Genomic DNA, 42,329 nt, shown 5'->3' on the forward strand with positions numbered 1-42,329 from the left:
CGTCACCTACACGGGCGGCGGCCCGACCCCGGCGGCCGACGAGCTGGCGAGGAAGGCGGAGTGATGCGGGAAAGACGTTTGTGGGCGGCCCTGCTGGCGGCCCTGCTGATGGTCCTCGGGCTCACGTCGACGCCCGCCTCCGGCCGTACGGACGGGGCGCGGGAGAAGGCCGCCGCCCAGGTGCTGACCTGGACCGCCGGTGACGACATCACCAAGTACCTGACCGCGCCGCAGACCGCGGTGGCGGGTCCGGCCACCCTGGTGTTCGAGAACAGCAAGGCGACCGGCAACACCATGGGGATGCCGCACACGTTGACGTTCGACGTCTCCGACCCGGAGTACAACAACGACGTGCCGCTCAACATCCTGGCCAACCCCGGCGACGACCAGGGCGGCCGGCACACCGCCGAGGTCACGCTCACCCCCGGCCGCTACCGCTACTACTGCACGATCCCCGGGCACGGCCAGATGCAGGGCATCCTCGTGGTGACCGAGGGCACGGGCGAGGACACCACCGCGCCGGAGACCTCGGCGAAGGTCACAGGGACCCAGAACAGCGAGGGCGCGTACGTCGGTTCGGCGTCCGTGGCGGTGAGCGCGAGCGACCCGGGCGGCTCGGGTGTCGAGCGGATCGAGTACGCCGTCGGTGACGCCGGCGCCTGGCTTCCGTACACCACCCCCGTGGTGGTCGACCAGGTCGGCACGCACAAGGTCCGCTACCGCGCGGTCGACAGGGCGGGCAACACGGCGGCCGAGAAGAGCGTCGGGTTCACCGTCGTCGCCCCGCCGACCGACGACACGACCGCGCCGGAGACCTCGGCGACGGTGGCCGGCGAGAAGAACCCCCAGGGCGACTACGTGGCCATGGCGACGGTCACCGTCACCGCGTCGGACACCGGGTCGGGGGTCAACACCATCGAGTACGCCCTCGGCGACTCGGGGGCCTGGCAGACGTACACGGCGCCCGTGATGGTGCACGAGGTCGGCACGCACAAGGTGCGGTACCGGGCCACGGACAAGGCGGGCAACGTCGCCGCCGAGAAGAGCGTCGGCTTCACCGTCGTCGCCCCGCCCGTCGACGACACCACGCCGCCGGTGACGGGCGTGACCGTCGAGGGCGAACGGAACTCCGCCGGCGCGTACCTGAAGAGCGCCGAGGTCACCGTCAGCGCCACGGACCACGGCGGCTCGGGCGTCGCCACCGTCGAGTACTCGCTGGACGGCGGCCCCTATCTCGCCTACACCGCACCCGTGGTGGTCGACCGGGCGGGCACCCACACGGTCGCGTACCGGGCGAGCGACAAGGCGGGCAACACGGCCGCCGCGCGCTCGGTCAGCTTCACCGTCGTGGCGGGCGGTGGGGTTCCCGCGCCCAACTGCGCCGAGTACGACGAGAGGTTGACGGTCTTCGTCGGCACGGTCGACTCGGGGGTGCCGAACCGGGTCACGAACAACCGGTGCCGGATCAACGAGTTGATCGAGGACGAGAAGGAGTGGACGTCCCACGCGCTGTTCCTGAAGCACGTGGACACCGTCCTCGACAAGCTGTTCCGGGAAGGGGTCGTCGACCTGCGCGAGTACACGGCCGTGCAGGACGCGGCGGAGGAGTCCGGCATCGGCAGGCCCGGCCAGACGGAGGGCTACCGCACGATCCTGGACGGCACGGCCGAGTCGTTCGCCAAGTGGCAGCAGGTGGGCGGCGGTTCGTTCGGGCTGAACACCGACGGCTCGATCACCTCCGGGACGACGAGGGCGGGGCTCGGCATGCTGTGGTTCCCCGAGCGGAAGTACGGCGACTTCTCGCTGCGCCTGCAGTGGCGTGACGACGCGCCCGGCACGTCGAACGCCAACTCCGGTGTGTTCGTGCGCTTCCCCTCGGCCCACGACCATCCGGAGGAGTCGCGGCCGGAGTGGGTGGCCATCAAGTACGGCCATGAGGTGCAGGTCCTCGACCGGCCCGACGGCGACATGTACAAGACGGGGTCGGTCTACGGCTTCGACCGGGTGGGGCTCGCCGGGGCGGGCGTCACCCAGAAGGGCACCTGGAACGACTACGAGATCAGGGTGGTCGACCAGCACTACTCGGTCTACCGCAACGGCGTCCTGATCAACGAGTTCGACAACATCGGCGGCCAGGACTTCACCCCGCCCCGCTCGGACGACCCGGGCACGGACGGGCGGCGGTTCGCCTCCGGCTACATCGGGCTCCAGGTGCACGGCACGACGGATGTCGTCTCCTACCGGGACATCCGGATCAAGGAACTGTAGGGAACCCCGGTGGCCCGCGCCCCGCACGGGGCGCGGGCCACCGTCATGTCTTCTTCGCCCTGCTCGGCTGGACCCGCTTCGGCTCCCCCGGCATCTTCGGGTACTCCGGCGGATACGGCAGGTCCCCCAGCCCGTGGTCGTGTTCGTCCCGCGCCGCCAGCTCCAGCAGCGCCTCCAGGGAGAACGCGTGCTCGTCCATGTCCGCGTGGACGTCGCCGACCTCGGCGAAACGCCCCGGCATGGTCCCCAGGTCGAAGTCGCGCGGCACGGCGACTCCCACCTCGTCCCAGGTGAGGGGCGCGGAGACGGGGGCGTGCGGGCGGGGTCGTACGGAGTAGGCGGAGGCGATGGTGCGGTCGCGGGCGGTCTGGTTGTAGTCGACGAAGATCTTCGCGCCGCGTTCCTCCTTCCACCAGGCCGTGGTCACCTGCTCCGGCATCCGCCGCTCCAGTTCACGGGCGACGGCGATGGCCGACCGGCGTACCTGGGTGAAGGTCCAGTCGGGCCGGATCGGCACGAAGACGTGCAGGCCACGGCCGCCGGAGGTCTTGGGCCAGCCGCGCAGGCCGCCGTACTCGTGGAGGACCTCGCGCAGTTCGTGCGCGGCGCGCACCGCGTCGGCGTAGTCGGTGCCGGGCTGCGGGTCGAGGTCGATGCGGAGTTCGTCGGGCCGGTCGACGTCGTCGCGGCGGACGGGCCACGGGTGGAAGGTGAGCGTGCCGAACTGGGCGGCCCAGACGACGGCGGCGACCTCGGTGGGGCACATCTCGTCCGCGCTGCGGCCGCTGGGGAAGGTGATGTGCGCGGTGGGGATCCAGTCGGGCATGTTCTTGGGGGCGCGCTTCTGGAAGAAGTTCTCGCCCGTCACGCCCTCCGGGTAGCGCTCCAGGGTGGTGGGCCGGTCGCGCAGGGCCCGCAAGATGCCGGGACCGACGGCGATGTAGTACCGGGCGAGGTCCAGCTTGGTGAAGCCGCGCTCCGGGAAGAAGATCCTGTCGGGGCTGGACAGCCGGACCGTCCGCCCCGCCGCCTCCAGTTCCACCGCTTCACCCATGCGAGCCACGGTAGGCGGAACGGCGAAATGCCGCATACCGGACGGAGCTCGCCGCGCGGTGGCGGAATCACGGTCGCAGAATCGGAGGCATGGATCTTCCGGTGATGCCGCCCGTGAAACCGATGCTCGCCAAGTCCGTGGCGAAGATCCCGCCGGACATGCACTACGAGGCGAAGTGGGACGGGTTCCGGGCGATCGTGTTCCGCGACGGGCCCGAGGTGGAGATCGGCAGCCGCACCGGGAAGACGCTGACCAGGTACTTCCCCGAGCTGGTGGCGGCCCTGCGGGAGCGGTTGCCGGAGCGCTGTGTGCTGGACGGCGAGGTCGTGATCGTCCGGGACGGGCGACTGGACTTCGACGCGCTCACCGAGCGCATCCACCCCGCGGACTCCCGCGTCCGGATGCTCGCGGGGACGACCCCGGCCTCCTTCGTCGCCTTCGACATGCTCGCGCTGAACGACGAGTCGCTGCTCGACGTCCCGCTGACCGATCGGCGCGCCCTGCTGGAGCTGGCCCTGTCCCGGGTGACCGCGCCGGTCCATCTCGCGCCGGCGACGACGGACCGCGAGCTGGCCGAGCAGTGGTTCGAGCAGTACGAGGGCGCGGGCCTGGACGGGGTGATCGCCAAGCCGCTGACCCTGCACTACCGGCAGGACGAGCGGGCCATGTTCAAGATCAAGCACGAGCGGACGGCGGACGTGGTGGTCGCCGGGTACCGCCTCCACAAGAGCGGGCCGGTGGTCGGCTCACTGCTGCTGGGTCTCTACGACGACGGGGGCACGCTCCAGCACGTCGGCGTGTGTGCCGCCTTTCCGATGAAGCGGCGCGCGGAGCTGGTGCGGGAGCTGGAGCCGCTGCGGCTGGAGGACGTCGCGGAGCACCCGTGGGCCGCCTGGTCCGACGAGACGGCGCACGAGACGGCACGGCTGCCGGGCGCGCCGAGCCGCTGGTCCTCGAAGAAGGACTTCTCCTGGGTGCCGCTGCGCCCCGAGCAGGTCGCCGAGGTGGCCTACGACCACATGGAGAACGGGGTGCGCTTCCGCCACACGGCCCGTTTCCGGCGCTGGCGCCCGGACCGCACGGCGGAGAGCTGCACCTACGCGCAGCTGGAGGAGCCGGTGACGTACGACCTGACGGAGATCCTCGGCCCCGGCGCGGACCGATGACGACCGGGACGCGGACGCGACAGCGCGGCACCGGGTCGTCGGCGCTCAGGGCTGCATGAGCACCTTGACGGCCCCGTCCTGCTTCCGCTGGAACATCTCGTAGGCGTGCGCCGCGTCGGTGAGCGGCACGTGGTGGGTGGCGAAGTCGTCGACACCCAGGGGGTCGTCGTCGGTGAGCAGGGGCAGGATCTCGTCGCTCCAGGTGCGGACGTTGGCCTGGCCCATGCGCAGCCGTATCTGCTTGTCGAACAGGGTGAGCAGGGGCAGTGGGTCGACCTTGCCGCCGTAGACACCGGAGAGGGAGATCGTGCCGCCGCGTCGTACGAGGTCGATGGCGGTGTAGAGGGCGGCGAGCCGGTCCACGCCGAGGCGTTCCGTGAGCCGTGAGCCGATGGCCCGGGGCAGCAGTCCGGTCGCGTTCTGGGCGAGCCGGGCGGCCGCGCTGCCATGGGCCTCGGTGCCGACGGCGTCGATGACGGAGTCGGGGCCGCGTCCGGCGGTGCGGTCCTGGATGGCGCCGACCAGTTCCTTCTCGTCGTCGAAGTCCCTGAGGTCGAAGGTCTGCACGCCCCGCTCGCGCGCCCGGCGCAGCCGCTCGGGCACCAGATCGACGCCGAACACGTGCTCGGCTCCGCGCTGTAGGGCCACCCGGCACGCCATGTCGCCGATGGGGCCGAGGCCGAGGACGGCGACGCTGCCGCCGGGCGGGATGTGCGCGTACTCGACCGCCTGCCAGGCGGTGGGGAGCACGTCGGAGAGGTAGAGGAACCGGTCGTCGGGCGGCCCCTCCGGCACCTTGATCGGCCCGAACTGGGCCTGGGGGACGCGCAGGTACTCGGCCTGGGCCCCCGGGACCGAGCCGTACAGGCGGGTGTAGCCGAAGAGGGCCGCGCCCATGCCCTCGCCGGTGCACTGGGTGGTCTCGCACTGGGTGGGGAGCCCGGTGAGACACATCCAGCAGCTGCCGCAGGCGATCTGGAACGGCACGACGACCCGGTCCCCGGCCGCCAGGTCGGGGACGCCGGCGCCGACCTCCTCGACGATGCCGATGGGTTCGTGGCCGAGGATGTCGCCCGGCGTCATGAACGGGGTGAGCACCTCGTACAGGTGCAGATCGGAGCCGCAGAGCCCGGTGGAGGTGATCCGGATGATCGCGTCGGTCGGCTCCTTCAGCTCCGGATCGGGCACGGTCTCCACGCGCACGTCCCGCTTGCCCTGCCACGTCACTGCCTTCATCGTGCCCACACTCCGTTCCCTCGCCTCGGTCAGCAGGTGCCGCCCGAGTACCCGGCACCTCACCCCCGAACCAGTCAGAAACAATCCACTATGGCTATTCATGAGCGGATAAGTGCACAATCGGATGCATCATGAGCGACTTGAGCACGGTGAGCGGCAGACCGCGGATACGACGGGTCCGAAGAGCGCGAATACGGCGGATCCGGCGCGGCGCGAAGCGGGGGACGCTGCTCGCCGCCGTGGTCGCGGGCGTGCTGCTGGCGGGCTGCACCACGACCGGCACGGACGGCGACGACGGACGCGGGCGGGAGGACGGTCGCCGGGACGACCGGATCAGCGCTCCGCCGGTCGGACCGGTACTCGCCGTCAAGATCGACAACGCCTCCGCCGCCCGCCCCCAGACCGGCCTCGACGCCGCGGACCTCGTCTACGCCGAGCAGGTCGAGGGTGGTCTCAGCCGACTGATGGCCGTGTACGCCACACGGTTCCCGGAGGCGGTCGGACCCGTACGCAGCGCCCGCGAATCCGACCTGGAGCTGCTGCGCCAGTTCGACGAGCCGACCCTGGCCTTCTCGGGCGCGCAGGGCAAGCTCCTTCCGCTGATCGACGGGGCGCCGTTGCAGGCGAAGACCCCCGAGGACGCCGGCGGCGCCTACTTCCGGGGCGACGAGAAGCCCGCACCGCACAACCTCTACGTGCGCCCCGGTGAACTGATGGGTTCCGCGCCCGGCGCGGACGCCCTCACCACCGGCTTCCGCTACGGCCCCGCGCCGTCGGGCGGCACCCCCGAGGACTCCCGTACCGTCCGCTACCCGGCGGCCCGTTTCACCTTCACGTGGTCCGACGACAGCCGCCGCTGGGAGGTCTCGATGGACGGCCGCCCGACGATCACCACCGACGACGTCCGCGTCGCCCCGGCCACGGTGGTGGTCCAGTACGTGACCGTCCGCGAGTCCCGGTTCCGTGACTTCCTCGGCAACAACACCCCGTACACGGAGACGGTCGGCTCGGGCCGGGCGGAGGTCCTGCGGGACGGCAGGGTCTTCGAGGCCGACTGGGCGCGCAAGACCCCGACGGACGGCACGGCCTTCACGACGACGGACGGCGAACCGATGAACTTCGCCGAGGGCCAGGTATGGGTGGTGTACGCCGCCGACTCCCCGTAGCGGAGCGCCGGGCACAGCGCCTAGCGGAGCGCCTCTGTCGGGCTGCGCAGTTCCTCCGCCGCGTCGGCCACCCGTCGGATCAGCTCGAAGAACACGTCCTGCTCCTCGGCCGACAACGGAGCCAGGAACACCTGGTTCATCCGCGCCGTGCGCACCGTGAGCCTGCGGTGCGTCCGCATCCCGTCGTCCGTGAGCCGCAGCAGGAACCGTCGCCCGTCCTGCGGATCGCGCACCTTGTCGAGGAGCCCCCGGCGCCCGAGCCGGGTGATGACCTCGGACATCGTCGACCGGTCGAGCCCCACCCGCTCCCCGACCGTGCGCTGGTCGAGCCCCGGTTCGGCGACCAGGGTGTTGAGGACCGCGAACTGCGGCGAGGTGATCTCCTCGGAGACCATCACGTTCCACAGCAGGTAGTGGGCCTGCTGCAGCCGTCGGGCCAGGTGCCCGGGGTGGGTGGAGAGGTCCACCGCGGCCATGTGCGCTCCTCGGCTCGGAAATTCGTCCGTGCACTGAACGATACCCGCCACCCGTCGGGGCCTGTCCATAACCCGTACCCATGCGATCCGCCCTTTTCGCAGGCCTTGACGACGGAGCCGACGAGTGGCAGCGTGAAAGAAACTTCACCAAAATGCTCAGTGCCCTGATCAACCGGTCGCCGGGTACGCGGACGAGATGGGGCCTCAGGGAGGGACAAGGTGGTCGCCATGGCCCTGGAGGCGGTGGCCGATGGGTCCCCGCGCCCCCGGAGGGCGCGATCCGGACCCGCAAGTTCCACGAGACCGACAACACCTCAGGAATCCCCATGACTCTCACCCAAGCGGACATCGACCAGGAGATCGCCGCCGAACACGCGGCCTACGAGAAGCGGGTCGCGGACGGGGCGCCGGTCGAGCACCAGCCGCGCCGTGACTACGCGCCGTACCGGTCCTCGGTGCTGCGGCACCCCAAGCAGCCGCCCATCTCCATCGACGTCACCCAGGACCCGGAGCTGGTGGAGCTGTCCTCCCCCGCCTTCGGGGAGCGGGACATCACCGAGATCGACAACGACCTGACCCGGCAGCACGACGGCGAGCCGATCGGTGAGCGGATCACCGTCTCCGGCCGGCTCCTCGACCGCGACGGACGCCCGCTGCGCGGCCAGCTGGTCGAGATCTGGCAGTCCAACTCGGCCGGCCGCTACGCCCACCAGCGCGAACAGCACGACGCGCCCCTGGACCCGAACTTCACCGGAGTCGGCCGCACGCTGACCGACGACGACGGGCACTACCACTTCACGACGATCCAGCCGGGCCCGTACCCGTGGCGTCAGCACCTCAACGCCTGGCGCCCGGCCCACATCCACTTCTCCGTCTTCGGCTCGGCGTTCACCCAGCGGCTCGTGACCCAGATGTACTTCCCGAGCGACCCGCTCTTCCCCTACGACCCGATCATCCAGTCGGTGACGGACGACGCGGCCCGGCAGCGGCTGGTCGCGACCTACGACCACAGCCTGTCCGTGCCGGAGTTCTCGATGGGCTACGCCTGGGACATCGTGCTCGACGGCCCGCAGGCCACCTGGATCGAAGAAGGACGCTGACCTGCCATGACGAAGATCGACACCAGCCGCCCGGAGACGGTGCTCCCGACCCCCTCGCACACGGTCGGCCCCTTCTACGGCCACGCACTGCCATTCCCCGGCGGCGGCGACATCGCTCCCCTCGGCCACCCCGACACCATCTCCCTCCAGGGCCACATCCGCGACGGCGAGGGCAACCCGCTGCCGGACGCCTTCCTGGAGCTGTGGGGTCCCGACCCGGACGGCAACGTCTCCCAGATCGACGGTTCCATGCGCCGCGACTCCGCGAGCGGCGGTTTCCTGGGCCGCAACGGCGTGGAGTTCACCGGCTGGGGCCGCGTCCAGACCGACGCGAGCGGTCATTGGACCGCGCGTACACTGCGACCCGGCGCACGCGGGCGCAGCGCGCCGTACCTCAGCGTGTGCGTCTTCGCGCGGGGCCTGCTGGTCCACCTGTTCACCCGGATCTACCTGCCGGGCGACGACGCCGCGCTGGCCGCCGACCCGCTGCTCTCCCGCGTGGACGAGGCGCGCCGGGGCACGCTGATCGCCGAGGACCAGGGCAACGGCACCTACCGTTTCGACATCCGCCTTCAGGGCGAAGGCGAAACGGTCTTCCTGGAGTTCCAGTGACTTCTGCCGACGCCGACACCGGTCTGCTCGCCCCCGGGTGGACCGGTTCCCCGGCCGCGGCCGCGACCAGCGACGCCGCCTATCTGCGGGCGCTGCTCGACGCCGAGGCCGCGCTGACCCGCGCCCAGGCGGCCCTGGGGCTGGTCCCCGCCCCGGCCGGACCCGCGGTGACCTCGGCGGCCGACGCCGCCACGCTGGACGTACGCTCCCTCGCGGAACGCGCGCGGGGCGGCGGCAACCCGGTGATCCCGCTGGTCGCGGACCTCACCGAGGCGGTCGGCCCGGAGTACGGTCCGTACGTCCACCGGGGCGCCACCAGCCAGGACATCCTGGACACGGCGACGATGCTGGTCGCCGCGCGCACCCTCGACCTGGTCCTGGCCGACCTCGGCCGTACGGAGTCCGCGCTGGCCGTGCTCGCCGCCGCGCACCGGGACACCGCGATGCCCGGCCGCACCCTCACCCAGCACGCCGTGCCGACGACCTTCGGCCTGAAGGCCGCCGGCTGGCGCTCACTGCTCCTGGACGCCCGGGACCGGCTCGCCGTCGTACGGGCGACGCTGCCCGCCCAACTCGGCGGCGCGGCAGGCACGGCGGCGGCGTTCACTGTCTTCGGGGCGACCGACACCCATGCCCTGGGTGCCGCCTACGCCCGTGAACTCGGTCTCCACGCGCCCGAGTTGCCCTGGCACACCCTGCGGACCCCGATCGCGGACCTGGCCGGAGCGCTGGCGTTCGCCGCCGGGGCCCTGGGGAAGATGGCGGCGGACGTGCTCACCCTGGCCCGTACGGAGATCGCGGAGGTCGCCGAGGGCAGCGGGGGCGGTTCGTCGGCGATGCCGCACAAGGCGAACCCGGTACGGTCGACGCTGATCGCGGCGGCCGCCCGGCGGGCACCCCACCTGGCGGCGACGCTGTACGGGTCGCTGGCCGCCGAGGACGAACGGCCGGCCGGGGCGTGGCACGCCGAGTGGGAGCCGCTGCGCGAGCTGCTCCGCCTGGTCGGGGGCGCCGCCCGGGACGCGGTCGAACTCACGCGAGGGCTCCGGGTCGACCCCGACGCGATGCGCCGGCATCTGGACCTCACCCACGGGTTGATCGTCTCGGAGCGGCTGGCCGCCGAGCTGGCCCCGGTGCTGGGCAGAGCCCTCGCCAGGGAGCTGCTCACCCGGACCGCCGAGCGCGTCTACGCCGAAGGGCGCTCGCTGGGCGAACTGCTCGCCGAGGAGCCGGAGTTGAAGGACCTGGACCTCGCCGACCTCACGGACCCCACCCGCTACACCGGCTCCGCCGGAGCCCTCACCGACCGTGCCCTGGAGCGACGTTGACCGACAAGCTGCTCAACCACCGTGCGGAGGGCCCCGCTTCCGCTCCCCCGCTGCTGCTCGGCCCCTCCCTCGGTACATCCACCCGGCTGTGGGACAAGGTGGCGCCCGAGCTGTCGATCACACACCGGGTGGTCCGCTGGGACCTGCCGGGGCACGGCCGCTCCCCGGCCGGGCTCATCGCGCCGGGGGCGACGGTGGATGACCTGGCCGCCCTGGTGCTGGACCTGGCGGACACGCTGGGCCTCGAACGGTTCGCGTACGCGGGGGTCTCCCTGGGCGGCGCGGTCGGTCTGTGGCTGGCCGCGCACCACCCGGAGCGGATCTCCTCGCTCGCCGTGCTCTGTTCCTCGGCCCACTTCAACGGCGCCAAGCCGTGGCGGGAACGGGCGGAGCTGGTGCGCCGGGAGGGACGGGAGGGACTGGCCGGGCTCGCGGAGACCGCCGACTCGCGGTGGTTCACGCCCGGTTTCACCGTGCCGGAACTGGTGGAGGACCACCGCCGGGCCGACCCGGGTGCGTATGCCGCCTGCTGCGACGCGCTCGCCGCGTTCGACGTCCGCGAGGAGCTGTCCGGGATCACCGCGCCCACGCTCCTCGTCGCCGGCCGCCAGGACCCGGCGACGCCGCCCGCCCATCTGCGGGAGATCGCGGACGTGGTGCCCGGTGCGACGCTGATCGAGATCGCGGGGGCCTCGCACCTCGCCCCCGCGGAGCGGCCGGAGGCCGTACTGGCCGCGCTGCGCGGGCACTTCGACGGGTACGCGAAGCGCGGGATGGAGGTGCGCCGCCAGGTCCTCGGCGACACACACGTGGACCGCGCCCAGTCCCGGCAGACGCCCTTCACCGCGCGCTTCCAGGACTTCATCTCCCGCTACGCCTGGGGCGAGATCTGGACCGATCCGACGCTGTCCCGCCGCGAACGCAGCATGATCACATTGACGGCGCTGGTCGCCCACGGCCACTACGACGAACTGGCCATGCACGTCCGCGCCGCCCGCCGCAACGGCCTCACCCCGGAGGACATCGGCGCCGTCCTCCTCCAGACGGCCGTCTACTGCGGCGTCCCGGCGGCGAACTCGGCGTTCGCGGCCGCGCAGCGGGTGTTGGCGGAGGAGGAAAAGGCAGAGGGAGAGGGAGAGGAAGGTAGGGGCTGACAGGGGCCCCTCGGCAGGAAGCCGTCGAGACGCCGGCCGCGGCCACGCACCACACCGGTTCGCGGTCGCCCGGCGTACGTCCGGCACACGCCCTATCCGATCCGGGCGAGTTCCTCCCGCGCCCGCCTGACCAGGCCGTCGGCGCCGCAGGACTCGGCGAGCGTCAGACCTCGGTGAAGTTCGGAGACCGAGCGGCTGGCGATGCCGTGCTCGACGCGGGCGGCGGCGTGCTCGTAGGCGGAGGGCGAGGCCGCCAGGTAGGTGACGGCCTGGGCGTAGAGGGAGGCTGCCTTGCGGCCGGTGGCGAGGGACGCCTCGACGCGCAGGGCCTCACCGATGGCGGTGTCCGTACCGAAGCGTTCGGCACGGCGGCGGACGGTCGCGGCGAGTTCGGCGGCACGGCGCGGGTCCTCGGTGGCGAGGGCCCGTGCGAGGGCGCCGCCCCAGGTGGCGGTGACGGTGTTGTGGTGGCCCCGGGCCGCCGTCGCCTTCTCCGCGGCCTCCAGTTCGTTGATGCCGTCCTTGGTGCGCCCCACCGCGAGAAGCAGCCGCCCCCGTACGGACCTCGGTTCGGGCAGCACGATGGTGGACGGGTACGGCGGCGCGAAGTTGTACTGCTCGGCGACCGCCCAGGCCTCCTCGACGTGGCCGCGGACGAGCAGGGTGTCGACGAGGTTGCAGGTCGTGCTCCAGTACAGGGGCAGACCGCGACCGACGCCTTCGGCGAGCACGAGCGACCTGCGCAGGGAGGCCTCCGCGTCCCTGAGCCGGCCCCGCAGGCGATGTCCGAGCCCGACGTAGGCGTGGGCCAGCGCGAGATGGCCTCCGCTCCAGCCGGCGGACTCGTAGGTGCGCAGGGCTTCCGTGTACAGGCTCTCGGCCCGGTCGAGGCGGTCCGCGTAGGCGTACGCGGTGGCCAGCATCAGGAGCAGTTCGATGCCCCACTCGGTGTCGGTCCAGCCGAGTCCGGGCGCGAGGCGGCCGTTGACGAGGGCACGGTCGCAGAGCTCGACCACCTCCTCGGCGTTCTCGCCCCGGGTCATCGCGTCGAAGCCCCGGAGGATGAGCAGCGCGCGTTCGGAGTTGTCCCTGCCGGTGCAGGTGGCCGCGAGGGCGGCGAGTTCCTGGGAGTGGGTCGGGGGGGAGTTCCTCGCCGGCGTGGACGCCCTCCCACATGTAGCGCGCGGCCTGGAGACGCAACCGGGCGGGCCCGGGGTCCAGTCGGCCGATCTCCGCGTCGAGCGTGCGGACCGCCTCGTGCAGCTGGTCGTTGTGGAGCAGCACCTGGGAGAGGCGGAAGACCGCGTCGACGCGCTCGGCGCTGTCGAGACCTGGCTCGGCGAGTGCCGAGCGGAGGTATTCGATCGTGGTGGCGGGTGAGGTGAGCAGCGTGGCGCAGCCGAGTTCGTAGAGCACGCGGACCCGGATGTCCGGCTGCGGCGGCTCCTTCAGGGCTCGCTCCAGACAGCGGCGGGCGGCCTCGGGCGCGCCCACGGCCAGGTGTTCCGCCGCGGCGGCACGCAACTGCTCCACCAACTCGGCCTCGCCGTCCGGGTGCACCTCGATGAGGTGGCGGGAGGCCGCGGCCGCGCCGCGCCCCGATTCGGTGACGGCCGTCGCGGCGACTCCGTGGAACGCGGTACGGATGCCCGGCGGGATCGAGTCGTAGACGGCGGTGGCGATGAGGGGGTGGACGAACTCCAGGTCTCCGGCGTCCGCCTGACGGTTGGCCGGATCGGGCTCGGTGAGGATGCGGGCCGAGGTCAGCAACTCGGCGCACTGCACCGCCGAGGCTCGGGGCAGGCTGGCGAGGCGCGCCACGATGTCGACGGTGATCCCGGTGTGGAGGATGGCCGCCGCCCACGCGAAACGCGTGGCCTCGACTCCCAGTTCTTCGAGGCGGGCCACGAGGCCGGTGCCTCGGGCGGAGCGGTTCAGGGCACGCAGTTCGCCGGCCGATTCCTCCACCGGTTCCAGTCCGCAGTCCTTCACCTTGGCGAGGAGTTCGACGGTGTTGTACGCGTTGCCACCGGTGACCGCCCACACCTCGCGGCAGAAGGGGTCGTCGGCATGCCGGCCGACCGTGGCGCGGGTGAGCCCGGCGGTGGCCTTCGGGGTGAGCGCGCTGAGCGTGGTCACGGGGCGTGCCTTGGCGGCGATCCGGCTGAGATGGCGGGCGCGTTCGCCGGTGGCCTCGCCGGGGCGGCGTGCCACCACGACCAGTACGCACATCTCCGACAGACGGTCGGCCAGGGCGGACAGCCAGTGCAGGGTCTCCTGGTCGGCCCAGTGGATGTCGTCGATCAGCAGAACGAGCGGCCAGGCGCGGCGCACGAGGCGGTTCACGGCGGCGACCAGGCCCTCGCACACCCCCTGCGGGTCCGCTTGGCCCTCGCCCGGTTCGGCGAGCCCGAGGGCGGGTCCGGCGATGTCGTACCAGTCACCCAGGTACTCGCGGGTCTCCTCCTCCATCAGCCCCATGAGTCCGGGTTGCAGCAACTGGCGTACGACGTTGAAGGGAACGGAGGTGACGGTCTCGCCACCCCGTGCGTACCAGACCCCGCAGCCCCGCTCCTCGGCGATCCGGCGGGCCTCGGTGAGCAGAGCGGTCTTGCCGACGCCCGCCTCGCCGGTGAAGACCAGCACGCTGCCGGGGGACGCCTTGTCGACGCACAGTTCGTCGATCGCCTCCGTGATGGCGGTGATCTCCGCGTCGCGCTCCCACAGGGAAGCCGAGGCTGCCGCGTCGGGCCGTGCCTCCGTCATTCCGCTACCTCCCCAGGCCGCCCGAACGATGCACAGGTCATTGAGCGTAGCCCCATGGATGGCGAAGTGGAGGCTGGTCCGGGCACCTGTTGCCGTGTCGGGTGACACCGGGCGGCCGACGGGCGACGCACCCCTGTGCCCACCTGCCGCGTTGAAAGTGATGGACAGTCAACTTGCCGTGTCCGAGAGCCGGTTTTCCGCCGTGGGGAACTTCATCGAGTGGTACGAGTTCGGGGTGTACGGGTACTTCGCGACGATCATCGCCGCGCGTTTCTTCACCCCGGAGGGCGGCGGCGAGACCGAGGCGCTCGTGCGGACGTGCGCCTCGTTCGCGCCGGCGTTCTTCTTCCGGCCGGTGGGCGCCGCCCTGTTCGGCAGGCTCGGTGACCGGATCGGCCGCCGTCCGGTGCTGGTGCTGGTGATCGTCCTGATGACGGTCGCGACGACCCTGATCGGCGCGCTCCCCACGTACGACACCGTCGGCGCCGCTCCCTCGCTGCTGACGCTGCTCAGGGTGCTCCAAGGGCTGTCGGCGGGAGGGGAGTTCGGCGGCGCGGTGTCGGTGATGACGGAGTTCGCACCGGCCGGCCGCCGGGGACTGTACGGAGTGTGGCAGTCGTTCACGGTGGTGCTGGGGCTGCTCGGCGGGGCGGGCGTGGCGGCGCTGCTCGCCACCGTCTTCTCCCCCGGGGAACGGGAGTCGTGGGGGTGGCGGCTGCCGTTCCTGCTGACACTGCCGCTCGGCCTCGGGGCGTTGTGGCTGCGGTTGCGGCTGGACGAGACGCCGGCCTTGCGCTCGGATCCGTCCCGGACCGCTCGGCCACCGGTGCGGCTCGTCATCGAGTGAGCCGCAGCGGGGGCCGGCCCCCGAACTGTCGGCGGAAATGCCGCGGCGACGGGCAGAACACCGGCGGGGCGCCGCGAATATCCGCCCCTCTCATCCGGTTTTCACTCCGGCCTCATACGGTTGCCCCATGACGCAGGTGACTCCTCCCGGCTGGTACCCCGATCCCGGGCAGACAAGTGACGCGACCGCCACCGAGCGCTGGTGGGACGGCAAGGCGTGGACGGACCAGGTCCGACCCGTCGGCTCGGCCGCTGGGTTCGGTCCGCCGGTCCACCCGCCGGGCGCCGGGCCCTATCCGCCGAGCGCCGGGCCCTATCCGCCGGGGCCCGGGGGCCACCCCGGGTACCCCGGGTACTCCGGGTACTCCGGATACTCGGTCCCGGCTCCCACCCCCAGGCGCGGCCTGCGCACCGGGATAGCCGTCGCCGTGGCCGCCGCGGTGCTGGCCAGCATCGGGGTCGGCGTGTACGCGCTGACCGGCAACGACGGTGGCGGCGAGGGCAGTACGACGTCCCAGGGGCCGGGCGGGCAGAACGGCGGGCGCGGCGGGGACGGTGGACCGGGCGGCAACTCCGGTGGCCAGGGCGATTCCGGGGGCTCCGGCGGGTCCGGCGGGTCCGGGGGGCAGACGCCGACGCCGGACGGGTCCGGGCTGCCGCCGCAGGAGGAGGGGTTCGCCACCGACACGACCAGCGGCATCAGCATCCCCGTACCCGAAGGCTGGGTCACCTCACCGCTGCGGGTCGGGGCACAGGTGACGACCGAGGCGTCGTACGAGTGCCCGGCCGACCCCTCGAAGACGTGCACGCGCGGCGGCGCCTACTCGACCCCCGCCGAACTGCTGAAGCTGAAGGCCACGACGGCCGAGGCGGCCGCCAAGGAGGACATCGCCCAGAACGCCGAGGACGCCTACGGCAGCGAGGGCTACGGGAAGATCACCTCGCACGAGGAACTGGCCTCGGGAGCGGTGACCGTGGCCGGCGAGAAGGGTTACCACGTCCGCTGGAAGGTGGTCACGGGCAAGGGCGACGACGGCTATGTCGAGTCGCTCGCCTTCCCCTCCCCGGCCGATTCCTCGCGGCTCGTCGTGGTCCGCTTCGGCATCGACGTGAGCGACGCAGCGCCCAAGCAGGCGGTCATCGACGAGATCACCAAGGGCATCAAGAAGGCGTCGATCAGCGGGGGCGGCAGCGGTCAGGACGTGTGAGGCCGGCCGGACCCGTCGGCGTGATCGATCGGCGTGCTCCTTCGCGGCATGACCGGTCGGCGCGATCGGTCGGGTGGGGAAAGTCGGCCGGGTGGGATTCCTCTCCGCTCCAGAGGAACCCCACCCGGCCGGGGTTACGCGCCGCCCCCGTCCCCACGGTGCGGCGCGATCAGGTCGTCGTCCGGTTCGACTCACGGACGGCGGCCTGAGCCTTACACGAGGCCGAGCGTCGGCAGCACGGCCGCCTCCATGAACTTGATGATGTACGTCTCGTCCGCGTCCCGGCCCTCCAGGACCGGCCGGGCCCGCAGGACTCCGAAGATCTGCGCCGGGACGAACTCCAGCGCCGGGTGGTCCTCGGGGACCTCGCCCCGCGCCACCCCGCGGGCGATCATCGCCCGGAGCGCGTCGATCTCCGGCTCCACCAGCGCGTCGCGCAGAGCCGCCCGCAGTTCTTCGTCCTGCACGACGGCATTGCCGAGGGCCTGGAAGAGCCGGCCCTCCAGAACGTAGCCCTCCCCGGCGTGCCGGGCCACCTCGCGCAGGTCACCGGCGAGGGTGCCGGTGTCGATCCCCGCGAAGCGGACACTGCGGCGCGCGCGCAGCGCGGCCGCCACGAACTGCGGTTTCGTCCGCCACTGCCGGTAGAGCGTCGATTTGCTGCACCGTGTGCTCGCGGCGACGCCCTCCATGGTCACCGAGTCATAACCGCACTCGCGGATCTGTTCGAGCACAGCGTCGAAGAACTCCTGCTCGCGCTCGGGCGTGAGTTTGGAGCGGCGCGAGGCGACGGCCGTCTCCGGCCCGTCCGCTGCCTGCGACGTCATGGCTCGTGTCTCCTTCGGTCGTCCTCATGCCGAAAGGCCTGTCGAAACGCCACTGTACCGGAACGGCTTCGTATCGGTACAGTGACGTATCGATACCCCTTCGTTTCGGTACAGTGGCGTATCGGTACACTCTCGTATCGGTACCAGCACGTATCGGTACTACGGCGTATCGATCGTCGGCCTTGCCCGCACTGCTGCCTGCCTCACCGCACTGCCCGCATCGCCGTACCGGCCGAACCGGCCGTACCGCCAAGGGAACCAGCGCCACGAGCGCCGTAAGTGAAAGGGCCGGGGATGGAATGCCGCACCGCGCCTGCGGAAGAGCCGGCCGCCGCGATACCGCGGCCGCCCCTCGTCCGTGAACTCCTGCTCGTCGCAGGGCTCTTCCTCGTCTACAAGTCCGGCCGACTGCTGGCCAACGGCCACACCGCCGAGGCCTTCCGCAACGCGCACGACGTATGGAGCTGGGAGCGCGCCCTCGGCCTGCCGGGCGAGGGCTCCGTGCAGTCCGCCCTGTTGCACGACGACACGCTGGTCCACCTCGCGAACGTCTACTACGCGACCGTCCACTTCCCCGCCACGGCGGCCTTCCTGGTCTGGCTGTACCTGCGGCGCCCCGGGCACTACGTCTGGGCACGGCGGGTCCTCGCCGCGCTCACCGCCGCCGCGCTGCTGCTGCACCTCGCGTTCCCGCTGGCCCCGCCGCGGATGCTGGACGGCGCGCACCTGCTCGACACCGGACAGGTGTACGGGCCGACGGTGTACTCGGCGACGCCGGCGACCGACTCGCTGGCGAACCAGTTCGCGGCGATGCCCTCGCTGCACTTCGGCTGGGCCCTGATGGTCGCGGTCGGCCTGATCGCCGCGACCCGCTCACGCCGGCGCCTGCTGTGGCTGCTGCACCCGCTGGTCACCCTGGTGGTGATCGTCGGCACCGCGAACCACTACTGGCTGGACGCGATCGCGGCCGGTGTCCTGCTGGCCGCCGCCCTCGCCGTCATCCAGCTTCCGCACCGGACGGCCACCACCGCCGGGCAGCGCTCCAGGGCCCTCGTTCCGGCCGAGGAGCCGGTCCTGGCGGGAGCGGGACGATGAACGCCACCCTCGTCGCCGTCGCCCTGTCACTCGTCTCCGCCGTCGCCTACGCGGCCGCCGCCGTGGCCCAGGAGCGGCTCGCCTCGCGCAGCGCCGGCGCGGGCGTACGGCGGATGCTCGCCAGCGGTGCCTGGTGGAGTTCGGTCGCGCTCAACGCGGGCGCCGCGCTGCTGCACGTCGTCGCCCTCAAGTACGGTCCCCTCACGGTGGTGCAGCCGCTCGGCGCGCTCACCCTGGTGGCCGCGGTGCCGCTCGGTGCGCGGGTGGCGGGGCGCCAGGTCACCTCGACGGAGTGGCGGGGCACCGCGCTCACCCTGGCCGGTCTCGCCGCGATCCTGGTCGTCGCGTCCGGGCCCGCCCCGGACGACGTGCTGAGTCTTCCGGAGGCCGTGGCCGTGGCCGGCGCGACCGTCGCCCTGGTCGGCCTGCTCTCGCGGCCCGGCGCCAAACCCGGACTGCGCCACGCCGGCGCCTCCGGAATGGCCTCGGGGGTCGCCTCCGCGCTCACCCAGACCGTCACGGTCGCCGCGACGGACACCTCGGGGTCCCTCCTCGACCTGGAGGTCGTGGTGGTGGCGCTGCTGGTCGCCGCGTTCGCCGTGGGCGGGCTGATGCTCTCCCAGACGGCGTACCAAGGGGGTCTGGGCGCTCCTCTCGCGGTCGTGACCCTGTCGAACCCGCTGGCCGCCGCCGTGATCGGCCTCTCCCTCCTCGGGGAGGGTCTGCGGGGCGGGGTCGCGGGGACGCTGCTCGCGGGGGCCGGAGCGGTGGTGTCGGCGCGAGGTGTGGTGCTGCTCACCCGGGTGGCGCCGGAGGTGGAGATCCGACCGATGACACCGGCCTCTTCCGCTGGGCTCGTGGGTCCCGCCCCGGCGGGCGAGGACCACCCCGTGGCGGCGGTCCTCGCCCTGGAGCCTCGGCGAGCCCCCACGGAACCGTCCTTGCTGCCCCGCCGCCGGCCCGGCCTCCAGGAGCCGGGCCACCTCACCCCCCTCTGACGCGAGGCGGGGACGCCCTCACCGGCCCACCCGTGCCGCCCGAGCGCGCCCCCGGGGGCCGCAGGCCTCCAGGGGCGTGGGGAACTGCGCGACCAGCCACGACAACCGGTGGCCGCCCGACCAGGCCCCCCGAGCTCTCAGGCGCCCCTCGACCCCAGCGCCGGATCGCTCACCCCGGCCCGCCCGTTCTCCACGTGCCCGGCGAACCGCCGGAGGAAGCCCCCCTCGGCGGTGACCGTCAGGTCGTACCAGCGACGGCTGGACCGGAGGTCCACGATCTGCCGGACGGTGGCCCCGGCGCGCACCCGGACCGTGCGGGACCGGCCACCGTACGCGCTGGCGACCTTCAGACTCACCGTCCCGGATCCCTGGTGGGTGAAGGTCAGTTCCACGTCGTCGCCGACATGGCGCGCGGTGACCTCGGGCCCGCGCGTCCTCCCCGACCCCTCGAAGACCCGCAGGAAGCCGTTCGGGCCGTGCACCGTCAGGTCGTACGAGCCCCCGGAGGCCACGGAGTCCCATGTGTCCGACACGGCCCGGCCCGCCTCGGTGGTGTACGTCCACGGCCCGTCCGTACGGTTGCCCGAGGTGACGAGGAACGCCGCGCCCGCCCTGCCGCCGGAGGCGAACGTGAGGGTGAAAGTCCCGGTCTTCGGGTCGGCCGAACCGTCCACCCGGGGCGCGTACTTCAGCGGCCGGGCGGGACGCAGTCCCCTTTCCTGCCTCGGCATGCTCGGGTCCGCCGGCACGGCTGGCCGGTAGTCGGGGTGCCGTTCGCGGTCCTGCGGCTCGTACGCGTCGGTGCCCGGCAGCGCGGCGGGGCGGCTGTCCTTGCGGGAGAAGTCGAACGCCGAGGTCAGATCACCGCAGACGGCCCGCCGCCACGGCGAGATGTTGGGCTCGCGCACCCCGAACCGCCGCTCCATGAACCGCAGGATCGAGGTGTGGTCCAGGGTCTCCGAGCAGACGTAACCGCCCTTGCTCCAGGGGGAGACGACCAGCATCGGCACGCGCGGGCCGAGCCCGTACGGACCGGCGACATGGGTCGGGCTGCCCGCGAAGAGGTCCGGGCCGACCTCCACCGTGGACTTGCCGTGGGACGCGTCGCGCGGCGGCAGCGGCGGCACGAGGTGGTCGAAGAACCCGTCGTTCTCGTCGTACGTGATGAACAGCGCGGTCTTCGCCCAGACGGCCGGGTTGGAGGTGAGCGCGTCGAGGACCTGGGAGATGTACCAGGCGCCGTAGTTCGAGGGCCAGTTGGAGTGCTCGGAGAACGCCTCGGGCGCGGCGATCCAGGAGATCTGCGGCAGTCTGCCCGCCTTGACGTCGGCCTTCAGCAGATCGAAGTAGCCGTCGCCGGCCTTCGCGTTCGTCCCGGTGCGGGCCTTGTCGTACCAGGGGTCGCCGGGCTTGGCGTTGCGGTACTTGTTGAAGTAGAGCAGCGAGTTGTCGCCGTAGTTGCCCCGGTAGGCGTCGGCTATCCAGCCCCAGGAACCGGCCGCGTCGAGGCCGTCGCCGATGTCCTGGTAGATCTTCCAGGAGATCCCGGCCGCTTCGAGGCGCTCGGGGTAGGTGGTCCAGTCGTAGCCGACCTCGTCGTTGCCGAGGACGGGGCCGCCGCCCTTGCCGTCGTTGCCCGTGTACCCCGTCCACATGTAGTAGCGGTTGGGGTCCGTCGAGCCGATGAAGGAGCAGTGGTAGGCGTCGCACACGGTGAACGTGTCGGCGAGGGCGTAGTGGAACGGGATGTCCTCACGCGTCAGGTACGCCATCGTCGTGGTGCCCTTGGCCGGCACCCACTTGTCGTACTTGCCGCCGTTGTACGCGGCGTGCCCGTCCGGCCAGCCGTGCGGCAGCCCCTCCAGGAACTGCATGCCGAGATCGTCGGCCTCGGGGTGGAACGGCAGCACGTCCTTCGTGCCGTCCGACTGGTGCCACACGCTCTTGCCGTTGTCCAGCGTCACCGGATGCGGGTCGCCGAAACCCCGTACGCCTCTCAGTGAGCCGAAGTAGTGGTCGAAGGACCGGTTCTCCTGCATGAGGACGACGATGTGCTCGACATCCTCGATCGTGCCGGAACGGTGGTGCGCGGGCAGCGCCGCGGCCCGCTCGATACTGGCCGACAGTGCGCTGAACGCCGTTGTGGCGCCCGCGACTTGGAGGAATCGCCGCCGGTTGACTTCAGGCATGGGTGAATGACCTCTTGTCCTGACGTGGTGCGTCGGATGTGACCTGCGCGCAAGGAATGGTCCAAGAGGAACGAACGCCGGGGAAGGGTCCGTGGCGCGGGTGTGACGCGCCGGGGACCGCCGCGCGAACAGCGCCGGGCGGGCGCGCCACGGCCGGGCAAAGCGGTCCCGCCGTCCGGCGGACGCGCTCTTGCCCGGTGACGTGCGGCGGACACGGCTCGGCGGCGATGCGAGTTCCAAGGCCTGAGCACCGCCAGTACATCGTCGAGCGAAACGTCGGTGGGGTCAGCCATGCCGGAGAAACCGATCGGTTTCCGCCCGCAAGTCCAAGCCGAACGTCCGCCGCGCCTGACGTGCGCCGGCAGAACCACGGGTCGGTTTCCTCGCCCACCGGCTCCAGCGCCGCTGACCAGCCCTTTCACAGAGACGCTTCCGCCTGACGGAAGCCGCCTTGCGCGGTGGCCGCGGCCGTCAGGACGCTGAGTCCAACCACGGCACGCGGGGCGAGGACGCCCCGCCGACAGGGACGGGAACCCCATGCCTCACATGACCGCCTTCGCCAGGAACCAGTGGTACGTCGCCGCCTACGCCGAGGAAGTGGGGCGGGAGCTGCTCGGTCGGACGATCCTCGGTGAGCCGCTCGTCTTCTACCGGACGGAGGAGGAGGGGACGCCGGTCGCGCTGCACGACCGGTGTGTGCACCGCCGGTACCCGCTCTCCAAGAGCGGGCTGGACGGGGACCGGATCGTGTGCGGGTACCACGGCTTCACGTACGACACGACGGGCGCGTGCGTGTACGTGCCGGGGCAGAAGCGGATCCCGCGGACGGCCCGTGTCGCCTCCTACCCGGTGGTCGAGCAGGACTCGCTGATCTGGGTGTGGATAGGTGACCCGGCGCTCGCCGACCCGCAGACCATCCCGCGCGCGAAGCACCTGGCCGCACCCGGCTGGCTCACCGTGCGCGGCATGGAGCCGATCGACGCCGACTACGGCCTCCTCGTCGACAACCTGCTGGACCTGTCCCACGAGACGTATCTGCACGGCGGCTACATCGGCACCCCCGAGGTCGCCGAGACGCCGATCACCACCGAGGTCGACGAGGGCGCCGGCGTCGTCCGCGTGAGCCGGCACATGGACGACGCCGAGTGCCCGCCGTTCTACGCGAAGTCGACCGGTATCGAGGGCCGCATCACCCGCTGGCAGGACATCGAGTACTTCGCCCCGTGCCTGTACCTGCTGCACAGCCGGATCGCCCCCGTGGGAGTGGTCCCCGAGGCGGACGGCAGCGACCCGAACGGGTTCCACACCGAGATCACCTACGCCATCACCCCGTCGACGGACGGCAAGGTGTACGACTTCTGGATGGTCTCCCGCGACTGGGCGACCGACGACGACGAGGTCACCGGGTTCCTCAAGGGCAACAACCACACGGTCGTCATGCAGGACGTCGTCGCGCTGAACCTGCTCCAGGAGACGCTGGGCTCCGAGCGCACCGGTTACCAGGAGCTGAGCATCAACATCGACACCGGTGGTCTGGCCGCCCGCCGCATACTCGCCCGGCTGGTCGAGCAGGGCGAGAAGCCGGTGGAGAAGGTCCAGTGAGCACAGTGCCCACCTTCCGGACCGGAGAGGTCTACCGCATCGACTGGCTGCCGGGCACGGACATCCTGCACGGCACCTGTCACTGCGGGCGCGAGAACACCGCGCAGGACCCCATCGAGATGTGGGAGTGGATGCTCGCCCACCCGCAAGGACACGAGCCACAAGGAAACACGTCATGACCTCGTCCTCCACCTCGCCCGTCTACGAGGCCGAACTCATCCTCGACAGCAGGGAGTTCGCCGCCGAGGGCGTCCTCGTCCTCACCCTGCGGCATCCGCTGGGCGAGGAGCTCCCGGCCTGGGAACCGGGCGCGCACATCGATGTGCTGCTCGGGCCCGATCTGGAGCGGCAGTACTCGCTGTGCGGCGACCCGGCGGACCGGCACACCTGGCGGATCGGGGTGCTGCGGGAGCCCGACGGTCGCGGCGGATCGGCGTACGTGCACACCGAGTTGGCACGGGGCGACAAGGTCCGGGTGCGCGGGCCGCGGAACAACTTCGCGCTGGAGCCGATGCCCCGCTACCGGTTCGTGGCCGGCGGCATCGGCATCACGCCCATCCTGCCGATGCTGGCCGCGGCCGAGGCGGCGGGCGCGGAGTGGTCGCTGCTGTACGGCGGTCGCAGCCGTGAATCCATGGCGTTCCAGCAGGAGTTGGGCGCGTACGGGGATCGGGTGACGGTGGCCCCGCAGGACGAGACCGGGCTGCTCGACCTCGGGTCCGTGCTGGACGGGCTGCCCGAGGACACCCTCGTCTACTGCTGCGGTCCCGGCGCGCTGCTGGACGCGGTCGAGGAGCGGTGCCCGGGCAAGGCGCTCCGGGTCGAGCGGTTCCGGCCGAAGGAGCAGGAGACCGGCCCGGACAGCGAGTTCGAGGTCGTGCTGGAGCGGACGGGGAAGACCGTCACGGTCCCCGTCGGGGTCTCCGTGCTCGACACCGTGCGCGCCGCCGGGGTCGAGGTGCTCTACTCCTGCGCGGAGGGCACCTGCGGGACCTGCGAGACGGATGTCCTGGAGGGCACCCCGGACCACCGTGACTCGGTGCTCAGCGACGAGGAGCGGGCGGCCGGGGAGACCATGCTCATCTGCGTGTCACGCTGCCAGGGGTCACGGCTGGTGCTCGACCTCTAGCGGCGGGGGCCGGGGCAGTCGGCCGGGGCCGTTCCCGTCACGCACAGGTCGGCCTCGATCCGGGCGACCGTGGCGAGCAGATGGGGCAGCAGGTCGCGGCGTACCGCCTCCACGGAGGTGCGCCCGGCGTGGACGGGGATGTTCACGGCGGCCACCACCTCGGCGTCCCGGTCCCGGACCGGCACGGCGATAGAGCGGAGCCCCTCCTCCAGTTCCTGGTCGACCAGGGCGTACCCCTGCCGTCGTACGCGGCGCAGCTCGGCCCTGAGCTGGTCGGCGGAGGCGAGGGTGCACCGGGTCAGGGGGACGAGGTCGGCGCGGGCCAGCCGGGCGTCGATCTCCTCGTCCGGCAGATGCGCGAGTATCACCCGGCCGACCGAGGTGACATGGGCGGGGAAACGGGTGCCCACGGTGATCGTCGCCGTCATGATCCGGCTCGCGCTCACCCTGGCCACGTACACGATGTCGTCGCCGTCGAGGACGCACAGCGAGGACGACTCGCCGACCTGCGCCACCAGCCGCTCCAGATGGGGTTCGGCGAGGTCGGGGAGGGTGAAGCTCGACAGGTAGGCGTAGCCGAGTTCGAGCACGCGCGGGGTCAGCCGGAACAGTCGGCCGTCGGTGTGGACGTAGCCGAGGTCGGTGAGCGTGAGCAGGAAGCGGCGGGCGGCGGCCCGGGTCAGTTCACAGGTCCGGGCGACCTCGCTGAGGGTCAGCGCGGGATGTTCCGCGTCGAAGGCCCGGATGACCGCGAGTCCCCGCTCGAAGGACCGGACGAAGTGCGGTTCGCGGGCTGCGCCGAACCGGGCTGGGTCTGCCATCGTCGCCTCCAGGAAGACGCACGGAGACGCCCGGCACGTGCGGTCCGTACGCACGGTGGTGCGATCCGTACGCACGGTGGTGCGCTCTGCGCACGCTAGGAGCACACTTCAGAAACTGTCAACAACCTTGCACAGCAGGGGCATTGACCCACCCACGGCGACGCTCTACGTTCGCGCTGTGCACTGCTGTGCGGTCTACGCACACGTCGTCGAGCAACTGTCCCACTAGGGGGAGCCATGCGTCGTCTGCCCATCGGCCTCGCGGCCGGCGCTCTGTTTCTGGCCGCCACGGGCTGCGGTTCGTCCGACTCCTCGGGGTCGGGCGGGGCCGGCGGGTCCGGCGGTACCACCACCCTCAAGGTCGGCGTCATTCCCATCCTGGACGTCGCTCCGGTCTACCTGGGCCAGAAGAAGGGCTTCTACGCCGAGCGCGGCCTCAAGCTGGAGCTGACGCCCGCTCAGGGCGGGGCCGCGATCGTGCCCGGAGTCGTCTCCGGCCAGTTCCAGTTCGGGTTCAGCAACACGACGTCGCTGCTGGTCGCCCAGTCCAAGAACGTGCCCGTCAAGGTCGTGGCGAACGGTGTGGCGTCCACCGCCGACAAGGGTGCCGACTTCTGCGGCATCACGGTGAAGAAGGACAGCCCCATCAAGTCCCCCGACCAACTGGAGGGCAAGAAGGTCGCGGTCAACACGCTCAACAACATCTGTGACACCTCGATCAGGGAGTCGATCCGCAAGGCCGGCGGCGACCCGTCGAAGGTCGAGTTCGTCGAGATGGCCTTCGACCAGATGCCCGCCGCGCTCGACAAGGGCCAGGTCGACGGGGCCTGCACCCCGGAGCCCGCGCTGGCCACCGTCAAGGCGGCCGGCGGCCGGTCCATCGCGTCGAACTTCTACGACGTGGACCCGAACCTCACCGTGGCCATGTACTTCACCTCCCAGCAGTACGCCCAGAAGAACCCGGAGCTGGTGAAGAAGTTCCAGGAGGCGACCGTCGAGTCCCTCGAGTACGCCGACAGCCACCCGGAGGAGGTCCGCGAGATCCTCACCACGTACACGAAGATCCCGAGCGACCTGCTGGACAAGCTGACCCTGCCTCACTTCCCCGCGGAACCCGACCGCTCCTCCATCGAGCGGCTGGCCGAACTGGGCGTGCAGGACGGCCTGTTCGACAAGGCCCCGGACCTGGACAAGCTGCTGCCGTGAGGACGGGCAACACCGCACTGGGCGCGGCCGGCCTCGTGGGGTTCCTCGCGCTGTGGGAGGCGGTCCCCCGGGTCGGCGTCGTCAAGGACGACTACTTCCCGCCGATCAGCCGGGTCGTCGACGCCCTCGTCACCGAGCTCGCCGACGAAGCCTTCTGGACGGCGCTCGGCGACACCCTCACCGGCTGGGCGGTCGGCCTCCTGATCGCCGTCACGGCCGGGATCCTGGTGGGGGTCGTCATCGCCGTCGTGCCGTATCTGCGCGAGGTGACGTCCTCCACGATCGAGTTCCTGCGCCCGATCCCCTCGGTCGCCCTGATCCCCCTCGCGGTCCTGCTGTACGGCAGCGAACTGCGGTCGGTGCTGCTGCTGGTGGTCTACGCGTCCTTCTGGCAGATCCTGATCCAGACCCTGTACGGCGTCCAGGACGTCGACCCGGTCGCCGAGGAGACCGCCCGCTCCTACGGCCTCGGCACCTGGGCGCGGATCCGCCACGTGCTGTGGCCCACCGCCCTGCCGTACGTCATGACGGGCGTCCGGCTGGCCGCCGCCGTGGCCCTCATCCTGGCCGTGACCGCCGAACTGGTCATCGGCGCCCCGGGGTTGGGGCAACGGATCGCGGTCGCGCAGACCTCGCAGGCGGTGCCTGAGATGTACGCCCTGGTGGTGGTCACCGGGCTGCTGGGGCTGCTCATCAACGTGGGGGCGCGGACGGTGGAGCGGCGGGCGCTGGCCTGGCACCAGTCGGTGCGCGGGGAGGTGGCGGTGTGAGCCGTGTCCTGTTCCGGCTGCTCTTCGTCGCGGGCCTTCCCCTCGTACTGGTCACCGCGTGGTGGCTGGTGTCGGACGACAGCACCGATGTGTTCTGGCCACCGCTGCGCACGATCCTCGGCACCTTCCCGGACGTCTGGACGGAGGAGCGGCTGCGCGCCGACGTCCTGCCCAGCCTGCTGCGCCTGACGGCCGGCTACGCCCTGGCGGCGGTCGTCGGTGTGGCGGTCGGCACGGTGATCGGCTCCTACCGGCGGGTGCGAGCCGTCTGCGAACCGGTCCTGGAGTTCCTGCGGGCGGTACCGCCGCCGGTTCTCGTCCCGGTCATCATGCTGTTCGCGGGCATCGGCGACACGATGAAGATCGCCGTGATCGCGAGCGGCTGCGTCTGGCCGATCCTGCTCAACACGGTCGAGGGCGTCCGCGCGGTGGACTCCGTGATGGCGGAGACGGCCCGGTCGTACGGCATCACGGGTGCGGCGCGGCTGCGGAACGTGGTGCTGCGCTCGGCGAGCCCGCAGATCTTCGCCGGGCTGCGCCAGGCGCTGTCCATCGGCATCATCCTCATGGTCATCAGCGAGATGACCGCGGCCAGCAACGGACTGGGCTACACCATCGTCCAGTTCCAGCGCGGTTTCGCCATCCCCGACATGTGGACCGGCATTCTCGTGCTCGGTCTGCTGGGGTTCCTGCTGTCCGTCGTCTTCCGGCTGGTCGAGCGGCGCGTGCTCGGCTGGTACCACGGTCTGCGCGCGTCCACCCGGCGGTCGTAGTGAAACTCGAGAAGGGGCAGCGGGCGATGGATGCCTTGCTCGACGTGGCGGGCCTGAAGAAGGTCTACGAGGGTTCCGGGCGGCGGGTGGAGGCGGTGCGGGACCTCACCTTCACCGTCGACCCGGGCGAACTGGTCTGTCTGGTGGGCCCGTCGGGCTGCGGCAAGACGACCCTGCTGAAGTGCGTGGCCGGGCTGCTGAAGCCGACGGCGGGCGAAGTCCGCCTGGGGGGACGCCCGGTGACGGGGCCGCCGCCGGGCATGGCGGTCGTCTTCCAGGAGTACGGGCGCAGCCTCTTCCCCTGGATGCGGGTCCGCGACAATGTCGAACTCCCGCTCAAGCAGAAGAAGTTCAGCAGGCAGCGGCGGCGCGGACTGGTCGACGACGCGCTCGCCTCGGTCGGTCTGTCCGACGCCGCGGGCGCGTACCCGTGGCAGCTGTCCGGCGGGATGCAGCAGCGGGTCGCCATCGCCCGCGCGCTGGCGTACGAGCCGGACGTCCTGCTGATGGACGAGCCGTTCGCGGCGGTCGACGCCCAGACCCGCGCCGATCTGGAGGACCTCGTACGGGGGCTGTGGCGGGAGCGCGGGATCACGATCCTCTTCGTCACCCACGACATCGACGAGGCCGTCTACCTGGGCGAGCGCGTCCTGATCCTCTCCGCCTCCCCCACGGTCGTGCGGGAGCAGCTCAAGGTCGATCTCCCCGCGGAGCGTGACCAGTTGCACACCCGGGTGGCTCCGCGCTTCGCGGAACTGCGCACCCACGTCTACGAGCAGATCCAGGCGGCCAAACGGGGGGTCGCGCTGGACAAGGGTTGACCTCCGGCGCCGTCGGCGACCTGAACGCCGGCGGCGCCGGAGGGGGTGCGGCTCACCCCTCGGGGGAGGGCACCACGCTCAGGTGCGTCGACGCGGCGCGGCGGGGGCGACGGGTCCTGCGGGGGTCGGACGGGCGGCCCACCTCGCGCAGGACGAGGGTCATCCGGTGGTAGCCGAGGTCGCGGAGGGTGTCGGGGGTCTCGCCGACGACCCGGCAGTGGGTGGCGCCCCAGCGCGGGTCGGGGTGGACCAGGGGGCGTACGGCGCCGTCGTGCCGGGCGGCGGCGGGGCCGACGGTGCGCAGCCAGTGCGGCAGGCCGTGGCGGTAGGCGGCGTCCATGATGGGGTCCTGGGCGATCTCCCGGCGGATGGACTGCAGGCCCCGGTCCTGGGGATGGCGTTCCACGGCGGCGGCGAAGTGGGCGAGCATCGGCAGGCACCAGCTGGACTCGTGGTCACCGAGGACGGTGGCGGCGTCCGGGTGGAAGAGCACGAAGCGGAGGAAGTTGTCGTCGGGCATGGCCGTCGGGTCGGGCCCCACGCCGGTGAAGAGCGCCCGGAACGCGGCGTTGCTGAGGACGACGTCCCAGCGGTGGTCGAGGACGACGGACGGGAACAGGACGGAATCCAGCAGTACGGCGTAGTCCTGGAGGTAGGCCTGCGCTTCCTGGGCTTCGAGAGTGTCGGGGACGGGCCGCGGTACCGACCGCTGCCCTCCTGCCTGATATGCCATCGGGAGGTCACCCCTCTTGCCTATGCGGCCTTCACGCGGCTCCTTGATCCTCCTGCCCTGGGCTAAGGCGTGTCAACTATCGTGGCATTTGGCGACGGTTGACGGCTGAATCTCGCCACAGTTGTGGCGAGACCTGGATGTGAGTTCGACGGAACCGCTAGTCTCCCCGCAGTTCACGGTGTACTTGCCGGGACCAGGGTCTCGCGCCAGGCTTGGATCCACGGATTCCGCAGTACCGCGAAATTGGCCTGAGAGAGACGTAGGAGATCTGTCGGTGACGGATGGCTTCGAGGTTCCGGACGCCGCGGCGACGGTTCTGCTGCCGGCCGTCGTGGCCCGTGTCACCGCGCTGGCGGACAAGTTGCGCGTGGGGCACGCGGAGGTCTTCGACACCCGACGGCTCTCCGTGGCCTCGGGTGTGCCGGAGGCGGTCGTGAAGGCCCTGCTGAGCGGCCAGCGCGCCGGTGAGCCGGACGTCCAGGCCCGCTTTCTGCAGCGCCTGGACCTGCTGCGACGCACCCGGCTCAAGCCCAACGGCCGCAAGTACACCCAGCAGGAGATCGCCGACGGCGCGGGCATGTCGCGCCAGCAGGCGGGCGCCCTGATCAACGGGGACCGGCGTCCCACGATGGAGCACTGCGACGCCATCCAGCGCTTCTTCAGAGTGCACGCCGGTTTCCTCACCGCCGAGGATCCCGAGGCGCTGGCGAGCGCTCTGATGCGGACCGAGCAGGAGCTCCTCCAGCAGCTCGCCGACCGCGAGCGCGCGGCGGCCGAGTCCGCGGACGACCCGTTGCAGCGGCTGCTCCAGAACCACGGTGTGCGTTCCATCGCCTGGCGGGCGGCGCAGCTGCCCACCGACCAGCACCGCGACAAGGTCGCGGAGTGGTTGGACATGCTGCTGGAGAGCGTCAAGCGGCCCGAGTCCTGACCGGGGGAGATCTGTGGGCATCGGAAAGGAAATGCGCCGTCTGTGCGGCGAGTTGGTCGGCGAGCTCACGCTGCCGGCACCGGCGGACCCCGCCGATCTCTACGGCGCCCTCTGCGACGCGATGAGCAGACGCCGCGGCCGCCCCGTCCACTACCGCACGGCCGTCTTCCCACCCGGTACGGCCAGTGGCCTGTGGCTGGACATGGCCGAGCAGGACCTGGTCGTCATCGAGGAACGCACCGCGCCGGACCACCAGTTGGTGATCCTCGGCCATGAGCTGTGGCACATGCAGGCCGGGCACTGCGGACAGCACGTGGACGGCGCCGCCGTCGCCGCGCGCTTAGTGAGCCAGGACGCCGACCTGCGGGAGACCGTGCTGAGGGTCGCCGCCCGGACGCGCTTCGACCTGTCCGACGAGCAGGACGCCGAGAGCTTCGGACTGCTGCTGGCCAGCAAGTGCCGTACGTGGCTGGCTGGTTCCGCGCTGCGCGGTCCGGTGCGCCGCGATCACCTGGCCGGCCGCATCGGGGCCTCGCTCGGCTACCGCGGCCCGCAGGGCTGAGCGGCACCGGAACGCCGAGACGCCGAGAACGCCGAGAACGCCGAATACATGGACGGGTCCAGCTACTACATTCCGGCCGTCGCGATGACGATCGCCCTCGCCCTCAAGACACCCGCGCTGCTGCGGAACTGGGGCGACCCCCTGATCAGATCCGTGTGCGCGCTGATGACACTGGCCGCCCTGGTCTTCTGCTTCGCCGCACCGCCGACGATCATCGAGCTCAACCGCGTCACCGGTGTCACGAACGTCTCCGCCGCCGTCGTCTACCTGCTGCTGAGCGCGTTCAGCGGCTCCTGTCTGGTGCTGATCACCAACTGGCGGGGCGGCCCGCCGGAGACGACCCGCCGCCTTTCACGCCGCTGGATCGCCGGGTACGGCGCGGTGTGCGCGGCCATCGTGGCGCTCTTCGTGCTCGGCGAGGCCCCGGTGGAGCGGGTGCGGGACTTCGACACGTACTACGCCGACGCCCCGTTCCTGCGCGAGATGATCGTGCTGTACCTGACCGGCTTCATGGTCGCGGGTCTGGCGATGAACGTGATGTGCTGGCGCTGGGCGCTCCAGGTACGCGGATGGCTGCGCGCCGGGCTGCTGATCATCGCGTTCGGATTCCTGCTCAACGTCCCCTTCGCGGCGGTCAAGCTGATCGCCGTGGTGGCCCGCTGGCAGGGCGGCGACCTGGACTACCTGAGCACGTACGTCGCGCCCGTGCTGTCGTCCGTCGGCGCACAGGTCTGCGCGGTGGGCTTCTGCCTGCCGCTGGCCGGAGAGCGCCTCGGGGACTCCTGGACCATCTGGTCCATGTACCGCCGGCTGGGCCCGCTGTGGCGGGAGCTGCGCCCCGTCTGGGCCCAGGCGAGCCACGAGGTGCGGATCTCCTGGTGGGCGCCGGCCCGGCTGCAGATGACACAGCGCGAGTCCGACATCCACGACGGCATGCTCAGCCTGTACCCGTACTTCGACTCCGCGGTCCGGGCCAAGGCGTACGACGCGGCTGTCGCGTCGGGTTCCGAGCCCGTCCAGGCGCGGGCCGAGGCCGACGCGGCGATGGTGACGGCGGCGGTGCGGGCGAAGGCGGACGATCCGGAGGGCCGGGTCATCAGCTCGGCCACGGCCGACGCTCCCGCCCCGCCGGCCGAGAACCCCCGTGACCTCGTACGGATGTCCATCGCCCTGCGTCAGTCACCCGTCGTAGCGGCCGCCCGCGAATGGGCCGCCGCGACCAGGTCAGGAAGCGACTTCCATGAGCGAACCCGTTAGCGGCCCGCGCGACAGCACGGTCACGACTCCCCGGCGTGCCGTCGTCGTCGGCGCCGGCATGGCCGGCCTGCTGGCCGCCGCCGCGCTGCGCGACCACGCCGAGGTCACCGTCGTCGAACGCGACGCGCTGCCCGAGGGGCCGGAGCCCCGCAAGGGCGTGCCCCAGGCCCGGCACACCCATCTGCTCTGGTCCGGCGGGGCCCTGGCGATGGAGGAGTTGCTGCCGGGCGTCACCGACGCCTGGCTGGCGGCCGGCGCCCGGCGCATCCCGTTGCCGACCGGGCTGGTGTCCCTGTCGCCCCAGGGTTGGCTGCGCCGCTGGCCGGAGATGGAGTTCATGATCGCGTGCAGCCGCGATCTGCTGGAGTCGGTCGTCCGCGCCCGGCTCGTCGCCGACCCCCGCGTCACCGTGCTGGACCGCACCGAGATCCTGGGCCTGGCGGGCGACGCCTCCCGGGTGACGGGGATCCGGGTCTCCTCCACCGACGGTGAGGAACGGGTGCTCACGGCCGATCTCGTGGTGGACGCCGCCGGGCGCGGGTCGCGGGGCACGGCCTGGCTGGACGCGCTCGGGGTGGCGCCCGCGCCGATGGAGGAGGTCGACTCCGGTCTCGTGTACGCGAGCCGGGTCTTCCGTGCGCCGGCGGGCACCGAGGAGTACCCGGTGGTCAATGTGCAGCCGGACGGGTCGCAGCCGGTGCCGGGGCGCAGCGCGACGCTCGTGCCCATCGAGGGCGGGCGGTGGCTGGTGACGCTGTCGGGCACCCGAGGGGGGCAACCGACCGCGCTGACCGAGGAGTTCGAGCCGTTCGCGCGGGGCGTCCGGCATCCGGTCGTGGGCGAGCTGATCTCCCGCGCCGAGCCCCTGACGGACGTCGTGGTCACCCGCAGCACGATCAACCGGCGCCGCTTCTTCGAGAAGGTGTCCGGCTGGCCCGACGGCTTCGTCGCGATCGGCGACTCGGTCGCCACGTACAACCCGATCTACGGCCACGGCATGTCGGTCGCCGCGCAGAGCGCCCTCGCGCTGCGGGAACGGGTCGCCTCGCTCGGCCTCACGGCGCCGGGGCTGGCGCGGCGGGTGCAGCAGGCCGTGGCGAAGCCGGTGACGCTGGCCTGGGAGCTGGCCACGGGCACGGACATCCGTTACCCGGAGGCCATGGGCAAGCAGCCGAACCCGGTGCAGAAGCTCTTCGGACGCTATGTGGAACGGCTGATGAGGACCGCGCTCGGCCGGCCCCTGGTCTTCAGGGCGTACCTCGGCGTGGTCACCCTCACCGCGCCGATCGGCGCCCTCGTCCGGCCGGAGGTCGTCCTCGCGGTGCTGCGCGGTCCGGTCAAACCCCCTTTGACGGAACCGCCCCTGACGGAGGATGAGCGCGAGGCCGTGCTGGGAGCGGGCTCGTAGGGCGACTTCCGCGCGCGGGAGAGCCGGATTGTCAGTGGCGGGCGGCAAGCTGGGAGCGTGCCGCCCGTATGCCGGGGCGGGCACGGAGTTGAGCCGATCCGACCAGGGGAGAGCCGTTCGATGCCGACCGCCGTACTGACCGACCGCGAGCGTGCCGCCGTACAGGCCTATCTGCGGCTGCTCGGAACCGTCCGAGCAGCGTTCGACGGGCCGCCGGAGTCCCGCCGACCACCCGTGGTGCCGCCCGCCGCGCTCGCCGAGGCGGAGCAGGCGCTGACAGCGGCGGGCCTCTCGGGCAACGAGGAGGAGTTCTTCGAACTGCTGCGGAGCTGGTGCCCGGAGGTGTGAGCGCAGGGGCGGCGGCCCGCCGGATGTCCTCCGGCGGGCGGCCGCCGGCTCGGGTCCAGGGCCCTAGGACGGTTCCTCGGTCAGGTACATCCCGGCGGCCTGGTCCACCAGTTGCCGCAGGGCCGGGAAGTAGGTCCGGTCGCCGCCCAGTTCGTCGAGGACGCGGTGCGCGTCGTCGCGGAAGGCGGCGAGGTCCTTCTCGAACCGCCGGAGCGCGGCGGGGGCGAGCAGCAGCGCGCGGAGCTGCGCGCGGGCCGGTTCGGAGCTGCGCGCGTCGTGCGCGAGTTGCGCGACCCGGCCCCTGGATCCGGGGGGTGTCTCCTCCAGGGCGCAGGCGAGGAGGTAGGTGACCGTGCCGTTCAGCAGGTCCTCGTCGCGGCCGGAGAGCAGGTCCTCCTGGTCGTTGAAGAGCTGCCAGAGGATCCCGAAGACGTCGCCGAACTCCCGCCACTGTTCGGTCCGTTCGGTCCCGGCGCCGGAGAGGATCGCGGCCATCGCCGTGATCATTCCGAACGGGGCGCCGGACTTCCCGCGATAGGCGGCCACGACCGCATCGCGCGAGGCGTTCGCCAGGTCGCCGCGGAGGTCACGCAGCTGGCCCTCCACGGCGTCGATCCAGCAGTCCACAATCTCCCGGGTGAGGGCGTTGCGCACCGCGTCGGACACCGGCTGGGCCTGCACGACCCTGATGGGCAGGGCCTGTCCGCTGAGGACGGACGCCAGCAGCGCCTCGTCCGTGCCGAGTCCGGCGGGGGTGTGCGCGCCGTGTCCGTCCGACAGGTCGTCGAGGTAGCAGGCGGAGGTCCACCACAGGACGTGCACGGCCGACAGGGGAACGGCCGGTCCGACGACCCCGGTCTCGGACGCGTGCACGAGGAGCGGGAGCACGGACAGCGGGTATTTCATCTGCTGATGGCCCAGCAGCCCGGATATGGATCTTCGGACCGCCGTGGTCGACGGCCCGAGGCTCTCCAGGGCGCCGGCGATCTCCGCGTCGATGTCCGGCGCGACCTGTCTGTGCAGCTCCGCATAGGAAAGTGTGTTCATCTGCCGTCCTCGTCCTCCGTGGGAAAGGGAACCGAAACGGCCGTCGCCACCAGCCCCCGCCGGACGGTCCAGCGGCCGTCGAAGGTGGCGACACGACGGCCGTCCACCACCGGTCCCGGCACGAGGAGTTCGGCGCGCAGCCCACCGGACTGGCCGCCGGGCTCGACGGTCAGCTCGATGTCGGCCTCCGAGAAGTCCAGCCACCGCCGGGTGAGCGGGAACCACGCCTTGTAGACGGACTCCTTGGCGCTGAAGAGCAGCCGGTCCCAGTGGACCGAGGGGTGGTCGGCGGTCAGCCGGCGCAGTCGGGTCTCCTCCGCGGGGAGGGCGATCGCCGTCAGGACACCTTCGGGCAGGGCGGCGTGGGGTTCGGCGTCGATGCCGAGGGAGGCCAGGTCGACGGCGCGGACCAGGGCGGCTGCGGCGTACCCCTCGCAGTGGGTCATGCTGCCGGTGAGCCCGTCCGGCCAGCCGGGGGCGCCGCGCTCCCCGGGCACTATCGCCCGCGGGGCGACCCCGAGCTTCTCCATGGCACGCCGGGCGCAGGCACGGACGAGGGTGAACTCGCGGCGCCTCTTCGGTACCGCCCGGGCGACGACGGCCTCCTCCTCGGGGTACAGCTCGACCCCCTCGACGGCGGCGGCCGCTTCATGGGCGTGCGCCTCCACGACCACGACCGCTCCCGGGAGCAGTTCCTCGATCACCGGCTCCGACCTCCATCGGCAGAATGCGGCGCAGCCTGCCCGGGGGTTCCGGACGCGGTCGCCACTCGCGGGGGTATCCCACGGACACCTCTTCGAAGCGGACCCCGTCCAGCCAGGTGGTCCGCGGGATGTGCAGATGGCCGTAGACCATGACCTCGACGTTGAACCGCCGGTGCCAGTCGGCGGTCAGCTCCGTGCCGCACCACATGGCGAACTCGGGATACCACAGGACCTCCGTCGGGTGCCGGTCCAGCGGGTAGTGGTTGACCAGCACCTTCGGCAGATCGGGCGGCAGTTCGGCGAGCCTGCGTTCGGTCTCGGCGACGCGGGCGCGGCACCAGTCCTCGCGACTCGGGTACGGGTCGGGGTGCAGCAGGTGCTCGTCGGTGCAGACCACTCCGGTGCCGTGTGCGTACTCCAGGCCCTCCGCCTTGGTGGCGCACCCCTCGGGCAGGAACGAGTAGTCGTACAACAGGAACAGCGGCGCGATCACCACGGGACCGCCGGGCCCCTCCCAGAGGGGGTACGGGTCCTCGGGGGTGACGACGCCCAGCTCCCGGCATACTTCGACGAGATGGTCGTACCGTTCGACGCCCTTGTACGGGACGGTCTCGCTGGGGTGGGTCCACAGTTCGTGGTTGCCGGGCGCCCAGACGACCTTGGCGAAGCGGCCGGCGAGCGTGGTGAGCGCCCAGCGGATGTCGGCGACGGTCTCGGAGACGTCACCGGCCACGAGCAGCCAGTCGTCGTCGCTCTCGGGACGCATCCGCTCGACCAGGGCGCGGTTCTCGGGATAGCCGATGTGCAGATCACTGACGGCCAGCAGATTTCCGTGACGGCCGACCCTCGACTCCACCCGTGCTCCCTTCTGAACACCGAACATCAACACGAGAACACAGGTGAGCGCCCGTGGACAAGACCGACCTGCCGACCCGCCGCCCTCCGGTCCGGGGCGCCGCCGACTCGTCCGCGGACACCGCCCGACCTGCCCCGGGACGCCGCCGCGCGAGGATTAACACGCGCGTGACAGAAACATGGGCCCCAGTGGCCGTATGATCCGTCCTACACCACCGCCACGCCCCTCCTTCGCGTACGGCGGTTCGGCGTACCTCCATCCCCCCTGGCCGGGCACGGCCTGCTTCGCCCTGCCCGCGAACCTTGGAAAGGCGGCCTGCATGGTCTCTCGCGTACGCGTCTGGCTCAACCGCACGTACGCGGAGAATGTCTTCTTCATGGATCAGCTGCGGCATAATCCGCACGCTCGTCCGGTGGACATCCATGCCACGCACGGTGACGCCGACTCCCCCGTACTGGCTGCGGCCGACACCGCCGACCTGGAGCCCGAGGGCCTCTCCCCCGCCGCGTACGTGGAGTACGCGCTGGACCAGTGCGCCAAGCGCGGCATCGACGTGTTCGTGCCCCGGCTGCACCAGGCGGCCCTCGCCGCGCACCGCGCGGAGTTCGCCGCCGTCGGCACGGTCCTGCTGGCGCCGAGCGCCACGGCCATCGAGGTCTTCGAGGACAAGGTGACCGCGTACGAGGCGGTCCGGGAGCACGGGGTTCCGGTGCCGCCCTGGTACCGGGTGACGAACGCCGAGGAATTCGTGGCCGCTGTCGAGGAGTTGGAGGCCGGGGGGCACAGGGCGTGCTTCAAGCCGGCGTCCGGGGCCGGTGGTGTGGGCTTCCGTGTCGTCACGCGCACCCCCTTCTCGCTCGATCACCTCAGCGGCTTCCCCAGCCCGTACGTCCAGCTCGACATGGTGGTGGAGGCGGTGCGGGCGGCCGAGGAGCCCGTCGACTGGATGGTGATGCCGCGGCTGGAGCAGCCGGAGGTGTCCGTCGACTGCCTCACCGGACCCGACGGCCGGGTCCGGATGGCCGTGGGCCGTACCAAGAACGGCCGCCGGCGCGGATTCACGCTCCACCCGGCGTGGATCGAGCCGGCGCGGCGGATCGCGGAGCGGTTCGGGCTGCACTACCTGACGAACATCCAGTTCCGGATGTACGGCGACGAGCCGGTCCTCATGGACGTCAACACGCGTCCGGCGGGCGGGCTGCACCAGCTCGCGCTGTGCGGGATCAACGCCCCCTGGGCCGCTGTGCGGTTGGCGCTCGGCGAGGAGCCGGGGGATGTGCTGCCGACGCGGCTGGGGCAGGACTACACGGTGGTGTCGGGGCCGCGGCCGGTGCGGCCGGTGTCGTTGCCGCACCAGGTCGCCGAGGTGCCGGTGGCCGAGGTGCCGGTGGCGGACGTGCCGGTGGCCGTGGACGCGCGTCCCCTGGCCGTCGCGCCGCCTGTGGCCTGCAAGCCCACTGCCGCGGATCGGCCGCTCGCCGTCTGAGTCTTTCGCCCCCGCCGCCTGAGTCTTTCGCCCCCGCCGCCCCTACCCGTCCCGTCCTCCAGGGGCTGTGCCCCTTCGCCCCCCATCCGCAGGTCCGGTGGGCTTCTCGCGCAGTTCCCCGCGCCCCTGAAGGGGCGCGGGGAACTGCGCGAACGGATCAGCGTTCGTAGCCCCAGACTTCGGCCAACTCCTGGAGGCGGGGCGGGAGTTCCGCCGTCGGGTCCGCCGGGCGGGCCGGTTGGATGCGGCCGGACTTGATCGTGGTGGACCAGTCACCGAGCTGGGGGCGGAAGGTGCCGTGGTCCTGGGTGCCGTAGTCGAGCATGCCGGGTTCCCACTCCACGCCGAGGTGGTCGCAGATGCCCCGGGTGATCTTCTCGGGCTCCGTCGTGAGCTCCTCGTACCGGACGACGTGCACGGGGAGGTTCCGCCGGGCCTCCTCCAGCTTCTCGCTGTAGGCGAGGACCTCCGCGCGGATCGCCTCGTGGTCCGGGTCGGTGCGACGGCTCGTGAGGGACTGGACGACCGCCCCGGGGTGGCGCAGCAGCAGGAGGTAGCGGGCGTTCGGCCAACACCGGTCCAGGCGCGGCCAGATCAGCGTGTTGGGCGGGGTCTTGTCGACGATGATCTGCTTGCCGCTGCGGGTGAGCTCATGGTGGAGGATGCGGTCCCACAGGACGTGCTCCAGCTCGGTCTTGTCGAGTTCGAGCGCCTTCATCGCGTCCCCGGTGAAGTCCCGGGAGAGATGGACGTGGACGGTCCGCAGGTGCATCTCGTGCGGGGCCCGGATCCGGCTGTGGCTGTTGAGGACGACCCGCAGCAACGTCGAGCCGGAGCGCACTGAGGACAGGACGAACACCGGGGCGTCCACCAGTCGGGCCGCGCGCGGGGCCACGTACGGCGCCTCGGCGGGCTCGGCGTCGCTCCGGGGCGCGGGGACGGCGTTCAGCGGCTTGCGCGGCGGGCTCACCGCCTCCGCGATCAGTCTGCCGCGTCGCCTCAGCCCCTTGCCGATCACCGACATGCGCGGGTCTCGCACGATGACACCTCACAACTTTCTTCGCACTGTCGCGTTGCCCGACATCACAGGGGTAGTCGGCGAACTCCAGGTGTCGGGGAGGAGACGTGCGGTGGTCGCGGCGGGCGGTCCACCCGCCGCGACCAGGCGTTTTATGTTCCCTTAATTTTTCCTGGGAATCGGGATCACCGCTCCCCCACCGCCAGCCGCAGCGTCTGCACCTCGAACGGGCGCAGCGTCACCGGGACGCCGTCGCCGTCCGTGGCCGCCTCCGACAGGGGGCGTTCCAGCAGGTCGGTGATCTGGGCGCCGGCGAGCGGGAAACCGGTGCGCAGGACGCCGCCGGCCCGGCCACCGCGTGACTCGTAGATCCGGACCACGACGTCGCCCGAGGCGTCGTCGGCGAGCTTGACCGCCTCGACGGTGATGCCCTCGCCGTCGACGGAGACGACCGGCTCGGGGGCGCCCGCCGCGTCGGCGACGCGCAGCGGCAGGTTGAGGGCGTAGCCCTCGGCGACCGCGTCCTCGATGCTCGCGCCGGGGAGCAGGGAGTAGGTGAGGCGGTGCTTGCCCTGGTCGGCCTCGGGGTCCGGGATGCGCGGGGCGCGGACGAGACTGAGGCGGACCGTGGTGGTCGTACCGCCGTCCTCGCGGACCGTGCGGGAGACGTCGTGGCCGTAGGTGGAGTCGTTGATGACCGCGACGCCGTAGCCGGGTTCGCCGACGTGCACCCAGCGGTGGCCGGAGACCTCGAAGCGAGCGGCCTCCCAGCTGGTGTTGGTGTGGGTGGGGCGCTGGATGTGGCCGAACTGGATCTCGGCGGAGGAGTGGGCGGCGCGGACGTCGATCGGGAAGCCGGCCTTGAGGAACTTCTCGGCCTCGTGCCAGTCGATGTCCGTCTCGAAGTCGATCCGGGGGCTGCCGGCGCGGAGGGTGATCGTCTGGGTGATGCGGGAGCCCTTGCCGAAGGACCGCTCCACCCGGATCGCGCCGAGCAGGGGGTCCTCCTCGACCACGGTGATCGACTGGGCGTCCAGCAGATCGGTGTAGCGGTTCCGGTAGTGCTTGTCGACGTCCCAGGCGTCCCAGTAGTTCGGGAGGTCGGTGTGCAGGCGGAGCAGGTTGCCCTTGTCGCCGAGCACCTCGCGGTCGGCGACCAGGTCACGGACCGAGGCCAGGGTGCCGTCCTCGGCGATCTCGACCCGGACCAGGCCGTTGTCGAGGACGCGGCCGGAGACGGTGACGGGGTGCGGGGGTTCGGCGGCCGTCAGGGGGGCGCTGCCGCCTGCGGGGACCCGTACGTAGACCGGCGCGCCGGCGGCCGTACGGACGACCTCGGCCCGGTCGCGCGGGCTGGTGTTGAAGACGCGCGGGTCGCCCGCGCCGAGTGCCGCGACCGCCTCGGCCGTCAGCTCCTCCAGTTCCTTCGCCACCCTCGCGTACTCGGCCTCCGCCTCGCGGTGGACCCAGGCGATCGAGGAGCCCGGCAGGATGTCGTGGAACTGGTGGAGGAGGACCGTCTTCCAGAGGCGGTCCAGCTTCTCGTGGGGGTAGGCGTAGCCGGGCGCGTGGAGCGCGGCCGTCGTCGCCCACAGCTCCGCCTCGCGCAGCTTGTGCTCGCTGCGGCGGTTGCCCTGCTTGGTGCGGGCCTGGGAGGTGTAGGTGGCGCGGTGGAGTTCGAGGTACAGCTCGCCGTTCCAGACGGGGGCGTCCTCGTACTCGGCGCGGGCCTTGGCGAAGAACTCGTCGGGGTGTTCGACGACGACCTTCGGTGAGCCCTCCAGGTCGGCGAGGCGGCGGGCGCGTTCCATGATCTCGCGGGTGGGGCCGCCACCGCCGTCGCCCCAGCCGAAGGGCGCGAGGGAGCGGGTGCCGGCGCCCTTCTCCTGGTAGTTGCGGACCGCGCGGTCCATCTCCTCGCCGCTGAAGCGGGCGTTGTAGGTGTCGACCGGCGGGAAGTGGGTGAAGATGCGGGTGCCGTCGATGCCCTCCCACCAGAAGGTGTGGTGGGGGAACCTGTTGGTCTGGTTCCAGGAGATCTTCTGGGTGAGGAACCAGTCGTTGCCGGCGAGCTTGGCGAGTTGCGGGTACGAGGCGTTGTAGCCGAAGGAGTCCGGCAGCCAGACGCCCTTGGTCTCGATGCCGAAGTGCTCGATGAAGAACCGCTTGCCGTGGACGAGCTGGCGGGCGATGGCCTCGCCGCCGGGCAGGTTGCCGTCGGACTCGACCCACATGCCGCCCACCGGCACCCACTGGCCCTTGTCGACGGCCTTCTTGATCCGCTCCCACACCTGTGGGTAGTTGTCGCGCACCCATTCGTACTGCACGGCCTGGGAGCAGGCGAAGATGAAGTCCTCGTACTCGTCCGCCAGCGCGGTGACGTTGGAGAAAGTGCGGGAGGTCTTGCGCTTGGTCTCGCGGATGGGCCAGAGCCAGGCAGAGTCGATGTGGGCGTGGCCGACACCGGAGATGGTGTGGGCGCTGGCGTGGGCGGGCTTGGCGAGGACCGGGGCGAGGATCTCGCGGACGGCGGTCGCGCTGCCGGAGACGTCGTCGAGGTCGACGGCGTCCATGGCCCGGTCCAGGGCGTGCAGGATCTCGTGGCGGCGGGGCTCGTGCTCGCCGAGGTGGACCATCAGCTCGCGCAGCACCTGGAGGTCCAGGTCGAGGTGGAAGACCTCCTCGTCGAGGACGGCGAGGTCGGCGCGCCGGAAGGTGTAGAGCGGCTTGTCGCCGGCGGTCAGGATGTCGCCGAGCGGGGTGATCTTCGAGAAGTTGTCGGCGAGGATGTCGGGGTTGGAGGCCGCCTCGACCAGGTAGTCGACGGTCTCGCCGCCGCGCACCGGGTTGCCGATCGGGACGTACTGGTTGAGCGGGTTCACCGCCTTCAGCGGGGTGCCGTCGGCGAGGTGGACCAGGGCCTCGGCCTGGTTGCCGGGCCAGTCGCCGACGAAGCCGAGGTCGATGACGGCCTCGACACGGCGGCCCGCCCATTCGGCGGGGACCCGTCCGCGCATCCGGAACCACGTGGTGCCCCACGGCGGGCCCCAGGGGGTGTCCATCGCGAACGGGGTGTACGAGGCGGCCGCGGCCTCCTCGAAAGGGACCGGTTCGCCCGGCGCCTGCCAGGCCTCGACCTCGAAGGGGGCGGAGGCCGCGTAGACGGCGGGCTTGATGCGTTGGGTGTGGACGCGCTCTACGCGTTCCTCGATCCGGCGGCGTTCGTCATGCATGAGAGGTCTCCAGAGAGGGCGGAGCAGGAGCGGGCGGAGCAGGAGCGGGCGGTGCGGGGGCGGTCCCAGGCCTTGAGGGCGTGGGCGTCGGGGCGGCGCATCTCCTCGTAGAAATGGGCCTGCTGGTCCTTGAGG

The 42,329-nt window shown here is 71.7% G+C and carries 36 protein-coding genes and 2 pseudogenes (1 of these 38 running past the window's edge); 25 read left to right on the forward strand and 13 right to left on the reverse strand.

What is annotated here, in order from left to right; genetic code table 11:
- Positions 1–64 carry the final stretch of a ThuA domain-containing protein gene (locus RM704_RS19045; RefSeq protein ID WP_192829756.1) on the forward strand. The gene continues 2,417 nt to the left of window position 1, outside the view, so the window shows 64 of its 2,481 coding nt (coding positions 2,418–2,481); its start codon lies beyond the left edge, outside the window; the stop codon is at positions 62–64.
- Complete coding sequence (locus tag RM704_RS19050; RefSeq protein ID WP_192829757.1) at positions 64–2,268, forward strand: OmpL47-type beta-barrel domain-containing protein; 2,205 nt, start codon at positions 64–66, stop codon at positions 2,266–2,268. The genes RM704_RS19045 and RM704_RS19050 overlap by 1 nt, the downstream gene beginning before the upstream one ends.
- A 43-nt stretch (positions 2,269–2,311) precedes the next feature.
- Here the strand turns inward: RM704_RS19050 and ligD are convergent, their stop codons facing one another.
- Positions 2,312–3,322 carry a non-homologous end-joining DNA ligase gene (ligD, locus tag RM704_RS19055; protein ID WP_033529622.1) on the reverse strand — a complete coding sequence of 337 codons (1,011 nt, stop codon included), beginning with the start codon at positions 3,320–3,322 and terminating at the stop codon, positions 2,312–2,314.
- 89 nt (positions 3,323–3,411) lie between these two features.
- Here ligD and RM704_RS19060 point away from each other — a divergent pair, with 89 nt between their 5' ends.
- A complete protein-coding gene (locus RM704_RS19060) occupies positions 3,412–4,488 on the forward strand; it encodes an ATP-dependent DNA ligase (protein ID WP_033529623.1) in 1,077 nt (358 codons plus the stop codon).
- A 45-nt stretch (positions 4,489–4,533) separates the two neighbouring features.
- Here the strand turns inward: RM704_RS19060 and RM704_RS19065 are convergent, their stop codons facing one another.
- Positions 4,534–5,724: a zinc-dependent alcohol dehydrogenase gene (locus RM704_RS19065; protein WP_033529984.1), complete on the reverse strand. Its 1,191-nt coding sequence runs from the start codon at positions 5,722–5,724 to the stop codon at positions 4,534–4,536.
- Between the two features lie 131 nt (positions 5,725–5,855).
- Between RM704_RS19065 and RM704_RS19070 the strand changes: the two genes are divergently transcribed.
- Positions 5,856–6,890, forward strand: coding sequence for a DUF3048 domain-containing protein (locus tag RM704_RS19070; protein ID WP_033529624.1), 1,035 nt, complete (start codon positions 5,856–5,858; stop codon positions 6,888–6,890).
- A 20-nt stretch (positions 6,891–6,910) separates the two neighbouring features.
- Here the strand turns inward: RM704_RS19070 and RM704_RS19075 are convergent, their stop codons facing one another.
- Positions 6,911–7,366 carry a MarR family winged helix-turn-helix transcriptional regulator gene (locus RM704_RS19075; protein WP_033529625.1) on the reverse strand — a complete coding sequence of 152 codons (456 nt, stop codon included), beginning with the start codon at positions 7,364–7,366 and terminating at the stop codon, positions 6,911–6,913.
- Positions 7,367–7,692: 326 nt separating this feature from the next.
- Here RM704_RS19075 and pcaH point away from each other — a divergent pair, with 326 nt between their 5' ends.
- From pcaH to pcaDC, 4 genes are read left to right on the forward strand one after another with little or no spacing between them, the layout of a single operon-like run.
- Positions 7,693–8,466: a protocatechuate 3,4-dioxygenase subunit beta gene (gene pcaH / locus RM704_RS19080; protein ID WP_033529626.1), complete on the forward strand. Its 774-nt coding sequence runs from the start codon at positions 7,693–7,695 to the stop codon at positions 8,464–8,466.
- 6 nt (positions 8,467–8,472) lie between these two features.
- Entirely contained in the window at positions 8,473–9,078 is a 606-nt protein-coding gene (gene pcaG, locus RM704_RS19085; RefSeq protein WP_033529627.1) for a protocatechuate 3,4-dioxygenase subunit alpha, read from the forward strand.
- Positions 9,075–10,406 (forward strand): 3-carboxy-cis,cis-muconate cycloisomerase, encoded by a 1,332-nt coding sequence (pcaB, locus tag RM704_RS19090; protein ID WP_033529628.1) that lies wholly within the window; start codon positions 9,075–9,077, stop codon positions 10,404–10,406. Before pcaG ends, pcaB begins: the two co-directional genes overlap by 4 nt.
- Entirely contained in the window at positions 10,403–11,560 is a 1,158-nt protein-coding gene (gene pcaDC, locus RM704_RS19095) for a bifunctional 3-oxoadipate enol-lactonase/4-carboxymuconolactone decarboxylase PcaDC (RefSeq protein WP_033529629.1), read from the forward strand. Before pcaB ends, pcaDC begins: the two co-directional genes overlap by 4 nt.
- Positions 11,561–11,652: 92 nt before the next feature.
- Here pcaDC and RM704_RS19100 read toward each other — a convergent pair.
- Positions 11,653–14,326: pseudogene (locus RM704_RS19100) on the reverse strand (ATP-binding protein).
- 160 nt (positions 14,327–14,486) lie between these two features.
- On the opposite strand from RM704_RS19100, the pseudogene RM704_RS19105 reads away from it, so the two are divergent.
- A pseudogene (locus RM704_RS19105) lies at positions 14,487–15,152 on the forward strand (MFS transporter); the annotation flags it as partial.
- Between the two features lie 148 nt (positions 15,153–15,300).
- Positions 15,301–16,380, forward strand: a complete 1,080-nt coding sequence (locus RM704_RS19110) for a DUF2510 domain-containing protein (RefSeq protein WP_033529630.1) — start codon at positions 15,301–15,303, stop codon at positions 16,378–16,380.
- Positions 16,381–16,592: 212 nt separating this feature from the next.
- On the opposite strand, the gene RM704_RS19115 is transcribed toward RM704_RS19110, so the two are convergent.
- On the reverse strand, positions 16,593–17,207 hold the full coding sequence (locus RM704_RS19115) for a TetR/AcrR family transcriptional regulator (RefSeq protein ID WP_033529631.1): 615 nt from the start codon (positions 17,205–17,207) through the stop codon (positions 16,593–16,595).
- 294 nt (positions 17,208–17,501) lie between these two features.
- Here RM704_RS19115 and RM704_RS19120 point away from each other — a divergent pair, with 294 nt between their 5' ends.
- Entirely contained in the window at positions 17,502–18,302 is an 801-nt protein-coding gene (locus RM704_RS19120) for a phosphatase PAP2 family protein (RefSeq protein ID WP_033529632.1), read from the forward strand.
- The gene (locus RM704_RS19125; RefSeq protein ID WP_033529633.1) at positions 18,299–19,300 is read left to right on the forward strand and encodes a DMT family protein; all 1,002 of its coding nucleotides are present in this window, start codon (positions 18,299–18,301) and stop codon (positions 19,298–19,300) included. Before RM704_RS19120 ends, RM704_RS19125 begins: the two co-directional genes overlap by 4 nt.
- A 137-nt stretch (positions 19,301–19,437) precedes the next feature.
- On the opposite strand, the gene RM704_RS19130 is transcribed toward RM704_RS19125, so the two are convergent.
- Positions 19,438–21,489, reverse strand: a complete 2,052-nt coding sequence (locus tag RM704_RS19130; RefSeq protein WP_033529634.1) for a phosphocholine-specific phospholipase C — start codon at positions 21,487–21,489, stop codon at positions 19,438–19,440.
- 537 nt (positions 21,490–22,026) lie between these two features.
- Here RM704_RS19130 and RM704_RS19135 point away from each other — a divergent pair.
- Genes RM704_RS19135 through RM704_RS19145 form a run of 3 tightly spaced genes read left to right on the forward strand, consistent with a single transcriptional unit; the run spans position 22,027 to position 24,220 of the window.
- Positions 22,027–23,091 carry an aromatic ring-hydroxylating dioxygenase subunit alpha gene (locus tag RM704_RS19135; RefSeq protein ID WP_192829758.1) on the forward strand — a complete coding sequence of 355 codons (1,065 nt, stop codon included), beginning with the start codon at positions 22,027–22,029 and terminating at the stop codon, positions 23,089–23,091.
- Positions 23,088–23,270, forward strand: a complete 183-nt coding sequence (locus tag RM704_RS19140; RefSeq protein ID WP_033529636.1) for a hypothetical protein — start codon at positions 23,088–23,090, stop codon at positions 23,268–23,270. The genes RM704_RS19135 and RM704_RS19140 overlap by 4 nt, the downstream gene beginning before the upstream one ends.
- Positions 23,267–24,220: a PDR/VanB family oxidoreductase gene (locus RM704_RS19145; protein ID WP_033529637.1), complete on the forward strand. Its 954-nt coding sequence runs from the start codon at positions 23,267–23,269 to the stop codon at positions 24,218–24,220. Before RM704_RS19140 ends, RM704_RS19145 begins: the two co-directional genes overlap by 4 nt.
- Here RM704_RS19145 and RM704_RS19150 read toward each other — a convergent pair.
- Complete coding sequence (locus tag RM704_RS19150) at positions 24,217–25,041, reverse strand: IclR family transcriptional regulator domain-containing protein (RefSeq protein WP_311590888.1); 825 nt, start codon at positions 25,039–25,041, stop codon at positions 24,217–24,219. The genes RM704_RS19145 and RM704_RS19150 overlap by 4 nt on opposite strands.
- A 237-nt stretch (positions 25,042–25,278) precedes the next feature.
- Here RM704_RS19150 and RM704_RS19155 point away from each other — a divergent pair, with 237 nt between their 5' ends.
- From RM704_RS19155 to RM704_RS19170, 4 genes are read left to right on the forward strand one after another with little or no spacing between them, the layout of a single operon-like run.
- Complete coding sequence (locus RM704_RS19155) at positions 25,279–26,247, forward strand: ABC transporter substrate-binding protein (protein ID WP_033529639.1); 969 nt, start codon at positions 25,279–25,281, stop codon at positions 26,245–26,247.
- Positions 26,244–27,017, forward strand: coding sequence for an ABC transporter permease (locus tag RM704_RS19160; RefSeq protein ID WP_033529640.1), 774 nt, complete (start codon positions 26,244–26,246; stop codon positions 27,015–27,017). Before RM704_RS19155 ends, RM704_RS19160 begins: the two co-directional genes overlap by 4 nt.
- Positions 27,014–27,790 (forward strand): ABC transporter permease, encoded by a 777-nt coding sequence (locus tag RM704_RS19165; protein WP_033529641.1) that lies wholly within the window; start codon positions 27,014–27,016, stop codon positions 27,788–27,790. The genes RM704_RS19160 and RM704_RS19165 overlap by 4 nt, the downstream gene beginning before the upstream one ends.
- A 26-nt stretch (positions 27,791–27,816) precedes the next feature.
- Positions 27,817–28,611: an ABC transporter ATP-binding protein gene (locus tag RM704_RS19170; RefSeq protein ID WP_033529986.1), complete on the forward strand. Its 795-nt coding sequence runs from the start codon at positions 27,817–27,819 to the stop codon at positions 28,609–28,611.
- 52 nt (positions 28,612–28,663) lie between these two features.
- Here RM704_RS19170 and RM704_RS19175 read toward each other — a convergent pair whose 3' ends face one another.
- Positions 28,664–29,344 carry an MmyB family transcriptional regulator gene (locus RM704_RS19175; protein WP_033529642.1) on the reverse strand — a complete coding sequence of 227 codons (681 nt, stop codon included), beginning with the start codon at positions 29,342–29,344 and terminating at the stop codon, positions 28,664–28,666.
- 274 nt (positions 29,345–29,618) lie between these two features.
- Here RM704_RS19175 and RM704_RS19180 point away from each other — a divergent pair, with 274 nt between their 5' ends.
- From RM704_RS19180 to RM704_RS19200, 5 genes are all read left to right on the forward strand, one after another.
- Positions 29,619–30,275, forward strand: a complete 657-nt coding sequence (locus RM704_RS19180) for a helix-turn-helix domain-containing protein (RefSeq protein WP_033529643.1) — start codon at positions 29,619–29,621, stop codon at positions 30,273–30,275.
- A 31-nt stretch (positions 30,276–30,306) separates the two neighbouring features.
- Entirely contained in the window at positions 30,307–30,837 is a 531-nt protein-coding gene (locus RM704_RS19185) for a hypothetical protein (RefSeq protein ID WP_033529644.1), read from the forward strand.
- Positions 30,838–30,885: 48 nt separating this feature from the next.
- On the forward strand, positions 30,886–32,094 hold the full coding sequence (locus tag RM704_RS19190; protein ID WP_033529645.1) for an MAB_1171c family putative transporter: 1,209 nt from the start codon (positions 30,886–30,888) through the stop codon (positions 32,092–32,094).
- Positions 32,078–33,502 carry an NAD(P)/FAD-dependent oxidoreductase gene (locus RM704_RS19195; protein WP_033529646.1) on the forward strand — a complete coding sequence of 475 codons (1,425 nt, stop codon included), beginning with the start codon at positions 32,078–32,080 and terminating at the stop codon, positions 33,500–33,502. Before RM704_RS19190 ends, RM704_RS19195 begins: the two co-directional genes overlap by 17 nt.
- Positions 33,503–33,622: 120 nt before the next feature.
- A complete protein-coding gene (locus RM704_RS19200) occupies positions 33,623–33,850 on the forward strand; it encodes a hypothetical protein (RefSeq protein WP_033529647.1) in 228 nt (75 codons plus the stop codon).
- Between the two features lie 63 nt (positions 33,851–33,913).
- Here the strand turns inward: RM704_RS19200 and RM704_RS19205 are convergent, their stop codons facing one another.
- The 3 genes from RM704_RS19205 to RM704_RS19215 are packed head-to-tail and all read right to left on the reverse strand — an operon-like array spanning position 33,914 to position 36,457.
- Positions 33,914–34,897 carry a polyprenyl synthetase family protein gene (locus RM704_RS19205; RefSeq protein WP_033529648.1) on the reverse strand — a complete coding sequence of 328 codons (984 nt, stop codon included), beginning with the start codon at positions 34,895–34,897 and terminating at the stop codon, positions 33,914–33,916.
- Positions 34,894–35,601 carry a 4'-phosphopantetheinyl transferase family protein gene (locus tag RM704_RS19210; RefSeq protein ID WP_033529649.1) on the reverse strand — a complete coding sequence of 236 codons (708 nt, stop codon included), beginning with the start codon at positions 35,599–35,601 and terminating at the stop codon, positions 34,894–34,896. The genes RM704_RS19205 and RM704_RS19210 overlap by 4 nt, the downstream gene beginning before the upstream one ends.
- A complete protein-coding gene (locus RM704_RS19215; protein WP_033529650.1) occupies positions 35,546–36,457 on the reverse strand; it encodes a metallophosphoesterase family protein in 912 nt (303 codons plus the stop codon). The genes RM704_RS19210 and RM704_RS19215 overlap by 56 nt, the downstream gene beginning before the upstream one ends.
- Before the next feature lie 319 nt (positions 36,458–36,776).
- Here RM704_RS19215 and RM704_RS19220 point away from each other — a divergent pair, with 319 nt between their 5' ends.
- Entirely contained in the window at positions 36,777–37,943 is a 1,167-nt protein-coding gene (locus tag RM704_RS19220) for an ATP-grasp domain-containing protein (protein WP_033529651.1), read from the forward strand.
- A 157-nt stretch (positions 37,944–38,100) separates the two neighbouring features.
- On the opposite strand, the gene RM704_RS19225 is transcribed toward RM704_RS19220, so the two are convergent.
- Both RM704_RS19225 and RM704_RS19230 read right to left on the reverse strand, forming a co-directional pair.
- Positions 38,101–38,982 (reverse strand): sulfotransferase family protein, encoded by an 882-nt coding sequence (locus RM704_RS19225; protein WP_107072371.1) that lies wholly within the window; start codon positions 38,980–38,982, stop codon positions 38,101–38,103.
- Between the two features lie 164 nt (positions 38,983–39,146).
- Positions 39,147–42,194, reverse strand: coding sequence for an alpha-mannosidase (locus tag RM704_RS19230; protein WP_033529653.1), 3,048 nt, complete (start codon positions 42,192–42,194; stop codon positions 39,147–39,149).
- Positions 42,195–42,329 lie beyond the last annotated feature (135 nt).

Source organism: Streptomyces gottesmaniae, from assembly GCF_031845845.1.
Lineage (GTDB): Bacteria > Actinomycetota > Actinomycetes > Streptomycetales > Streptomycetaceae > Streptomyces > Streptomyces akebiae.

Coding starts and splice junctions, on each gene's coding strand:
- RM704_RS19170 (WP_033529986.1), top strand. CDS start 27,817: ATGGATGCCTTGCTCGACGTGGCGGGCCTGAAGAAGGTCTACGAGGGT.
- RM704_RS19200 (WP_033529647.1), top strand. CDS start 33,623: ATGCCGACCGCCGTACTGACCGACCGCGAGCGTGCCGCCGTACAGGCC.
- RM704_RS19120 (WP_033529632.1), top strand. CDS start 17,502: ATGGAATGCCGCACCGCGCCTGCGGAAGAGCCGGCCGCCGCGATACCG.
- RM704_RS19205 (WP_033529648.1), bottom strand. CDS start 34,897: ATGAACACACTTTCCTATGCGGAGCTGCACAGACAGGTCGCGCCGGAC.
- RM704_RS19195 (WP_033529646.1), top strand. CDS start 32,078: ATGAGCGAACCCGTTAGCGGCCCGCGCGACAGCACGGTCACGACTCCC.
- RM704_RS19075 (WP_033529625.1), bottom strand. CDS start 7,366: ATGGCCGCGGTGGACCTCTCCACCCACCCCGGGCACCTGGCCCGACGG.
- pcaG (WP_033529627.1), top strand. CDS start 8,473: ATGACGAAGATCGACACCAGCCGCCCGGAGACGGTGCTCCCGACCCCC.
- RM704_RS19185 (WP_033529644.1), top strand. CDS start 30,307: ATGCGCCGTCTGTGCGGCGAGTTGGTCGGCGAGCTCACGCTGCCGGCA.
- RM704_RS19050 (WP_192829757.1), top strand. CDS start 64: ATGCGGGAAAGACGTTTGTGGGCGGCCCTGCTGGCGGCCCTGCTGATG.
- RM704_RS19150 (WP_311590888.1), bottom strand. CDS start 25,041: ATGGCAGACCCAGCCCGGTTCGGCGCAGCCCGCGAACCGCACTTCGTC.
- RM704_RS19135 (WP_192829758.1), top strand. CDS start 22,027: ATGCCTCACATGACCGCCTTCGCCAGGAACCAGTGGTACGTCGCCGCC.
- RM704_RS19065 (WP_033529984.1), bottom strand. CDS start 5,724: ATGAAGGCAGTGACGTGGCAGGGCAAGCGGGACGTGCGCGTGGAGACC.
- RM704_RS19070 (WP_033529624.1), top strand. CDS start 5,856: ATGAGCGACTTGAGCACGGTGAGCGGCAGACCGCGGATACGACGGGTC.
- RM704_RS19110 (WP_033529630.1), top strand. CDS start 15,301: ATGACGCAGGTGACTCCTCCCGGCTGGTACCCCGATCCCGGGCAGACA.
- RM704_RS19175 (WP_033529642.1), bottom strand. CDS start 29,344: ATGGCATATCAGGCAGGAGGGCAGCGGTCGGTACCGCGGCCCGTCCCC.
- RM704_RS19145 (WP_033529637.1), top strand. CDS start 23,267: ATGACCTCGTCCTCCACCTCGCCCGTCTACGAGGCCGAACTCATCCTC.
- pcaH (WP_033529626.1), top strand. CDS start 7,693: ATGACTCTCACCCAAGCGGACATCGACCAGGAGATCGCCGCCGAACAC.
- RM704_RS19115 (WP_033529631.1), bottom strand. CDS start 17,207: ATGACGTCGCAGGCAGCGGACGGGCCGGAGACGGCCGTCGCCTCGCGC.
- RM704_RS19220 (WP_033529651.1), top strand. CDS start 36,777: ATGGTCTCTCGCGTACGCGTCTGGCTCAACCGCACGTACGCGGAGAAT.
- RM704_RS19125 (WP_033529633.1), top strand. CDS start 18,299: ATGAACGCCACCCTCGTCGCCGTCGCCCTGTCACTCGTCTCCGCCGTC.
- RM704_RS19060 (WP_033529623.1), top strand. CDS start 3,412: ATGGATCTTCCGGTGATGCCGCCCGTGAAACCGATGCTCGCCAAGTCC.
- RM704_RS19190 (WP_033529645.1), top strand. CDS start 30,886: ATGGACGGGTCCAGCTACTACATTCCGGCCGTCGCGATGACGATCGCC.
- RM704_RS19230 (WP_033529653.1), bottom strand. CDS start 42,194: ATGCATGACGAACGCCGCCGGATCGAGGAACGCGTAGAGCGCGTCCAC.
- RM704_RS19155 (WP_033529639.1), top strand. CDS start 25,279: ATGCGTCGTCTGCCCATCGGCCTCGCGGCCGGCGCTCTGTTTCTGGCC.
- ligD (WP_033529622.1), bottom strand. CDS start 3,322: ATGGGTGAAGCGGTGGAACTGGAGGCGGCGGGGCGGACGGTCCGGCTG.
- RM704_RS19130 (WP_033529634.1), bottom strand. CDS start 21,489: ATGCCTGAAGTCAACCGGCGGCGATTCCTCCAAGTCGCGGGCGCCACA.